This window comes from Mizugakiibacter sp. (genome assembly GCF_039680435.1).
In the GTDB taxonomy this organism is placed as follows: domain Bacteria; phylum Pseudomonadota; class Gammaproteobacteria; order Xanthomonadales; family Rhodanobacteraceae; genus Mizugakiibacter.
Map to the genome: position 1 here is coordinate 1 of NZ_JBDKSX010000037.1, position 57671 is coordinate 57671.

Annotated in this window: 47 protein-coding genes (1 of these 47 running past the window's edge); 30 read left to right on the plus strand and 17 right to left on the minus strand. The window is 69.6% G+C overall.

Annotation, left to right across the window (positions count from 1 at the left end; genetic code table 11):
* From ABFC67_RS04140 to ABFC67_RS04150, 3 genes are all read right to left on the minus strand, one after another.
* The coding region (locus ABFC67_RS04140) for an efflux RND transporter permease subunit (protein ID WP_346736778.1) at positions 1-2724 on the minus strand (2724 nt) is incomplete at its 3' end.
* A 1-nt stretch (position 2725) separates the two neighbouring features.
* Positions 2726-3910 (minus strand): efflux RND transporter periplasmic adaptor subunit, encoded by a 1185-nt coding sequence (locus ABFC67_RS04145; protein ID WP_346736779.1) that lies wholly within the window; start codon positions 3908-3910, stop codon positions 2726-2728.
* Between the two features lie 219 nt (positions 3911-4129).
* Positions 4130-5647, minus strand: a complete 1518-nt coding sequence (locus ABFC67_RS04150) for an oligopeptide:H+ symporter (protein WP_346736780.1) — start codon at positions 5645-5647, stop codon at positions 4130-4132.
* 187 nt (positions 5648-5834) lie between these two features.
* Between ABFC67_RS04150 and ABFC67_RS04155 the strand changes: the two genes are divergently transcribed.
* The gene (locus ABFC67_RS04155) at positions 5835-6119 is read left to right on the plus strand and encodes a hypothetical protein (protein ID WP_346736781.1); all 285 of its coding nucleotides are present in this window, start codon (positions 5835-5837) and stop codon (positions 6117-6119) included.
* A 97-nt stretch (positions 6120-6216) separates the two neighbouring features.
* Here ABFC67_RS04155 and ABFC67_RS04160 read toward each other — a convergent pair whose 3' ends face one another.
* Entirely contained in the window at positions 6217-7215 is a 999-nt protein-coding gene (locus ABFC67_RS04160) for an AIM24 family protein (RefSeq protein WP_346736782.1), read from the minus strand.
* 116 nt (positions 7216-7331) lie between these two features.
* On the opposite strand from ABFC67_RS04160, the gene ABFC67_RS04165 reads away from it, so the two are divergent.
* Genes ABFC67_RS04165 through ABFC67_RS04175 form a run of 3 tightly spaced genes read left to right on the plus strand, consistent with a single transcriptional unit; the run spans position 7332 to position 9580 of the window.
* Positions 7332-8126, plus strand: a complete 795-nt coding sequence (locus ABFC67_RS04165; RefSeq protein ID WP_346736783.1) for a thymidylate synthase — start codon at positions 7332-7334, stop codon at positions 8124-8126.
* A 30-nt stretch (positions 8127-8156) separates the two neighbouring features.
* On the plus strand, positions 8157-8642 hold the full coding sequence (locus tag ABFC67_RS04170; protein ID WP_346736784.1) for a dihydrofolate reductase: 486 nt from the start codon (positions 8157-8159) through the stop codon (positions 8640-8642).
* The gene (locus tag ABFC67_RS04175) at positions 8639-9580 is read left to right on the plus strand and encodes a Nudix family hydrolase (protein WP_346736785.1); all 942 of its coding nucleotides are present in this window, start codon (positions 8639-8641) and stop codon (positions 9578-9580) included. Before ABFC67_RS04170 ends, ABFC67_RS04175 begins: the two co-directional genes overlap by 4 nt.
* 95 nt (positions 9581-9675) lie before the next feature.
* On the opposite strand, the gene coaE is transcribed toward ABFC67_RS04175, so the two are convergent.
* The 5 genes from coaE to ABFC67_RS04200 all read right to left on the minus strand — a co-directional run bounded on the left by coaE (position 9676) and on the right by ABFC67_RS04200 (position 15758).
* A complete protein-coding gene (gene coaE / locus ABFC67_RS04180; RefSeq protein ID WP_346736786.1) occupies positions 9676-10344 on the minus strand; it encodes a dephospho-CoA kinase in 669 nt (222 codons plus the stop codon).
* On the minus strand, positions 10341-11210 hold the full coding sequence (locus ABFC67_RS04185) for a prepilin peptidase (protein ID WP_346736787.1): 870 nt from the start codon (positions 11208-11210) through the stop codon (positions 10341-10343). Before ABFC67_RS04185 ends, coaE begins: the two co-directional genes overlap by 4 nt.
* An 8-nt stretch (positions 11211-11218) precedes the next feature.
* Positions 11219-12487, minus strand: a complete 1269-nt coding sequence (locus ABFC67_RS04190) for a type II secretion system F family protein (RefSeq protein WP_346736789.1) — start codon at positions 12485-12487, stop codon at positions 11219-11221.
* Positions 12488-12530: 43 nt separating this feature from the next.
* A complete protein-coding gene (gene pilB / locus ABFC67_RS04195) occupies positions 12531-14264 on the minus strand; it encodes a type IV-A pilus assembly ATPase PilB (RefSeq protein ID WP_346736790.1) in 1734 nt (577 codons plus the stop codon).
* Positions 14265-14582: 318 nt separating this feature from the next.
* The gene (locus ABFC67_RS04200; protein WP_346736791.1) at positions 14583-15758 is read right to left on the minus strand and encodes a DegT/DnrJ/EryC1/StrS family aminotransferase; all 1176 of its coding nucleotides are present in this window, start codon (positions 15756-15758) and stop codon (positions 14583-14585) included.
* Between the two features lie 164 nt (positions 15759-15922).
* On the opposite strand from ABFC67_RS04200, the gene ABFC67_RS04205 reads away from it, so the two are divergent.
* From ABFC67_RS04205 to ABFC67_RS04255, 11 genes are all read left to right on the plus strand, one after another.
* Positions 15923-16771, plus strand: coding sequence for a glycosyltransferase family 2 protein (locus ABFC67_RS04205; RefSeq protein ID WP_346736792.1), 849 nt, complete (start codon positions 15923-15925; stop codon positions 16769-16771).
* On the plus strand, positions 16768-17940 hold the full coding sequence (locus ABFC67_RS04210; RefSeq protein ID WP_346736793.1) for a glycosyltransferase: 1173 nt from the start codon (positions 16768-16770) through the stop codon (positions 17938-17940). Before ABFC67_RS04205 ends, ABFC67_RS04210 begins: the two co-directional genes overlap by 4 nt.
* On the plus strand, positions 17933-18859 hold the full coding sequence (locus ABFC67_RS04215; protein ID WP_346736794.1) for an NAD-dependent epimerase/dehydratase family protein: 927 nt from the start codon (positions 17933-17935) through the stop codon (positions 18857-18859). The genes ABFC67_RS04210 and ABFC67_RS04215 overlap by 8 nt, the downstream gene beginning before the upstream one ends.
* Positions 18835-19878: a glycosyltransferase family 2 protein gene (locus ABFC67_RS04220; RefSeq protein ID WP_346736795.1), complete on the plus strand. Its 1044-nt coding sequence runs from the start codon at positions 18835-18837 to the stop codon at positions 19876-19878. The genes ABFC67_RS04215 and ABFC67_RS04220 overlap by 25 nt, the downstream gene beginning before the upstream one ends.
* A gap of 251 nt (positions 19879-20129) precedes the next feature.
* Positions 20130-21131 (plus strand): UDP-N-acetylglucosamine 4,6-dehydratase (inverting), encoded by a 1002-nt coding sequence (gene pseB / locus ABFC67_RS04225; RefSeq protein ID WP_346736796.1) that lies wholly within the window; start codon positions 20130-20132, stop codon positions 21129-21131.
* A 3-nt stretch (positions 21132-21134) separates the two neighbouring features.
* Entirely contained in the window at positions 21135-22295 is a 1161-nt protein-coding gene (gene pseC / locus ABFC67_RS04230) for a UDP-4-amino-4,6-dideoxy-N-acetyl-beta-L-altrosamine transaminase (protein ID WP_346736797.1), read from the plus strand.
* On the plus strand, positions 22292-23011 hold the full coding sequence (pseF, locus tag ABFC67_RS04235) for a pseudaminic acid cytidylyltransferase (protein ID WP_346736798.1): 720 nt from the start codon (positions 22292-22294) through the stop codon (positions 23009-23011). Before pseC ends, pseF begins: the two co-directional genes overlap by 4 nt.
* Before the next feature lie 14 nt (positions 23012-23025).
* A complete protein-coding gene (locus ABFC67_RS04240; RefSeq protein WP_346736800.1) occupies positions 23026-23649 on the plus strand; it encodes a pseudaminic acid biosynthesis-associated methylase in 624 nt (207 codons plus the stop codon).
* Positions 23650-23702: 53 nt separating this feature from the next.
* Positions 23703-25310 carry a UDP-2,4-diacetamido-2,4,6-trideoxy-beta-L-altropyranose hydrolase gene (pseG, locus tag ABFC67_RS04245; protein ID WP_346736801.1) on the plus strand — a complete coding sequence of 536 codons (1608 nt, stop codon included), beginning with the start codon at positions 23703-23705 and terminating at the stop codon, positions 25308-25310.
* An 11-nt stretch (positions 25311-25321) separates the two neighbouring features.
* Positions 25322-26380: a pseudaminic acid synthase gene (pseI, locus tag ABFC67_RS04250; RefSeq protein ID WP_346736802.1), complete on the plus strand. Its 1059-nt coding sequence runs from the start codon at positions 25322-25324 to the stop codon at positions 26378-26380.
* A gap of 61 nt (positions 26381-26441) precedes the next feature.
* A complete protein-coding gene (locus ABFC67_RS04255; protein WP_346736803.1) occupies positions 26442-27446 on the plus strand; it encodes a hypothetical protein in 1005 nt (334 codons plus the stop codon).
* A gap of 40 nt (positions 27447-27486) precedes the next feature.
* On the opposite strand, the gene ABFC67_RS04260 is transcribed toward ABFC67_RS04255, so the two are convergent.
* The 5 genes from ABFC67_RS04260 to ABFC67_RS04280 all read right to left on the minus strand — a co-directional run bounded on the left by ABFC67_RS04260 (position 27487) and on the right by ABFC67_RS04280 (position 34141).
* Positions 27487-28752 (minus strand): oligosaccharide flippase family protein, encoded by a 1266-nt coding sequence (locus tag ABFC67_RS04260; RefSeq protein ID WP_346736804.1) that lies wholly within the window; start codon positions 28750-28752, stop codon positions 27487-27489.
* Positions 28753-28815: 63 nt separating this feature from the next.
* On the minus strand, positions 28816-30753 hold the full coding sequence (locus tag ABFC67_RS04265; RefSeq protein ID WP_346736805.1) for a hypothetical protein: 1938 nt from the start codon (positions 30751-30753) through the stop codon (positions 28816-28818).
* A gap of 5 nt (positions 30754-30758) precedes the next feature.
* A complete protein-coding gene (locus tag ABFC67_RS04270; protein WP_346736806.1) occupies positions 30759-32861 on the minus strand; it encodes a tetratricopeptide repeat protein in 2103 nt (700 codons plus the stop codon).
* Between the two features lie 61 nt (positions 32862-32922).
* A complete protein-coding gene (locus ABFC67_RS04275; protein WP_346736807.1) occupies positions 32923-33357 on the minus strand; it encodes a pilin in 435 nt (144 codons plus the stop codon).
* A gap of 346 nt (positions 33358-33703) precedes the next feature.
* Complete coding sequence (locus tag ABFC67_RS04280; protein WP_346736808.1) at positions 33704-34141, minus strand: pilin; 438 nt, start codon at positions 34139-34141, stop codon at positions 33704-33706.
* Between the two features lie 194 nt (positions 34142-34335).
* Here ABFC67_RS04280 and rfbB point away from each other — a divergent pair, with 194 nt between their 5' ends.
* From rfbB to ABFC67_RS04305, 5 genes are all read left to right on the plus strand, one after another.
* Positions 34336-35391: a dTDP-glucose 4,6-dehydratase gene (gene rfbB / locus ABFC67_RS04285; protein ID WP_346736809.1), complete on the plus strand. Its 1056-nt coding sequence runs from the start codon at positions 34336-34338 to the stop codon at positions 35389-35391.
* Between the two features lie 128 nt (positions 35392-35519).
* Positions 35520-36407 (plus strand): glucose-1-phosphate thymidylyltransferase RfbA, encoded by an 888-nt coding sequence (gene rfbA, locus ABFC67_RS04290; RefSeq protein ID WP_346736810.1) that lies wholly within the window; start codon positions 35520-35522, stop codon positions 36405-36407.
* A complete protein-coding gene (rfbC, locus tag ABFC67_RS04295) occupies positions 36404-36961 on the plus strand; it encodes a dTDP-4-dehydrorhamnose 3,5-epimerase (protein ID WP_346736811.1) in 558 nt (185 codons plus the stop codon). Before rfbA ends, rfbC begins: the two co-directional genes overlap by 4 nt.
* Positions 36958-37899: a dTDP-4-dehydrorhamnose reductase gene (rfbD, locus tag ABFC67_RS04300; protein WP_346736812.1), complete on the plus strand. Its 942-nt coding sequence runs from the start codon at positions 36958-36960 to the stop codon at positions 37897-37899. Before rfbC ends, rfbD begins: the two co-directional genes overlap by 4 nt.
* A 115-nt stretch (positions 37900-38014) precedes the next feature.
* A complete protein-coding gene (locus tag ABFC67_RS04305; protein WP_346736813.1) occupies positions 38015-39991 on the plus strand; it encodes an alpha/beta fold hydrolase in 1977 nt (658 codons plus the stop codon).
* A gap of 172 nt (positions 39992-40163) precedes the next feature.
* On the opposite strand, the gene ABFC67_RS04310 is transcribed toward ABFC67_RS04305, so the two are convergent.
* Positions 40164-41750: an oligopeptide:H+ symporter gene (locus tag ABFC67_RS04310; RefSeq protein ID WP_346736814.1), complete on the minus strand. Its 1587-nt coding sequence runs from the start codon at positions 41748-41750 to the stop codon at positions 40164-40166.
* A 249-nt stretch (positions 41751-41999) separates the two neighbouring features.
* Here ABFC67_RS04310 and ABFC67_RS04315 point away from each other — a divergent pair, with 249 nt between their 5' ends.
* From ABFC67_RS04315 to ABFC67_RS04355, 9 genes are all read left to right on the plus strand, one after another.
* Positions 42000-44063: a S9 family peptidase gene (locus ABFC67_RS04315; protein ID WP_346736815.1), complete on the plus strand. Its 2064-nt coding sequence runs from the start codon at positions 42000-42002 to the stop codon at positions 44061-44063.
* A gap of 482 nt (positions 44064-44545) precedes the next feature.
* Positions 44546-44842 carry a high-potential iron-sulfur protein gene (locus ABFC67_RS04320; protein WP_346736816.1) on the plus strand — a complete coding sequence of 99 codons (297 nt, stop codon included), beginning with the start codon at positions 44546-44548 and terminating at the stop codon, positions 44840-44842.
* A gap of 57 nt (positions 44843-44899) precedes the next feature.
* Positions 44900-45952, plus strand: a complete 1053-nt coding sequence (locus ABFC67_RS04325) for an FAD:protein FMN transferase (protein WP_346736817.1) — start codon at positions 44900-44902, stop codon at positions 45950-45952.
* Complete coding sequence (locus tag ABFC67_RS04330) at positions 45949-48207, plus strand: 4Fe-4S binding protein (RefSeq protein ID WP_346736818.1); 2259 nt, start codon at positions 45949-45951, stop codon at positions 48205-48207. The genes ABFC67_RS04325 and ABFC67_RS04330 overlap by 4 nt, the downstream gene beginning before the upstream one ends.
* Positions 48208-48211: 4 nt before the next feature.
* The gene (gene nosZ, locus ABFC67_RS04335) at positions 48212-50161 is read left to right on the plus strand and encodes a TAT-dependent nitrous-oxide reductase (protein WP_346736819.1); all 1950 of its coding nucleotides are present in this window, start codon (positions 48212-48214) and stop codon (positions 50159-50161) included.
* Between the two features lie 75 nt (positions 50162-50236).
* Entirely contained in the window at positions 50237-51529 is a 1293-nt protein-coding gene (locus ABFC67_RS04340) for a nitrous oxide reductase family maturation protein NosD (RefSeq protein WP_346736820.1), read from the plus strand.
* Positions 51513-52448 (plus strand): ABC transporter ATP-binding protein, encoded by a 936-nt coding sequence (locus ABFC67_RS04345; protein ID WP_346736821.1) that lies wholly within the window; start codon positions 51513-51515, stop codon positions 52446-52448. Before ABFC67_RS04340 ends, ABFC67_RS04345 begins: the two co-directional genes overlap by 17 nt.
* Entirely contained in the window at positions 52445-53278 is an 834-nt protein-coding gene (locus tag ABFC67_RS04350) for an ABC transporter permease subunit (protein WP_346736822.1), read from the plus strand. Before ABFC67_RS04345 ends, ABFC67_RS04350 begins: the two co-directional genes overlap by 4 nt.
* 2 nt (positions 53279-53280) lie before the next feature.
* A complete protein-coding gene (locus ABFC67_RS04355) occupies positions 53281-53898 on the plus strand; it encodes a nitrous oxide reductase accessory protein NosL (RefSeq protein ID WP_346736823.1) in 618 nt (205 codons plus the stop codon).
* On the opposite strand, the gene ABFC67_RS04360 is transcribed toward ABFC67_RS04355, so the two are convergent.
* On the minus strand, positions 53868-54089 hold the full coding sequence (locus tag ABFC67_RS04360; RefSeq protein ID WP_346736824.1) for a YbdD/YjiX family protein: 222 nt from the start codon (positions 54087-54089) through the stop codon (positions 53868-53870). The two genes, ABFC67_RS04355 and ABFC67_RS04360, sit on opposite strands and share 31 nt — an antisense overlap.
* Positions 54090-54144: 55 nt before the next feature.
* The gene (locus ABFC67_RS04365) at positions 54145-56208 is read right to left on the minus strand and encodes a carbon starvation CstA family protein (protein WP_346736825.1); all 2064 of its coding nucleotides are present in this window, start codon (positions 56206-56208) and stop codon (positions 54145-54147) included.
* Between the two features lie 176 nt (positions 56209-56384).
* Between ABFC67_RS04365 and gcvPB the strand changes: the two genes are divergently transcribed.
* Positions 56385-57671, plus strand: partial view of an aminomethyl-transferring glycine dehydrogenase subunit GcvPB gene (gcvPB, locus tag ABFC67_RS04370; RefSeq protein ID WP_346736826.1) — the 5' portion only. 198 nt of this gene lie beyond the right edge of the window; 1287 of the gene's 1485 nt are visible here — the first part of the coding sequence; its start codon is at positions 56385-56387; its stop codon lies beyond the right edge, outside the window.

Consider the following 57671-nt stretch of genomic DNA (forward strand, 5'->3'; position numbering starts at 1 on the left):
GATGATCGTGACCGGGTGGATGTAGCTCTCGTACAGCACGCCCAGCACGATGTAGATCACCACCAGCGCGGCGAGGATCAGCAGCACCTCGTTGCCGAGCGAGGCGGAGAACTCGGCGGCCTTGCCGATGAACTGGCCGCGCAGTTGCGGCGGCGGATTCATGCCGCGCGTGACTTGCCCGATCGCGTCCACCGCCTGCGACAGCGAGTAGCCGGGCGCGAGGTTGAACGAGATCGTCACCGCCGGAAGCTGGTTCTGGTGGCTGACCACCAGCGGCGCGCTCACCACCGAGGCGCGCGCCACCGCCGACAGCGGCACGGTGCCACCGGTGTCGTTGAGCGTGGCGTCCAGCGAGGCATTGGCCAGCGTGGTCGCGCGCCCGCCGTTGGCGTTGCCGCTGGTGCGCACGGTCAGCTTGTCCAGCAGGTCGCGGCCGGTGCGGAATTGCGGCGCCACCTCCAGCACCACGCGGTACTGGTTCAACTGCGTGAAGATGGTGGTGATCTGGCGCTGGCCGAAAGCGTCGTACAGCGTGTCGTCGATGCTCTGCACCGGCACGCCGAGGCGGCTGGCCTGGTCGCGGTCGATGTCGAGCTTGAGCTGCAGGCCCTGCGCGGCGAGGTTGTTGCCGACGTCGGCCAGCTCCGGGCGCGCGCGCAGCGCGGCGGTGTAGCGCACGGCCCAGTCGGCCAGCTCGGCCGCGTTCACGTCCTCCAGCGCGTACTGGTAGTCGGTCGGCGCCACCCGGCTGTCCAGCTCGATGTCCTGCACCGGCTTGAGATACAGCGCGACGCCGGGGATGTTGGCTGCCGCGCGCTGCAGGCGCGCCTGCACCGCATCCAGGCCGTCGCGCTGGCCGCGCGGCTTCAGCACGACACTGAGCTGGCCCTGGTTGAGCGTCGGGTTGATCGCGCCGGCGCCGACGAACGCGGCCACGCCGGCCACCGCGGGGTCGCGGCGCAGCACCTCCGCCACCGCCTGCGTGCGCTGCAGCATCGCCGGGAAGGCGATGCTCTGGTCGGCTTCGACCACCGCGGTGATCAGGCCGGTGTCCTGCTGCGGCAGCAGGCCCTTCGGGATCAGCAGGTACAGCGCCACCGTGACCAGCACCGACAGCGCCGCCACCGCGATGGTCAGGCGCCGGTGCGCGAACACCCGGTCGAGGCTGCGCGCATAGGCGTCGAGCAGGCGCCCCCAGGCGGTGTGCGCGCCGCGCGCTTCGGCCTCGTCGTCCTTCGGCAGCGCGCCGGGCTTGAGCAGGTAGGCGCACATCATCGGCGTCAGCGTCAGCGACACCAGCGCGGAGATCGCCACCGCGATCGACAGCACCCAGGCGAATTCGTGGAACAGGCGTCCGGTCACGCCCGGCATCAGCAGCAGCGGCAGGAACACCGCGATCAGCGACACCGTCAGCGATATCACGGTGAAGCCGATCTCCTTCGCGCCCAGCTCGGCGGCCTCGCGCGGCTGCCGGCCCTGCTCGATGTAGCGCACGATGTTCTCGATCATCACGATCGCGTCGTCGACGACGAAGCCGGTCGCGACGGTCAGCGCCATCAGCGAGAGGTTGTCCAGCGAGAAGCCGGCGAAGGTCATCACGCCGAAGGTGCCGAGCAGCGACAGCGGCACGGCGATGCTGGGGATCACCGTGGCCCACAGCCGGCGCAGGAACACGAAGATCACCGCGACCACCAGGAACACGGTCAGCAGCAGGGTGAACTGCACGTCGCGCACCGAGGCGCGGATGGTCACCGTGCGGTCGGCGAACACGCCGAGATCGACCCCGGCCGGCAGCACCGCCTGCAGCTCGGGCAGCATCGCGCGCACGCGCGCCACGGTGTCGACGATGTTGGCGGCGGGCTGGCGGCGGATGTCCAGCAGCACCGCCGGCTTGCCGTCGGCCCAGGCGGCGAGCTGGTCGTTCTCGACGCCGTCGACCACCTGCGCCACGTCGCCGAGCCGCACCGGCGCGTTGTTGCGATAGGCGATGATGATGTCGCGGTACTCGCCGGCCGAGGCGAGCTGGTCGTTGCTGCCGATGGTGTAGGACTGCACCGCGCCGTTCAGCGTGCCCTTCGGCCCGTTGACGTTGGCCTGCACCAGCGCCTGGCGCACGTCCTCGAGGGTCAGGCCGAGGTTGGACAGCGCGGCCGGATTGACCTGCACGCGCACCGCCGGCTTCAGGTTGCCGGCGATGCTGACCAGGCCGACGCCCGGCACCTGCGCCAGCTTCTGCGCGATGATCGAATCGGCGTAGTTGTTGACCTCGCGCAGCGGCAGCGTGGCGGAGGTCAGCGACAGGGTCAGGATCGGCGCGTCGGCCGGGTTGACCTTGTTGTACACCGGCGGGTAGGGCAGGTTGTTCGGCAGCGTGCCCTTGGCGGCGTTGATCGCCGACTGCACGTCCTGCGCGGCGGCGTCGATGTCGCGGCTGTCGTCGAACTGCAGCACGATCGTGGACAGCCCGAACGCGCTGTCCGAGGTCATCGTCTTCAGCCCGGAGATCTGGCCGAACTGGCGCTCCAGCGGCGTGGTGACCAGCGCCGCCATCGTGGTCGGGCTGGCGCCGGGGTACTGCGTGCCGACCTGGATGGTCGGCGCGGCGATGTCCGGCAGCGCCGACACCGGCAGCGCGCGGTAGCCCATCACGCCGAGCAGCAGGATGGCCACCATCAGCAGCGAGGTGGCGATGGGCCTGCGGATGAACGGCGAGGAGATGCCCACCTCAGCCGCCCCGGCCGCGACGCCTGCCCTGTGCGGCCTCGATCCTGGCCGGCGGCGGCGTCTGCCCCGGCGCCAGCGCCAGCACCTTCGCGCCCGGCTTCAGGCGGAACTGGCCCTCGGTGACCACGCGCCCGCCCGCCTTCAGGCCGGAGGTGATCAGCAGCGCGTCGTCGCCGGCCTCGCCGCCGACCTGCACCGGCTGCATCAGCACGGTCGAGTCCGCCTGCAGCAGATAGACGTAGCTGCCGTCCGGCCCGCGCTGCACCGCCTGCGCCGGCACCACCAGCCCGCCCTGCACCGTGCTGACGCGCAGGCGCACGTTGACGAACTGGCCCGGCCACAGCTTGCCGTCGGCGTTGGGGAATTCCGCCTTCAGCTTGAAGGTGCCGGTGGCGGAGTCGATCTGGTTGTCGATCACCTTGAGCACGCCGCTGGCGATCGGCCGGTTGTCGGCGCGGTTCTGCGCGGTCACCGGCAGCGCGGCGTCGCTGCCGCCGCCGCCGCGCACCAGGTCGAGGTCCTGCTCGGGCAGGGTGAAGATCACGCTGATCGGGCGCACCTGGGTCAGCACGACGATGCCGTTGGCGTCGGAGGGCTGCACCACGTTGCCGACGTCGACCTGGCGGATGCCGGCCAGGCCGTCGATCGGCGCGATCACGCGCGTGTAGCCGAACTGCACGCGCGCGCTGTCGACGTTGGCGGCATCGGCGGCGACGGTGGCCTCGAGCTGGCGCACGGTCTGGCGCTGGTTCTCGAGGTCCTGCGCGGCGACGAAGTGCTGCCGGATCAGGTCCTGGTAGCGCCGCAGCGTGCTGCGCGCCGCGACCAGTTGCGCCTCGTCCTGCTTCTGCTTGGCCTGCGCCTGGTCGAGTGCCGCCTGGTAGCTGCGCGGATCGATCTGCGCGATCTGGTCGCCGCGCCTGACTTCCTGGCCTTCCCTGAAGCCGAGCGACTGCAACTGGCCGCCGACCTGCGGGCGCACGGTGACGGTATTCAGCGCCTGCACGGTGCCCAGCGCGTCGAGGTAGACCGGCACGTCGCGGCGCTGCACCGGCACCACGGTGACCGGCACGGCGGCGTCCGCGTCGGCGCCGCCGCGCTGCGGCCGGTGCTGGATCGTCCGCCAGGCGAGCAGGCCGATCACGGCGGCGCCGGCGACGATAAGCGCGATCTTCCCACGCGACATGCGGTTCTCCCTTGGGTGATGGTCGGCGCCGCCGTCCGCGGGCGACCGATCTCACGTTAACGCAGTTGCGCCGCGGGGGATGACATGCCTTTCGGCCTAGGGGCCGCGCCGCGCTGTCCGCCGATCCGACTCAGACCGGCGGGATGCCCGAACGTTCGCCAAGGCCGCGTCGGCGGCGCGTGCGGCGGGCCGTGCGGCCCGCCGGCGCGTGATGCGCGGTTACTCTTCGGCCGCCGCCGTGCGCAGGGCGCCGACCGCGGCCGCGCCGTGGGCGACGTGCGCGTTCGACAGGTTCTTCATCAGCGGCAGCAGCACGACGGCCAGCGCGAGGCCGCCCACCGCCAGCCAGCCGAGCCGGTTGAACAGGTCGGTGTACAGCGGCAGGGTCTGCAGCGGATCGGCGACGTTTTCCGGCACGCTGGCGTAGTTCGCCACCACGCTGCCGAGGTACTGCGAGATGCCGGTGGCGACGTAGTAGGCGCCCATCATGAAGCCGCCCATGCGCGCCGGCACGTAGCGCGCGATCATGGCGAGGCCGAGGCCGCTGACCAGCAGCTCGCCCAGCGAGTAGAAGCCGTAGCCCCAGATCATGAACCACGACGACACCTTGCCGTCGACCGCGAAGCGGCCGCTGATGCCGTAGATGAAGAAACCGATCGCGACCACCGCGAAGCCGATCGCGAACTTGCCGGCGATCGGCAGGTCGCGGCCGTTGCGGCCGAGGCGCGTGTAGGTCAGCGCCAGCAGCGGGCTGAGCAGCATGATCCAGATCGGGTTGAGCGCCTGGTACTGCGCCGGCTGCCAGGTAAACAGGTTCAGGCCGAGCAGGCTCTGGTTCCAGTCCACGTTGCGCAGCGCGAACAGCGTCAGCGAGGTGGACATCTGCTGGTAGAAGATGAAGAACAGGATGGTCTGCGCGGTCAGGATCAGCACCGCGATCAGGCCGGCGCGCTCGCTGCGCTCGCTCTTCAGGATCATGTAGGCGAAGATGGCGAGGATCGCCAGCCCGGCGCCGTACACGCACCAGCGGCCGATCTGCTGGTGCTGCAGCACGAACGCCACCGCGAACAGCGTCAGCGCGCCGACGCCCAGCACCGCGCCGAGGCGGCCCCAGCGCACCGGCGCGTCGTCCGGCTGCGAGCCGACCGCGGCCAGCGTGCGGCGCATCAGCAGGTAGTTCAGCAGGCCGAGCACCAGGCCCGCGCTGCACACCGCGAACGCCGCGTGCCAGCCCCAGTGCTCCTTGATCCACGGCGTCAGCAGCATCGACACCGTCGAGCCGATGTTGACCGCCATGTAGTAGATGGTGAACGCGCTGTCGATCTTGGCGTCGTTGCCGTCGTAGATGCGGCGCACCAGGTTGCCGGCATTGGCCTTGAACAGGCCGTTGCCGACCACGATCACGCCCATCGCGCAGTACAGGAAGTACAGGCTGTCCGACGGCACCGCCAGCAGCGCGTAGCCGACGGTCATGATCGCCGCGCCGATGGTCATGGTGCGGCGCGTGCCCAGCACCTTGTCGCCGATCCAGCCGCCGATCGCCGGCGCGGCATAGACCAGCGCGGTGAACGCGCCCCACACCAGGTTGGCCTGGTCGTCGCTGAAGCCGACCTTCTGCACCATGAACAGCACCAGCAGTGCCGCCATGCCGTAGTAGCCGAAGCGTTCCCACATCTCGATCAGGAACACCGTGCTGAACGAGCGGGTCTGGGATACCGGGGGTGTCTGCGTCGTCATGTCGATTCCGCTGCCTGGGGTTGAATGCTCTGGCGCATCGGGGGAGACGACGGTCGCCAACGAGGTGTCGCCGCCTCCGGTGGAGGGCGGGCGAACCGGCCAAGGTTAGCGCATGACGGCGCCGGGCGCGCGGGACGGGCCTATGGCACTAAGATGGCCCTTGACTCACTAGGGGAGAGGGAGGGCTATGGCACTGATCAAATGCGCAGAATGCGGCCGGGATATCAGCTCACTGGCGTCGGCATGCCCAGGCTGCGGCGCGCCCACAAAAGAGGTTGCACAGGTTGAGCCGATGACGATTCAGGCGACGTCGAAGCAGTACAAATCCATGCAACTGCTTGGCGTGCTGTTGGTTCTCGTGGGGGTTGTTGCGGGAATCGCCGAGGCGCCGGTGTTCGGAGTGACCACAGGCGTGTTGGGGCTGGCGCTCTACATCGGCGGCCGCATAGGAGGTTGGTGGGCAAACGGGTAGCCGGTAGGGCGGAATCCGCGCAGCGGCTTCCGCCACCGGGCGACCGGCTCGGCGGAAGCGCCGCTTTGCGGCGGTTCCGCCCTGCGGACGACGCGGCTCAGAAATTGCGGTCGCCGCCGATCAGGTCGCCGAGGCCGCCGAGCAGCGAACCCTCGCCGCGACGCTGGCCGCCGCCCTGCGGCGCCGCCGCCAGCATGCGTCCGGCCAGGCGCGAGAACGGCAGCGACTGGATCCACACCCGGCCGGGGCCGGTCAGGGTGGCGAGGAACACGCCTTCGCCGCCGAACAGCATGCTCTTGATGCCGCCGACCGCCTGCACGTCCATGCTCACGCCGTCGGTGAAGGCGACCACGCAGCCGGTGTCGATGTCGAGGCGCTCGCCCGGCGCGAGCTGGCGCTCGACCACGGTGCCGCCGGCATGCACGAATACCCAGCCGTCGCCCTCGAGCTTCTCCATGATGAAGCCTTCGCCGCCGAACAGCGCGGTGAGGATGCGCTTCTGCAGCCAGATGCCGAGCCGCACGCCGCGCGCGGCGCACAGGAAACTGTCCTTCTGGCAGATCAGCCGGCCGCCCAGCTCGGCCAGGTTCATCGCCATGACGGTGCCCGGGTAGGGCGCGGCGAAGGCGACACGCGCCTTGCCGCGGGCGCCGGCGTGGGTGAACAGCGTGGTGAACAGCGACTCGCCGGACAGCACGCGCTTGCCGGCGCCGAGCAGCTTGTCCATCAGGCCCGCGCCCTGGCCGGCGGCGGAACCGTCGCCGAACACGGTATCCATGCGCACGACGGCTTCCTTGTACATCAGCGCGCCGGCCTCGGCGATCGCGCTCTCGCCGGGGTCGAGCTCGATCTCGACGAACTGCATGTCGGAGCCGACGATGCGGTAGTCGATGGCGTCGGCGCCGGCGCCGCGCGGCAGCGGGGGCGGCACGCTGGCGGTCGTCCCCAGCTCGGGCACGTCGCCGATGCGCTTCCACGCGGCGAAGCCTTCCTTCCAGCAGTGGCCGTCCGGATTGCGCCGCGCCTGTTCGCGCGCCTGTGCCGCGTCGAACGGGCCGATACGGTTGCCGCCGTAGCTGAAATACCACTGTTCCATGGGCGAACTCCTGCGGGAATTGGCCGAGTCTAGGCAAGCGCCCCGGGCGCGGCGAGTGCGCCTTGTCACGCCCGCCGGGGCGGCGTCGGGCGGGCCGCGTGCAGTATGCTTGCGGCATGCGTCCCTACCTCGACCTGCTGCGCCACGTCCTCGAGCACGGCGCCGAAAAAAGCGACCGCACCGGCACCGGCACGCGCTCGGTGTTCGGCTGGCAGATGCGCTTCGACCTGGCTGCCGGCTTCCCGCTGGTCACCACCAAGAAGCTGCACCTGAAGTCGATCGTGCACGAGCTGGTCTGGTTCCTGCGCGGCGACACCAACATCCGCTACCTCAAGGAACACGGCGTCAGCATCTGGGACGAGTGGGCCGACGCCGAGGGCAACCTCGGCCCGGTCTACGGCCGCCAGTGGCGCGCCTGGCCGACGGCGGACGGCAAGGTGGTGGACCAGATCGCCTGGGTGCAGGACGAGATTCGCCGCAATCCCGATTCGCGCCGGCTGGTGGTCAGCGCCTGGAACGTGGGCGAGCTGCCGAAGATGGCATTGATGCCCTGCCACGCGCTGTTCCAGTTCTACGTGGCGGACGGCAAGCTGAGCTGCCAGCTCTACCAGCGCTCCGGCGACATCTTCCTCGGCGTGCCGTTCAACATCGCCAGCTACGCGCTGCTGACGCAGATGATGGCGCAGGCGACCGGCCTCGCGCCGGGCGAATTCGTGCATACGCTGGGCGACGCGCATCTCTACAGCAACCACGTCGAACAGGCGCGCGAGCAGCTCGCGCGCGCGCCGCGCCCGCTGCCGCGCCTCAAGCTCGATCCCGGCGTGCGCTCGATCTTCGACTTCCACTACGAGCACGTGGCCATCGAGGGCTACGATCCGCATCCGGCGATCAGGGCGCCGGTGGCGGTGTGATCCCGCAACCCGCGCCAAGGAGCCTGTGCCATGAGCATCTCGCTTATCGCCGCGCTGGACCACGACCACGCCATCGGCAAGGACGGCGTCATGCCCTGGCATCTGCCCGACGACCTCAAGCGTTTCAAGGCGCTGACCGTCGGCACGGTGGTGCTGATGGGCCATCGCACCGCGCTGTCGATCGGCCGCGCCCTGCCGGGGCGGCAGAACCTGGTGCTCAGCCGCCGCCACGAGGCGCCCTATGCCGGGCAGGACACGGTGCGCTCGCTGGACGAGGCGGTGGCGATCGCCGACGGCCGCGCGCTGATGGTGATCGGCGGCGGTGAGGTCTATCGCCTGGCGCTGCCACTGGCGCGGCGCATGTACCTGACCTGGGTGGACGCGCGCGTCGAGTCCGCCGACACGTTCTTCCCGCGCGTGCGCTTCAGCGAGTGGGTGGAAACCTCGCGCGTGCACCATGCAGCCGACGCCCGGCACGCCTGCGCGTTCGATTTCGTCGAATACGTGCGCGAGTGAAGGCGCTGCACGTCGTCGCCGGCGTCCTCGGCGACGCCGCGGGGCGGGTGCTGCTGGCGCAGCGTCCGCGCGGCAAGCATCTGGCCGGCCTGTGGGAGTTCCCCGGCGGCAAGGTGGAGCCGGGCGAGTCGGCCCACGTCGCGCTGGCGCGCGAGTTGCGCGAGGAGCTGGGCATCGAGGCGCACGGCTTCGCGCCGCTGATCTCGGTGCCGTGGCGCTATCCGGAGAAGACGATCCGGCTGCAGGCGCTGCGCGTCGCCGCCTGGCGGGGCGAGCCGCATCCGCACGACGCGCAGGCATTGCGCTGGGCGCTGCCGCGCGACGTCGACGCGGCGACGATGCCGCCCGCCGACCGTCCGCTGCTGGCCGCGTTGCGCCTGCCGCCGCACTATCTGGTCACGCCCGCCGATGCCGATCCGGACGCGCTGCCGGCGATGTTCGACGCCGCGCTGGCGCGCGGCGAGCGGCTGTTCCAGTTGCGCCTGCCGGGCCTCGCCCGCGACGCGCTGCGCGCGCTGGCGCAGGCGCTCGCCGCGCGCTGCCGCGCCGCCGGCGCCGATCTCCTGGTCAACGCCGACGTCGGGCTGGCGCGCGAGCTCGGCATCGGCGTGCACCTGCGCGCGGCGCAGTTGACGACGCTGGAGGCGCGGCCGCTGCCGTCCGGCGCGTGGGTGGCGGCGTCCTGCCACGACGCCGCCGAACTGGCGCGTGCGGCCGAACTGGGCGTGGACTTCGCCACGCTGTCGCCGCTGCGCCCGACCGCCAGCCACCCCGGCGCGCCGGCGCTGGGCTGGGCGCGCTTCGCGACGCTGCTCGAGGCGGGCGCGCTGCCGGTTTATGCGCTGGGCGGCGTCGGTCCGGACGACCTGACCCTGGCGCGCGTCGCCGGCGCGCTGGGCGTGGCCGGCATCGGCGCATTCTGGAACCGTGACGCCTGACGCGCAGGCGGCTCCGCGCGTCCGGCCTCGCGCGGCGTAAATGCAGGAGCGACCGTGGTCGCGACCGCGAGGTTCCGCTTGCCCGCGTCCGCCGCTCAGAGCCTGAAGCGATTGCGCACCGCGTGCGCGGTCGGATCGCCGGCCTGCTTGAGCGCGGCGCGCCTGAGATAGTCGGCGTGCAGCGCGGCGACCGCGGCGTCCAGCGCGTCTTCCGGACCGCCGTTGTCGATCACGTCGTCGGCCAGGGCGAGGCGCGAGCCGCGGCCGACCTGCGCGGCCAGCATGCGCCCGGCCTGCTGCGCGTCGATGCCGTCGCGGCGCATCAGGCGCTCGCGCTGCGCGGCCTCGGGGACGTCCACCACCAGCCGGCGGTCGACCCAGCCGTACGCCGGCCAGGTTTCCACCAGCAGCGGGATCGCCAGCACGCAGTAGGGGCCGCGTTCGGCGGCCACGCGCGCGCGCAGCCATTCCTGCACGCGCGGATGCACGATCGCCTCGAGCTTGCGGCGCGCCGCGGCGCTGGCGAACACGCGCTGGCGCAGGCGGCGGCGGTCGAGCGTGCCGTCGGCGGCCAGCGCTTCGTCGCCGAAGGCGGCAAGGATCTCGGCCAGCGCCGGCTGGCCCGGCGCGACCACCTCGCGCGCGGCCACGTCGGCGTCGTGCACGGCGACGCCGAGCGCCTCGAAGCGGCGCGCCACCGCGCTCTTGCCGCTGGCGACGCCGCCGGTCAGCGCGACCACGAACGGAGCCGGTTTCGCGCTCACCGCAATCCGGCCAGCCGCAGGTAGGCGCCGAGCAGGGCGTCGCCGGCGACGAACCACACCCAGCCGGCCGCGGCGAGGAACGGGCCGAACGGAATCGGCACCGAACGGTCCTGGCCGCGCAGCTTCAGCACGGCCACGCCGACCAGCGCGCCGATCAGCGAGGAGAGCAGGATCACCGGCAGCAGCGCCGACGGCCCCATCCACGCGCCCAGCGCGCCGAGCAGCTTGAAGTCGCCGTAGCCCATGCCTTCCTTGCCGGTGAGCAGCTTGAAGATCCAGTACACGCTCCACAGGCTGAGGTAGCCGATCGCCGCGCCGAGGATCGCCGCCGCCGGCGCCACGTACAGCGGCACCAGCGCCAGCAGCAGGCCCAGCCACAACAGCGGCAGGGTGATCTGGTCGGGCAGCAGTTGGGTGCGCACGTCGATGCCGGCCAGCGCGACCAGGCTCCAGGTGAACGCCAGCGCGGCGGCGCCCTGCGCGGTCGCGCCGAACTTCCACACCACCAGCGCGCTGAGCACGCCGGTCAGCAGCTCCACCAGCGGGTACTGCGGCGAGATCGGCGCCCCGCAGTAGCGGCAGCGGCCGCGCAGCAGCAGCCAGCCGAACAGCGGGATGTTGTCCCACGGCGCCAGCCGGTGCTTGCAGTGCGGGCAGTGCGAGGCCGTGCGCACGAGATCGGGCGGCGCGGGGTCGGCGTCGGCGTCGGGCAGCTCCAGCACGTCGCGCGCGTCGCGGCGCCAGGCGTGCGCCAGCCGCGCCGGCAGGCGCAGGATCACCACGTTGAGGAAACTGCCGACCAGCAGTCCCAGAACGGCTGCGGCGGCCGTGGCCGCCGCAGGGGAAAGCAGGATCGACGCGGGCATCGCGCGGCTTACACCGTGGCGGCCAGTTTGAAGATCGGCAGATACAGGCCGACGACCATGCCGCCGACCAGCACGCCGATGATCACCATGATCATCGGCTCGAGCAAGGTGCTGAGGGTGTCGACCGCGTTGTTGACCTCTTCCTCGTAGAACTCGGCGACCTTGAACAGCATCTTGTCGAGCGCGCCGGATTCCTCGCCGATCGCGGTCATCTGCACGACCATGTTGGGGAATATGCCGGTCTGGCGCATCGCCAATTGCAACTGGTGGCCGACCGCGACGTCCTCGCGGATGCGCTTGATCGCCTCGCCGTAGGTGACGCTGCCGGTGGCGCCGGCCACCGCGTCCAGCGCCTCGACCAGCGGCACGCCGGCGCGGAAGGTGACGCCGAGCGTGCGCGCGAAGCGCGCGATCGCCGACTGGCGCAGGATGTTGCCGATCACCGGGATGCGCAGCGACATGCGGTCGACGAAATGGGCGAACCTGTCCGAACGCTTGTACGCCGCCAGCGCGCCGACGACGCTGCCGATCAGCACGACCAGCATGAAGAACACGTTGTTCTTCACGAAGTCGGAAGTGGCGACGATCATCTTGGTGAACGCGGGCAGGTCGGCGCCGGCGTCCTTGAACACCTGGGTGAACACCGGCACCACGAAGATCAGCAGGATCATGCTGACGAGCAGCGCGACGGCCAGCACCATCATCGGGTAGAACAGCGCCTTCTTGATCTTCGACTTGATCGCCTCGATGCGTTCCTTGTAGGTGGCGACGGTGTCGAGCACGGTGTCGAGCACGCCCGCCGATTCGCCGGCCTTGACCAGGTTGCGGAACAGTTCGTCGAACTGCAACGGGTGGCGGCCGAGCGATTCGTACAGGGTGGAACCGCCCTCGATCGACGTCTTGATGTCGGCCAGCATGTTCTTCATGCGCGGGTTGCGCTGGCCGCCGGTGATGATGTCGAAAGCCTGCACCATCGGTACGCCCGACGCCATCATGGTGGCGATCTGGCGGCTGAAGACGGCGATGTCGCGCGGCTTGATGCGGCTGCCCGAGGCGCCGAACAGCGGCTTCGACTTCTCGCGCACCGTCTGCGGGTTCATGCCTTGGCGGCGCAGCTCGGCCTTGACGAGATTGGCGCTCTTCGCCTGCATCTCGCCCTTCATCTTGGTGCCGCGCTTGTCCAGCGCGATCCATTCGTACATGGACATCTGGCTGACCTGGGCGCGAGCGGCGCCGACGTCGCGGATGTTCTTGGCGGCTGCGGTGGCTGTGGCCATGGTTAGAGCCTGCTGGATGTCGGGACAGGGGCCGCGCGCACGATCAATCCTTGGTCACGCGGTTGATTTCGGCCAGGCTGGTGACGCCGTTCCTGACCTTGAGCAGGGCCGAGGCGCGCAGGTCGCGCACGCCGGCGCGCTTCGCCGCTTCGGCGATCTGCAGCGCGTTGCCGCCGGCCAGCACGATCTTCTGGATCTCGTCGGTCATCAGCATCACCTGGTAGATGCCGACGCGGCCCTTGTAGCCCTCGTTGCAGCCGGAGCAGCCGACCGCGTCGAAGATGTGCATCCCCGCATCGATTTCCTGCTGGGTGAAGCCTTCGGCGAGCAGCGCCGCGGCGGGCAGCTCCAGCGGCTTCTTGCAGTCGTGCAGGCGGCGCGCCAGGCGCTGCGCGATCACCAGCGTCACCGACGAGGTGATGTTGTACGGCGCGATGCCCATGTTCATCAGGCGCGCGATGGTCTGCGGCGCGTCGTTGGTGTGCAACGTGGACAGCACCATGTGGCCGGTCTGCGCGGCCTTGATCGCGATCTCGGCGGTTTCCAGGTCGCGGATCTCGCCGACCATGATCACGTCCGGGTCCTGGCGCAGGAACGAGCGCAGCGCGGCGGCGAAGGTCATGCCGCGCTTGACGTTCTGCTGCACCTGGTTGACGCCGGGCAGGCGGATTTCGACCGGGTCCTCGACGGTGGAGATGTTGCGGCCGTCGGTGTTGAGGATGTTCAGCGCGGTGTACAGCGACACGGTCTTGCCGGAGCCGGTCGGGCCGGTCACCAGCACCATGCCGTACGGCCGCTCGATGGCGCTGAGGAACAGGTTCTTCTGGTCCTCCTCGTAGCCGAGCTTCTCGATGCCGAGGCGCGCCGCCGAGCCGTCGAGGATGCGCAGCACCACCTTTTCGCCGAACAGGGTCGGGCAGGTGCTGACGCGGAAGTCGACCGCCTTGCCCTTGGACAGGTTCAGCTTGATGCGGCCGTCCTGCGGCACGCGGCGCTCGGCGATGTCGAGGCCGGACATCACCTTCAGGCGCGAGGCGATGCGCGTGCTCAGCTTGATCGGCGGCGACGCCACGCTGCGCAGGATGCCGTCCATGCGGAAGCGCACGCGGTAGTTCGCCTCGTAAGGTTCGAAGTGGATGTCCGAGGCGCCGCGCTTGATCGCGTCGACCAGCACCTTGTTGACGAACTTCACCACCGGCGCGTCGTCGTTGGCGCTGGCGTCGACACCGCCGCCGCCGGCCTCGCCTTCCTCGTCCGTGCTGCCGAGATCGAGGTTCTCCAGGCCCTCGGCGTCGTCGAGGCCGGCGATCGAGGGGCCGGCATTGTTCAGCGCGTGCTCGATCGCGCGCTGCAGGTGCTGGTCCTCGACCAGGATCGGCTCGACCGTGCAGTTGGAGTGGAACTTGATCTCGTCGAGCGCGCGGAAGTTGGTCGGGTCGGAGATGCCGACGAACAGGCGATTGCCGCGCTTGAACAGCGGCAGCGCGCGGTGCTTCTGGATCAGCTCCTCGCTGACCAGCTTCACCGGCATGTGCACCGCGTCCAGCGCGGTCACGTCGAACAGCGGCATGCCGAACTCGGCCGAGGCGGCGTTCGCCACGCGCGTGCCGTCGACCAGGCCGTGTTCGACCAGGTACACGCTGATCGGGATTTTCTGCTTGGCCGATTCTTCCGCCGCGGTGCGGGCGTCGGCTTCCGGCAAGGCGCCCTCGGCCACCAGCCGGCGGGCGATGCCCGTCAGTCCGATGACCGCGGTAGGGTTCATCTGGGTCGCCATAGGAATGTTCTGTAAGCCCCCGAATCCGCGGCCAATGTACCGCAAAAAGGCGCGACCGTGGCAGACCTGCCGCGGCGGCCCCCGAACGGCCCGCCCGCCGGTTTCCGAAGCTTCGCCGTTTGCCCGGGCGGCGGGAAGCGAACCCGGTCACGTTTGGGCCCGCGGCCCGCGATTCGTCCGCCTGCGGCGCGGGTTTCCTCCCCGGCAACGCAGGAGCGGCTGGGGGGAGGAACCCCGACCCCGGAATGCGATCCCGACCCCATCCGTCCCGCCGAGGCGGGGCGGGAGCCCACCGGCCGGGAAGGAAGTCGCCCGGCCTCAGGACCCGCCCAGCGCGCGGTGAACGGCGCGGATCACGCGTTCCGCCTGGGCGTCGTCCAGCGCCGGCGACAGCGGCAGGCTGGCCGTGCTGCGGCCCAGGCGCATCGCGTTCGGCCACTGCTCGGGACGCCAGCCGAAGCGCTGCTGGTAATAGGGATGCTCGGGCACGGCGAGGTAGTGCACGCCGGTGCCGATGCGCGCCGCGTTCATCGCCTCGAGGAAGGCGTCGCGGGCGAGGCCGCAGCGCGCCTCGTCCAGCATGATCGTGAAGAGGTGGTGCGCGTGGCGCGTGCCCGCTTCGGGCGGGGCCGGCAGTGCGACCGGCAGATCGGCGAAAGCGTCCATGTAGCGCATCCACAGCGCGGCGCGGCGGCGCCAGGCGGACTCGACGCGCGCGAGCTGGTGGATGCCGATCGCGGCCTGCAGGTCCATCATGTTGTACTTGAAGCCGGCCTCGACCACCTGGTAGTGCCGGTAGCCGCGGTCGCCGAAGCGGTGCCAGGCGTCCTTGCTCATGCCGTGCAGGGCCAGCACCTTGGCGCGCGCAACGTGCGCCTCGTCGCGGCCGAGGATCATGCCGCCCTCGCCGGTAACCACGTTCTTGGTGGCGTAGAAGCTGAAGCAGCCGAAGTCGCCGAAGGTGCCGGCCTTGCGGCCGCGGTACTCGGCCTCGATCGCGTGCGCGCAATCCTCGATCACGAGCAGGCCGTGCTTCGCCGCGATCGCCATGATGCGGTCCATCTCGCATGGCCGGCCGGCGAAGTGCACCGGCAGGATCGCGCGCGTGCGCGGCGTGATCGCGGCCTCGACCGCGGCCGGGTCGAGGTTCTGCGTGACGGGATCGACGTCGGCCAGCACCGGCGTCAGGCCGGCGTGGATGATCGCATTGACGGTCGCGCAGAAGGTCAGCGGCGTGGTGATCACCTCCGCGCCGGGCTCCAGTCCGGCGGCGACCATGGCGACGTGCAGCGCCGCGGTGCAGGAATTCACCGCCGCCACCCGCGCGGGCGCGACGCCCTTGAAGGCGGCGAAGTCGCGCTCGAACTGCGCGACGCGCGGGCCGGTGCCGAGCCAGCCCGAGCGTAGGCAGGCCTCGACTTCGGCGATCTCGGCCTCGGCGATGTCGGGCGCGCCGAAGACGAGGAAGGGTTCCGCCGCTGGGGTCTCGTTCATGCGTGGGGCGTCCGCGCCGCAAAGCGGCTATTGCATCCCAGCGCGCCGCTCGTCGCAAGCGTGCCCCTGCAGGAGCGGCCCACGCGCGTTTGCATGCGCACCGTCACGCCGGAACCGCCGCCGCTTCGCGTTATCATGCGCCGGTCGCACGGGGAATCGAGACCTTGCTGAGCATCGTTCTGCCCGCCAAAAACGAGGCGCCGGCCCTGGTCGGCCTGCTGCCGCGCCTGCGCGAGGCGCAGCCGGATGCCGAGATCATCGTCGTCGACGACGGCTCCAGCGACGGCACGCCCGCGCTGTGCGCGCAGCACGGCGTGCGCTGCCTGTCCTCGCCGTACTCGATGGGCAACGGCGCGGCGATCAAGCGTGGCGCGCGCGCCGCCGCCGGCGACGTGCTGGTGTTCATGGATGCCGACGGCCAGCACGATCCGGCCGACATCGCGCGCCTGCTGGCGCGGCTCGACAAGGGCTACGACATGGTGGTCGGCGCGCGCGACTGGGACGGCCAGGCCGGCGTCGGCCGCGGCCTCGCCAACACGCTGTACAACTGGCTGGCCAGCCGCATGACCGGCGCCCGCGTCGCCGACCTCACCTCCGGCTTCCGCGCGGTGCGCGCCGACAAGTTCCGCGAGTTCCTGCATCTGCTGCCGAACGGATTCTCGTATCCGACCACCAGCACCATGGCGTTCTTCCGCAGCGCCTACGCGGTCGCCTACGAACCGATCCGCGTCGTCCAGCGCATCGGCCGCAGCCACATCCGCCCGCTGCGCGACGGCGTGCGCTTCCTGCTGATCATCTTCAAGATCGCCACGCTGTACTCGCCGCTGAAGCTGTTCGTGCCGGCCAGCGCGCTGTTCTTCCTGCTGGGGTGCGTCAACTACGCCCACACGTTCCTTCACGAGGGGCGGTTGACCAACATGACCGCGCTGCTGTGGAGCGCGTCGGTGATCGTGTTCCTGATCGGGCTGATCTCGGAGCAGATCACCGCGCTGCTGTATCGGCCCTTGCATTGAAGGCGACCCCGCTCCGCACGCATCCTGCCGCGAGGTGCCGTCCGCTCATGCGTGTGCTCATGGTGAGTACGTCCTATCCGCGCGACGCGTCCGACTGGCGCGGGATCTTCATGGCCTACCTCGCGGGCGCGCTCGCCCGTGCGGACCAGGTCCAGCTCGCGCTCTGGGCGCCGCCGGGCGAGCTGCACGCGTGCGCCGCCTTCGCCACCTCGCCGCGCGAGGCCGACTGGTTGTCCGGGCTGATGGCCCGGGGCGGCATTTCGCACTGGATGCGCACGCAGCCGCTGGCGGGGCTCGCCGCGGCCTGGCGCCTGCTGCGCCTGCTGCGCGCCGCTTATCGGCGCCTGACCGACGTGGACATCTACCACATCAACTGGCTGCAGTGCGCACTGCCGCTGCCCGACAACGGCAAGCCCGCGCTGATCACGGTGCTGGGCAACGACATGAAGCTGCTGCGGCTGCCGTTGATGCGTGCCGCCCTGCGGCGCGCGATGCGGGGCCGCAAGGTCGCCATCTGCCCGAACGCGCGCTGGATGGACGCGCCGCTGCGCGCCGCGTTCGGCGACGTCGCGACCGTCATCCCGGTGGTTTTCGGCATCGATCCGCTCTGGTATGCGATCGAGCGCGACATCCGCGCGGGCGAGCCGCGCCGCTGGCTTGCGGTGACGCGCCTGACCGCGAACAAGCTCGGTCCGCTCTTCGAATGGTCGGAGCCGCTGTTCCGCGACGGCGCGCGCGAATTGCACCTGTTCGGCCCGATGCAGGAAAACATCGCGGTGCCGGCATGGGTCCACTACCACGGCTCCGCCACGCCGGAGCAGCTTGCGGGCGAATGGTTCCCTCGCGCGCACGGCCTGGTCACGCTGAGCCGGCATGCCGAGGGACGCCCGCAGGTGATGCTGGAAGCGATGGCCGCGGGGCTGCCGATCGTCGCCTCGCGCATGCCCGCGCATGCGGACATCGTCGCCGATGGCGTCACCGGCGCCCTGTGCGATTCCGCCGCGGCTTACGCCGACGCGCTGCGCGCCCTGGAAGATATCGGGACCAATCGCCGCTTCGGCGCGGCGGCGCGCGCCTGGGCCGCCCGCGAGATCGGCACCTGGGACGACTGCGCCGGCCGTTATGTAGACATCTACCGGCGGCTGCTGGGGCGCGATGCCGATGCGTGACCGCATCCTGATCCTCGGTGCCGGCGGATTCGTCGGCAGGCATCTGGCGCGAGCGCTCGCGCAGCGCGGCGAGCGGGTCATCGCCGCCGGCCGCAGCGCGTTCGATCCGGCCGCGGCGGGTATCGAGACGCAGGTGGGCGAACTGCGCGCGCCGCAGGACTTCCTGCCGCTGCTGGCGCGCAGTCGCGCCGTCGTGCATCTGGCGTCGGCTTCCACGCCGGGCAGCACCGCGGCACAGCCGCTGCTGGAGCTGGAACAGAACCTGCGCCCGACGCTGGCGCTGCTGCAGGCGCTGCAGGAGCATCCGGCGACGCCGCTGCTCTACGTGTCCTCCGGCGGCACGCTCTACGGCGCGCAGGACGACCGCCGCGCGGACGAATCCGCGCCCGTCTCGCCGCGCTCGTATCACGGGGCGGGCAAGATCGCCGCCGAGTCCTTCATCGCCGCCTGGTGCAGCCAGTTCCGCGCCGCGGCCACGATCCTGCGGCCCTCCAACCTGTACGGGCCGGGGCAGACCGAGCGGGCCGGCTTCGGCGTGATCCCCACCGCGTTCGGCAAGATCCTGCGCGGCGAGGCGCTGCACGTGTGGGGCGACGGATCGGCGATGCGCGACTACCTCTACATCGACGACTTCATCCGCCTGTGCATCGCCGTCCTCGACGCGGAGCCTTCGCGCGGGTCGCGCGTGGTCAACGCTTGCAGCGGCGCCAGCGTCAGCCTCGAAGCGTTGTTCGCCGAAATCGAGCGCGTGACCGGGCGGCGCCTGCAGCGCACCTACGATGCCTCGCGCGCCGTGGACGCGCCGCGCGTGAACATGGACGCGTCGCTGGCGCGCGAAATCTACGGCTGGATGCCGGATACGTCCCTGCACGAGGGGCTCAGGCGGACATGGGAATGGTTCGGCACTACCCGGCATTGAATCGCCCGGCGGCGCCGGACTGCTCGGTCTGCATCGCCAACTACAACGGCGCGGACCTGCTCGTCGATTGCCTGGATTCGGTGCTGGCGCAGCGCGGCGGCGTGTCGATCGAGATCATCGTCCACGACGACGCCTCCACCGACGGGTCGGTAGCGCTGTTGCGCGAACGCTATCCGCAAGTGGAACTGCTCGCGAGCGCCGACAACGTCGGCTTCTGCGTCGGCAACAACCGCATGGTGGCGCACGCCCGCGGCGCGTACGTCCTGCTGCTCAACAACGACGCCGCGCTGTATCCGGACGCACTGGAGACGCTGCTGGCGGATGCCCGCGCAAGGGCGCGTCCCTGCCTGCTGACGCTGCCGCAGTACGACTGGGAAACCGGCGTCCTCGTCGACAGGGGCTGCCGGCTCGATCCGTTCTACAACCCGGTGCCCAACCTCGACCCGCGGCGCACCGACGTGGCGATGACCATCGGCGCCTGCCTGTTCGTTCCGCGCGCGACGTGGGTGGAACTGGGCGGCTTTCCGGAGTGGATGGAATCGATCGGCGAGGACCTGTACCTGTGCTGCCTGGCGCGCCTGCGCGGTGTCGCCGTGGCGGTCGCGCCGCGCAGCGGCTATCGGCATCGCCAGGGCGTCAGCTTCGGCGGCAATCGCGTGCAGGCCGGCAAGCTGCGCACGACCTTCCGTCGGCGCCGCCTGAGCGAACGCAACAAGACGGCGACGATGCTCGTCTGCACGCCCACCCGGCTGGTCTGGCCGCTGCTGGCGCTGCATCTCGTCGTGCTGAGCCTGGAGGGTGCGATCATGGCCGCCTTGCGGCGCGATGCGCGGATCTGGCGCGAAATCTACGCCCCGGTCTGGGCGCTCGTCGCGTCCGGCCGGCACGAGCTGCGTGCGCGGCGCCGGCAGGTCCAGGCGGACCGGCGGATCGGCCTGCGCGCCTACGCCCGCGGGTTCGTGCCCGTGCCGCGCAAGCTGTCGATGCTGCTGCGGCACGGGCTGCCGACGGTAAGGTGAGTTTGCGACGAGCCGGAAGTTGCGTTCGGGATGATGCGGGATGGAATGGGGCGAGGAGCGGTCGTCCTCGCTCCGTCGGACTGCCCGCCGGCCTGGCCTGCGTCCGATCGGCAACGTGAGGCCGGAGGTGGTGTGCAGTAAGCTCTGGACAATGGGCCGATCGCCATGCGCGGCATGGCAAATGGCCATGAACGGCGACCATGACCGTATCGGTCCCGGCCGTATGTTCGGTTCATGTGGATAAGCGAGCGATGTTCAACGACAAATCCATCTTGATCACTGGCGGGACGGGATCCTTCGGCAAGAAGTACGTCAGGACGCTGCTGGAGCGTTACCGGCCGCGGCGCCTGGTGATCTATTCGCGGGACGAGCTGAAGCAGTACGAGATGCAGCAGGTGTTCAATGCACCATGCATGCGCTACTTCATAGGCGACGTGCGCGATCGGATGCGCCTGATCCAGGCGATGCGCGGCGTGGATTTCGTCATCCACGCGGCCGCGCTGAAGCAGGTGCCGGCGGCTGAATACAACCCCATGGAGTGCATCAAGACCAACATCCATGGCGCCGAGAACGTCATCCACGCCGCGCTCGAGAACGAGGTCGAGCAGGTGATCGCCCTGTCCACCGACAAGGCGGCCAACCCCATCAATCTCTACGGCGCCACCAAACTCGCGTCGGACAAGCTGTTCGTCGCCGCCAACAACATGGCGGGTGGGCACAAGACCACTTTCTCGGTGGTGCGCTACGGCAACGTGGTCGGGTCGCGCGGTTCGGTGGTGCCCTTCTTCAGGAAGCTGATCGAACAAGGGACGGACCACCTGCCCGTCACCGATGCCCGCATGACCCGCTTCTGGATCTCGCTGCAGCAGGGCGTGGACTTCGTGCTGAAGAACTTCGAGCGCATGTTCGGCGGCGAGATCTTCGTGCCGAAGATCCCCTCCGTGCGGATCGTCGATCTCGCTGCGGCGATGGCGCCCGGCCTGCCGCACAGGATCGTCGGCATCCGCCCGGGCGAGAAGCTGCACGAAATCATGTGCCCCGGCGACGATTCGCACCTGACGCTCGAGTTCGAGGATCACTACGTCATCAGGCCCACGATCACCTTCGTCAGCCGGCGTAACGAGTTCCACGTCAACAGGGCGGGTGAGGAGGGAAGCCCCGTGCAGCATGGCTTCGAATACAACTCCGGCACCAACCCGCGTTTTCTCGATGTTGCCGAGATCGCCGAGTTCAACAGGTTCGCCGAGGCCTGAGCCATGATTCCCTACGGTCGCCAGGACATCACCCAGGCCGACGTTGACGCCGTGGTGGACGTGCTGCGCTCGGATTACCTGACGCAAGGGCCGATGGTGCCGCGTTTCGAGCAGGCGGTTGCCGGCTATTGCGGTGCGAAGCATGCGGTGGCGGTCAACAGTGCGACATCCGCCCTGCACATCGCCTGCATGGCGCTGGGGCTGGGGCCGGGCGATTGGCTGTGGACGAGTCCGATAACGTTCGTGGCTTCGGCCAACTGCGCGTTGTACTGCGGCGCACAGGTCGATTTCGTCGACATCGATCCGGCGGCCTGGAACCTTTGTCCGACAGCGTTGGAAGCGAAGCTCGTCAAGGCCGAGAAGAAAGGGCGGCTGCCCAAGGTGGTGGTGGCAGTGCATCTGTGCGGGCAGCCGTGCGACATGCGGGCGATCCACGCGCTGGCGAAGAAATACGGCTTCCGCGTCGTCGAGGATGCGTCGCACGCCGTGGGCGGGCGGTACTGCGGAGAGCCGATCGGCACTGGGCGCTACAGCGACATCACCGTATTCAGCTTCCACCCCGTCAAGGTCATCACCACCGCCGAAGGCGGCATGGCGCTGACCAGCGATGACGGTCTGGCCGCCAGCATGGCGCTGCTGCGCAGCCATGGCATCACCCGCGATCCGGCGCAGATGACCCACGAGTCCGATGGCCCCTGGTACTACCAGCAGATCGCGCTCGGCTACAACTACCGCATGACCGAACTGCAGGCGGCGCTGGGGATCAGCCAGATGCGGCGCATCGACGACTACGTGGCGCGCAGGCATGCGATCGCGCGCCGCTACGACAGCCTGCTCGCCGCGCTGCCGGTCACCGTGCCGTGGCAGCATCCGGATGGCTATTCCGGCATGCACCTCTATGTCATACGCCTGAGGCTCGACCGGATCGGGCGCAGCCACCGAGAGGTCTTCGATGCCATGCGCGCCAGCGGCATCGGCGTGAACCTGCACTACATCCCCGTGCACACCCAGCCGTATTACCAGCGTCTCGGCTTCAAGCCGGGCGACTATCCCGAGGCGGAGCGGTACTACGCGGAAGCCATAAGCCTGCCGATGTTCCCGACGATGAGCGAGGAGCAGCAGGACGACGTGGTGGCGGCACTTCGCATGGCCGTGCAGCCGTGAAGCTTGCCATCATCCCGGCCCGAGGCGGCAGCAAGCGCATCCCGCGCAAGAACATCAAGCCGTTCTGCGGCAAACCGATCATCGCGTGGTCCATCGAGGCGGCCGTGGAGAGCGCTTGCTTCGACGAGGTCGTCGTCTCGACGGACGATGGCGAGATCGCCGAGGTTGCAAAGCGGTACGGCGCATCCGTGCCGTTCACGCGGCCGACCGGACTCGCGGACGACCACACCGGTACCGGCGCGGTGGTGGCCCACGCGATCGAATGGTTTGCGCGGCTTGGCAGGCCGCCGGAGCTGGCCTGCTGCATCTATGCCACGGCTCCGTTCGTGACGCCCGATGATCTCGTTAGAGGGCTGGACGTGCTCGAGCGCAGTGGCAGCGATTACGCGTTCGCCGTCACCGGCTACGCGTTCCCGATCCAGCGCGCCATCCGCATCAATGCGGCCGGCAGGGTCGAGATGTTCCATCCGGAACACTTCACCACCCGCTCCCAGGATCTCGAGCCGGCGTTTCACGATGCGGGACAGTTCTACTGGGGGCGTTCGTCCGCCTGGCTTGCCGGCAAACCGGTCTTCTCTCCGGACGCGTCGCCCGTCATCCTGCCGCGCTATCGCGTGCAGGATATCGACACGCCCGAGGACTGGACGCACGCCGAAGGCATGTTCGGCGCCATCCAAAATGGCGCGGCCGCCTGCTGCCAGCGCAACGACAAATGACGAGAGCAGAAACCATGCCCTACAAGACCGAGCAGGAAGCCTTCTGGGCGGGCGAGTTCGGCACGGAGTACATCGGCCGCAACGCCGGCGACAAGCTGCTCGCCGCCAACCTGGCCTTCTTCGCGAAGGCCCTTGCCAGCGCCCGTAGGGTGACCAGCTGCATCGAGTTCGGCGCCAACATCGGCATGAACCTCCGTGCCTTGCAACTGCTCCATCCGGGGCAGGAGCAGCATGCCGTCGAGATCAACGAGACCGCCGCAGCGGAACTCGGCAGGATCCTTCCGGCCGATCACGTCCACCGGGCGTCGATTCTCGATTTCGTCCCGTCGCGAACCTGGGATCTCGCCCTGATCAAGGGGGTGCTGATCCACATCCATCCCGACTGGCTGCCGCGGGTTTACGATGCGCTGCACGCCGCAGCCGGACGCTACCTGCTGGTATGCGAGTACTACAATCCGACCCCGCAGGCGATCAGCTACCGTGGGCACCGGGATCGCCTGTTCAAGCGCGATTTCTGCGGCGAGATCCTCGACCGGCACCATGATCTCGAATTGATCGACTACGGCTTCGCGTATCGACGCGATCCCAATTTCCCGCAGGACGACATCACCTGGTTCCTGATGGAGAAGCGCGGTTGAACCCGTGACGCACCGGACGAGGCTCGAAAGACGGTCGGATTGAGGATGGCTGCATGAAAGTCGCATTCCGTACCGACGCGTCCCTGGCCATCGGCAGCGGACACCTCATGCGCTGCTTGACGCTGGCGGATGCGTTGCGGAAGCGCGGCGCGGCCTGCACATTCGTCTGCCGCGAGCATCCGGGGCACCGCAACGATCTGGTCCGTGCGCGCGGCTTCGCGCTGCAGCCGCTTCCGCCGCCGACGGTATCGTCTGGCTTGCCGGGCGCCGGCAAGCCTCGACACGCGGGGTGGCTCGGTGCCGACGGGTCGGAGGACGCCGCGCAGACCATCGCCGCCATCGGCACGGCACGGCCGGACTGGCTGATCGTCGACCATTACGCAGTGGACGCTGCCTGGGAGCGCAGGCTGGGGCCCCATGTCCGGCGCATCATGGTCATCGACGATCTGGCTGACAGAAGCCACGACGCCGACCTGCTGCTGGATCAGAATCTCGGGCGGCGCGAAGAAGACTACGAAGCCCTTGTGCCGGCCGGCTGTCGCCTGCTCACCGGCCCTCTTTATGCGCTGTTGCGCCCCGAGTTCGCGCGGCTGCGCGAATACAGCCTTGCGCGTCGGCGCCGGCCGGGGCTCGGGCATCTGCTGATTGGTATGGGCGGCGTGGACGCCGACAACGCCACGGGCGCCGTGCTCGATGCCCTGCACCAGGCCGCGTTGCCCGTGGATTGCCGCGTCAGCGTCGTGCTCGGCAGCCAGGCGCCGTGGCTGGCCAAGGTGCGTGAACAGGCGGCCCGCCTCCGGCAGCCCAGCGAGGTGAGGGTGGACGTCGCGGACATGGCCGAGCTGATGTCCGAAAGCGACCTCGCAATCGGTGCCGCCGGGACCACATCGTGGGAGCGATGCTGCCTCGGCCTGCCGGCGATCGTGGTCGTGCTTGCGGACAATCAGCGCAGCAGCGCTCGCGCGCTCGCCGCGTGCGGGAGCGCACAGTTGATCGGGATGGCCGACGACATTGCCGCCAACCTCCCCCCGGCATTCGCATCGCTGACTCGGGCAGATGCCCTCGCGCGGATGTCCCAATCCGCCGCCGCCGTGTGCGATGGACGCGGTCTCGAGCGCGTCATCGAATACATGTATCCGAGTGAGGCATCCGTGCAGCCGGTTTGCGCCATGAGACCGATGGTTGGTGCGGATGTCGAGCAGGTCTTGCGCTGGCGGAATCATCCGGATATCCGTCGGTACATGTACACCCGGCACGAGATCAGCCCGGCCGAGCACGAGGCGTGGTTCGAACGGAGCCTGCGCGATCGCAGCCGCCACTTGTTGATTGCCGAAGAGGCCGGGCGGCCCCTGGGCTTCGTCAGTTTCAAGGAAACGGGATCCGACCGGATTGCCGAGTGGGGGTTCTACGCGGCGCCGGATGCGCCGAAGGGAACCGGGCGCAAGCTCGGTGCCGCGGCGCTTGCCTACGGCTTCGGCGCGCTCGGATTCCACAAGATTTGCGGTCAGGCCATGGACTCGAACGAGCGCTCCATCGCGCTTCACCGTGCACTCGGTTTTTCCGAAGAAGGAAGATTGCGCGACCGGGACCCCAGTGACGAGCGTTATCGCGTAGTGCTTTGTTTCGGTCTGCTCGCAGACGCATGGCGGCATGGGAAATGAGGGCCTGATGCATGTCGGATATCCCCAGCATTGCAGTTGCGGGCCGCAGGATCGCGGCCGATCGACCGCCCTACGTGATTGCCGAGCTGTCCGCGAACCACAACGGCAGGCTGGATACCGCCTTGAAGATCGTGGAGGCGGCGAAGGCCTGCCGTGCCGACGCCGTGAAGATCCAGACCTACCGCCCGGACACGATCACGCTGGATTCCGATGCCGAGGAGTTCAGGATCCGCGGTGGACTGTGGGACGGACGCACGCTCTACGAACTGTATGAAGAAGCGCATACGCCATGGGAATGGCATGCGCCGCTGTTCGAACACGCGCGCAAGCTGGGCATCACCATTTTCAGCTCGCCGTTCGATCGCACGGCCGTGGACCTGCTGGAGGATCTCGACGCGCCGGCCTACAAGATCGCCTCTTTCGAGGCCGTCGACCTTCCGCTGATCAAGTATGCGGCGAGCACCGGCAAACCCATGATCATCTCCACCGGCATGGCCGATGCCGAGGAGATCCAGGAGGCGATCGACGCCGCGCGCGCCGGCGGCTGCCGGGAGCTGGCCATCCTGCGCTGCGTCAGCGGCTATCCCGCGCCCGCTTCCGACTACAACCTGCGCACCATCCCGGACATGATCGAGCGCTTCGGCGTGGTCACCGGCCTGTCCGACCACACGCTCGACAACGCGACGGCCATCGCCAGCGTGGCGCTCGGCGCGTCCATCGTCGAAAAGCATTTCACCCTGGATAGGAGCGGTGGAGGCCCCGATGACAGTTTCTCGCTGGAGCCTGCCGAACTCGCCGCGCTCTGCAGCGGGGTGCGCACGGCGTGGGAGGCGCTCGGTGGCGTGGATTACGGCCGCAAGTCCAGCGAGCAGGGCAACGTGAAGTTCAGGCGATCGCTGTACTTCGTGAAGGACATGAAGGCCGGCGACCGCGTTACCGCCGATGCGGTCCGCAGCGTGCGGCCTGGTTACGGCCTTCCCCCCAAGTTTCTCGACAGCATCGTCGGCAAGAAGCTTGTCCGCGCGGTGGCGGCGAACACCCCGGTCGCATGGGAGCATATCGAGACTTGATACGGTTCGGAGTGCGTGCCGGGCACGACCATCTGCGGAGCGGGGACAACAGCGGCACACCATGAGCGGCAAGGCCTCCATCGTCATCGGTTTCACGCCTTTTCACCTCTTGCCCATGCTGGAGGTGCTGCAGGCGATGGAGGGCGACGCGTACTTCTTCCATCCGTCGGCCGACGACCCGCGCGTCGGCGCCGACGGGCGATGCCCCGTGTTCCTGGGGAAGTGCAACGACCCGCACCGGCGCCGCATCGAGAAGTACTTCCGCGCCGGCCGCGACATCGACGGGATCGCGAAGCAGTACGGCGAGGTCGATGTCTACGTTCCGCATCCCTTCAATCCGCTGTCCAATCGTGCGTTCTTCCATCCACGCGCGAGTGGGAGATTCATTTATCAGGATGGTCTGCTCAACTATTACGATGCGTTGAGCCCGCTTTCCTCCTTCATGCCACGCGCAAGGCAGATCGCCAAGGCGGCTGCCGCGGGGCTTCCGTACCGGGCCTACGTGGGGCATCTCAGCGGCGTCGACAGCCGCACGGTTTCCGGCGGCTTCTTCACGCATCCGGACCGGATCGTGCGTGCGGACCGCTTCCCGATCCTGCGGCAACTCCACTTCGGCCGCGGCAATGCAGGCAGCCGACCCGCTGCCGATGGCGGCACGCTGTTCCTGGACCAGCCGATCGAAGAGGTTGTCGATGCCGAGGTCGCGCGCGAACTGCGGCGGCGTACGCTCGATTACGTCAACCGCCTTGGCGGCAGCGTCCACTACAAGCCGCATTACTCCCAGAAGGACGCGAGGTGCTTCGACGCGGCATGGCGTCCGGTCGGGCGCGAGTTCGGCGCACTGCCCGCGGAATGGGTGGCGCCGAAGCTGGGCGTGGCCAACGTGGTGAGTTTCTTCACGTCGGCGTTGGCGAACATCGCCATGAGCAGCGATGCTGTTGCGTGCCATGCGACGGCCGCGCACGTGGTGCCGATTTCGATCGATGGCCGCCAGGCATCGCTGGCGGAACTGCTGTCCGGCTTCGGCGTGAAGACGGTCGATCTTCTCCCGCCGCGCCGTCGGTGAGCGGATTGCCGGCGCGTGCACGGGCAACTCGGGGCGCCGCTTACGAGTCCGACGTGGAGCGCCCGAATCGTGCGAGCGCCCAGAGCAGCAGCGCCGTGGCGGCCTGCGTGATCAGCAGCATGGCTACCGCGCCCTTGAGCCCGAAGCCGGGCACGCAGAGCAGGGCGGCGATCAGCAGCAGCGCGATGCCGGCGGCCTGCGCGAACACGCGCAGATAGCGCCGGCGGCTGGTGACGAGCACGTTGCATCCAAGCGCGTAAAAGCCGTACAGCATCGGTGATAATGCGAGCCAGCGCGCGGCTTGGGCGGCGGGTCCGAAACTTTGGCCGAGCAGGAACGGAAGAATGTCGCTGAGCACCCAGGCCGCGAACCCGGCCAAGACCCCGTAGACGAATGTGATTCCCACCAGGGTGCGCACCAGCCGTCCGTGTGCTTCGCGCCCTTGCTCGTAGGTGCGGAAGAGCCGCGGCAGCGCGGCCATGCCGAGCGAGGTCGCAGGAATGGCCAGGACGGCGACAAGACGATATGCGGAGCTGTAGATGCCCGCCACTTCGCTGCCGGCGAGTTTCAATACCAGCGTCTTGTCCAGCGAGGTCATGCCCGTCTCGACCAGGCGCATGAGCGAGAAGCCGAAGCCTTCGCGCATGTCCCTGCGCTGGAGCGAGAACGGCGCCGCTGGCGGCGAGAGGAGCACGCGCACCAGCGCGATGGCGCAGACAGCAGCCAAGACGGACGCCACTGCGTGGAAGGGCAGATAGAACTCCAGTGCCGGCGCCTTGGCCAGCAGCAGGAACGCGCCGGCCGCGAGCAGGTTTCCGATGGGGATCAGCACGTAGAGCGCTCCTGCCCAGCCCATGCGCTCGTGCGCCTGAAAGGCGTAGCTGGCGAGCACGGTCAGCGGAAAGCAGATGAGCTCGGGCAGGCCCACGGCCGCGAACGGCAGGATGCCGATGCGAGCTTGAATGAGCGCAGGTGCGATCGCGAGATAGAGCACCCACAGCACCACGCCGCTGCCGGATGCCAGCAGCAGGGCGCGCTTCCACGCAACCGGGAAGTTCGCCCGATCACGGGATGTATCCTGCAGCATCAGCACGCCGAAGCCGAGTCCGGTCAGCGCCCCCAGTGCACTCGCCAGGCCTGCCATGCCCGCGAACAGGCCGTAGCCGTCCGGGCCGATGGCGCGCGCGATCATGACGACCCACAGCGCCTGGGCGGCGACGCGGGCGATCATCCAGCCGGTGGCAAGCACGGTGTTGCGTGCGAGCGGGCCCGTCGGGATGCGCCGGATGATGGAGGGCGGCGACACGGGCATCTCAGGCCGTGCGCTGCCGGGCGGGAGCGGGGGCGCTGGGCCGGCGAGCGACGGTCATCAGCGATCCAGCAGGACGTGCAGTTCTGCCAGGTTCCTGTCGAGCCGCCCGCCGACATTCAACGATTGCAGCTGCTGCAGCGCCTGCATGGCGTCGGCCCGGCGGCCCATGGCGGCCAGCATGCGCACCTGGGTGATGTGGTAGGCCGGTTCGTTTGGCTTGGCGTCGACGGCCTCGCCGGCCATGCGCAGGCCCAGCGCACGATCCCCCAGCACGTTCCACGCGTAGTCGGCGTAGGTGGCGAGCATGCGCGCGCTGGGATGCGGGTGCGAAAGCGCGGCGAGGAAGGCCTCGAGCATGCGGTCCCTGGGCAGGTCGCACAGCTTCTCGCGCGCGCACTGGGTCAGCGCGCCGAGCGAGCTTTCGTCCTGCACGCCGGGCTTGTGCGCCTTCAGCTTGGCGGTCATGCCGTCCCACCAGGCGGGTTCGAGCGGCCGGTGCAGGCGCGCGTTGACCATGATCAGCGCCTGCTCGGGCAGGATCGAGGAGCCGGGCAGCGCCATCGCGCGTTCAAGCGGCGCATAGATGAGCGGAGTGAAAGGCGAGGCCGGATCGTAGTTCGACAGCACGACGTAGGTGCGGCCGAGTTCGTACTGCGCGCGCGGCGAGGCCGGCGCGCGCAGCGCGAGATCCTCGGCCAGCCGCAGCGGATTGCCCCAGGCGTAGGCGGTCAGCGCGGTCTGCGCACCCCACAGCACCAGCAGGCCGCCGAGCAGGACGCGCCGCGCCAGCGGCATCGGCGCAGCGGCGCCGGCCAGCGGCGGGACCGCGGCGAGCAGCAGGCCGAAGCTGGCGAAGTAGTTGCGGTGCTCGTAGACCAGTTCGAGCGGCAGGATGGTCGCGGTCAGGGTCTGCGCGCCGAGGAACAGCACCAGGCCGAGCGCGGCCAGCGGCGCGCGGCGGCGCAGCGCCGCGGCCAGCGCCAGCATCGCGACGATGCCGAGCATGCTGGGCAGCGTGGTCCACGGGGTGAGCAGGCCGGTCGAGACGCGATAATCGTCGTGGTAAAACGACAGCGCGTGCGGCGTGGGCAGCAGCGTCCAGCGCACGTAGTCGAGCACGATGCGTGGTTCGGTCAGCAGGCGCTCGCCGAGGGTGAAGTCGCGAATGGCCCAGGGCGACGGCTTGAGCAGCCCGGGCAGCATCCAGGCGAGGCCCAGCGCGAGCGGGACGAACAGGACCAGGGCGAACAGCCCCCACAGCGCGACATCGTGCCTGCCGCCGCCGCGCCAGCGCAGCAGCGCCCATTCGATCAGCAGCGCGTACAGCGGCAGCAGCGCGGCGGTTTCCTTGGCCGTCAACCCCGCGACCGTGCCCAGCCCGAGCGACGCCGCGCACAGCGCGAGGCCGCGCCAGCGTTGGCCGTCCAGCATGCGGCGACGGCCGGCCAGGTAGCCGAGCAGCCCGCCGAGCACGAACAGGTTGGCCAGGCTCTCCATGCGCTGGACGACGTAGGCCACCGCGGTGAAGTTGATCGGCAGCAGCATCCAACCCGCGGCGATCAGCGCGGCGACGGCCTCGTTGCGCAGGTCCGGTGCGCGGGTGGGTGTGGCGCCAGCCGCGATCGTGGGTGGTCGCGGGCCCGCCATGCGCAGAAGCTGCCGGGCCAGCAGGAACACCAGCAGGCCGTTCAGCAGGTGGATGACGAGATTCGTCAGCTTCATGCCGAACGGATCGAGTCCGTCGGCGAGGTAGTTGGCGGTGAAACTCAGCGAGGCCAGCGGGCGCTTGAAGCTGCTGGACGGCGACGACAGCGCGGCCGCGGCCAGATTCCCGGGGCTGGCCTCGGTAACCTGCAGCGCCTTGTTGTCGACGATGTTGGGGAAGTCGTCGAAGATGTAACCGCCGGACAGGCTGGGCCAGTACGCGGCGGCGGTTGCGAGCAGGGCGACGGCGAACGCGATCCGGGGCAGGCGGCGGATGATCGAGGCGCGCATCGGCTTCAGTTTCGGTGAGTGGAGTCGGATGCAGCGGCTTGCCGGTCGGCGTCTTGCTGAAGGTTCGTCCGCATCCGCGTCAGTTCGTGTTCCCAGTAACGCTGCCGCTCGAGCACCCGGGCGTGCAGGGTCGGCATGCCGGGGCCCGGCGGAACCGCGTGCCCCGCTATGCGTGCATAGTAGTCCAAGTGTGCCAGACCGAGGCGCGGCAGGCCGGCGGAGCCGAACAGCGCGGCCTGCTGGAGCGCTACCTCGACGCGCGGGTTGAGGGCAAGCGCCCGGTTGAAATTCGCGAGCGCACGGGAAGCATCGTGCATGGCCAGGGCGAGCTCGCCCTCGATGTGCAGCAGGTCCTGGTGCGGGCCGAACTGTCCGCCGAGGTCGGGGTTGGCAAGCGCTGCGTCCAGCAGGCGCTGGATCACGGCGAAGTCGATGCCCGGGCAGGCGCGCGCCTTCGCCATGTCGATGGTGCGTTCGAACCAGCTCATCAGCAGGCTGCCCGGGTTGCGCGTCGTGCGCAGGGCCTGTTCTGCGCCGAGCAGGTCGGCTTCACTCACGCCGCCGGCAGCGCAGCGCGCGGCCAGCAGATTGAGTGCAAGCTGGACTTCAGCGGGGCGCGTCCGCAGCGGCGGCGTCAGGCGCGTGATTGCCAGATCGGGTCGCCCGCGCTGCATCTCGGCCTGCGCGGCGAACGCCTGCGCGCGTGGGGATGCCGGGTTCAATCGTGCCCACAGCAGCGCCTGGTCGGTCTGGTTGCCCCACAGCGACGCGCCGGCATGGGTCATCAGCGCAAGCCCTGCAAGCAGCACGAGCGCAAGTGCGCGCCGGGCGGCCTTCATCGTCGCGTCGTCGCCGAGCCACAGCGCCAGCGGCCAGAATATCAGCATGGCGGGCACGTAGTTGCGGTGCTCGAAATAGAGTTCCAGCGCGATGGTGGTGGACTCGACCAGGTGGCCGGCGAAGTAGAACGCGACCGCCAGCGCCAGCACCGGTTGGCGGCGGCGCAGCCACCATGCCAGCCCCAGCAGCGCGGCAATGGCGAGGATCGCGGCCAGCGTGGACGGCGGCGCCAGCAGGCCCGTCGAAGCCTGGATCTGGTCGTTGAACAGGCCCGACGTGTACGGCCGCGGCAGCCACAGCAGGCCGAGGTAGTCGATCAGCACGCGCGGCTCGGTCAGCAGGCGCTGGCCCAGCGTCCACGGGCGCAGCGCGCCGATGCCGTGCGTGATGCCGAGCCAGCCGGCGCGCAGCAGGTAGCCGAGGATCGCGGCGGTCGGCAGCCACGCCAGCACGGCCATCGTCCAGCGGTAGGTGCGCGCGCTGTGTGCCGGGAATCCCGCGGATCCATAGGGCGGAACCCGCGCAGCGGCTTCCGCCGGACGTGGGGGGGTGTGCTTCCCGGAACGCGGTTGTGTGTCCGCGGCCGCGGCTGGAGCCGCTCCCACAGGCAGGTGGCGCAGCAGCAGGTATTCGACCAGCAGCGCGTACAGCGGCAGCAGCGCGCCGGTGGGCTTGCACAGCACGCCCAGCAGGGTGCCGCCGCCGAGACCGGCGACGACCCACGCCGCGCCGGTAAGCGCGCGCCCCGTGTGCAGGCGTTCGCGGCCGTGCAGCCAGGCGTGCAGGCCGAGCAGGACGGTTGTCGCGGGCAGGATCGCCTCGCGCTGCACGATGTACAGCGTGGTCGAGACGAACAGCGGGTGCAGCAGCCACAGGCCGGCGCCGATCGCGGCGGCGAGGTCCGCGCGCGCCGGCACGTAGCCGGCGGTGCGGCCGAGGCGGCGCAGCAGCAGCGCCAGCAGCGTGCCGTTCAGCAGGTGCAGCAGCAGGTTGGTGCGCAGGAACGGCGCGGGGTCCGCGGGCCAGTCGTGCGCATCGATCAGGAAGCTCAGCATCGACAGCGGGCGGCCGACGGGATCGTTGCGGCCCGAGGTGATGTAGCGCCAGAACGCGGGTGCGTTGTCGATAGGCCCCTTGGCGCCCAGCGCCGGCAGGTTGGCGTAGTCATCGAACAGGAAGCCGCCGGACAGTCCCGGGCGGTAGCACCACGCCGCGGCCAGCAGCAGCGCCGCGCAGGCGAGCAGGAACAGCGGTAGGCGTCGGGTCATGGCGGGCCTGAAAAAAGAAGGGCCGCACAAGGCGGCCCTTCGCGATTCCGATCCTGCTGGATCAGTTGCGGCAGGACGAAGGCAGGTACTTGCTGTCGACCGTGCTCTTCTTGCAGCTCCATTCGGTGCTGCCCGTATGGGTGATGGCCGAAAGCGACAGCAGTTTGCCGGTGATCTTGGTGTTGGCCTGCTTGCCAAAAGTGACCTCGATCCGGCCGACATTCGTGCTGACATCGAGCTGGGTCACATACTTGCCGGAAATGCTGGTGTTCTTGGCAAGACCCGCCGACTGGTTGTTCTTCGGGAAGTGGCCGTAGTTCGAGTAGAACTCGGTGATGGCGGTCTTCGCGCCATCCGCCAGGCTCATGCCCTCGGACACCTGCGAGCGGATCACGTAGTCCTGGTAGGCCGGGATGGCGATGGCCGCCAGGATCGCGATGATCGCCACGACGATCATCAGCTCGATCAGCGTAAAGCCCTGTTGGATCTTCTTCATGGTTGTCCCTCTCTAGAGAAAGCCAGCTAACCGGTTTGGTGCCCCCTGAGCCCCAGCCATCGGATCAGAAGATCCGCCTCCTTGACCGTCCGGCAGGAACGACCAGAAGCTCTCCCGAAATTCAGCATTTTCCATGCCATTTCGGCGCTGCGGGCACCGGGTGGATGCCGCAGTGCATGGGATTGTGCAGAGGGTCACACCGATGACGCAAGCCGCGATTCGCGATGGCCGTCACATGCCCGAGAGGGGCGGCCGGCGAACGCGGGATTGTTCGTGCACATTGACTTGGGGCGTCAGCGACTGACGTATTTGGTCACCCGAGGGCAGCGTTGCGGGCATATTGCGGTCAGGACTTGCGGCAGACCGAGGGCAGGTACTGCCCCGGGATCGTCTTGCTGTGGCAGATCCAGTCGATGCTGCCGGCGTGCGTGACCGGCGACAGCAGCAGCGTGCCGGCCTTGATCTTCTGGTTGGCCTTGGGTGCGCCGAAGCTGACGGTGATCAGGCCGCCGGTCACGTCCACCTGGGAGACATAGGCGCCGGTGATGGACTGCGGCTTGGCCAGTCCCGCGGACGCATTGTTCGAAGGCCCGCGCCCGGTGTTCGACATGAAATCCCACACCGCCGCCTTGGCGCCGGTCGCCAGCGACAGGCCCTCGGAAACCTGGGCGCGGATCACGTAGTCCTGATACGCCGGGATGGCGATCGCGGCGAGGATGGCGATGATCGCGACCACGATCATCAGTTCGATCAGCGTGAAGCCGGCCTGGATGCGCTCGGCCATGGGTGGAATCCCCCCTGAGGATTGTCACGGAGCGTTACAGCACGTTCCGTACCAACACGGGGGCGATTCCGGGCGCGCGTCACGGAAACGGGCGGCGTGGCCCCGCACCCGGTCCGGAGGGAACCTGCGCGCGCGGGCGCCTGCTGGCACAATCGGCGTTCGGCTCGCATGACATGAAGAAGGGTCTCGACTCGATGAAAACCCTCCTGGTGACCGGCGGAGCCGGCTTCATCGGCGGCAACTTCGTGCTGGACGCGCTCGCACGGGGCGGCTGCCGGGTGGTCAACCTGGACAAGCTGACCTATGCCGGCAACCCGGACACCCTGGCCTCGCTGCAGGGCCGCACCGACCACGTGTTCGTGCACGGCGACATCGGCGACGCCGCGCTGGTGAAACGGCTGCTGGACCAGCACCGCCCGGACGCGATCGTCAATTTCGCCGCCGAGTCGCACGTGGACCGCTCGATCGACGGCCCGGCGGCGTTCGTGCAGACCAACGTGGTCGGCACGCTGGCCCTGCTTGAGTGCGCGCGCGACTACTGGCGCGCGCTGCCGGCGGACAAGCAGGACGGCTTCCGCTTCCTGCACGTGTCCACCGACGAGGTGTACGGCTCGCTGGGCGCGGTCGGCAGGTTCACCGAGGAGACGGCCTACGCGCCGAACTCGCCCTATTCGGCGTCGAAGGCGGCCTCCGACCATCTGGTGCGGGCGTTCCGCCACACCTACGGGCTGCCGACGCTGACCACCAACTGCTCGAACAACTACGGGCCGTACCAGTTTCCGGAGAAGCTGATCCCGCTGGTGATCCAGAAGGCGCTGGCCGGCGAGGCGCTGCCGGTGTACGGCGACGGCCGCAACGTGCGCGACTGGCTGTACGTGGGCGACCACTGCGCGGCGATCCGGCGCGTGCTGGAGGCCGGGCGCGTCGGCGAAACCTACAACGTGGGCGGCGACGCGGAGCGCGAGAACATCCACGTGGTGAAGACGATCTGCGCGCTGCTGGACGAACGCCGGCCGCTGGCCGCCGGCGGCAAGCGCGAAGCCCTGATCACCTACGTCAAGGACCGCCCCGGCCACGACCGCCGCTACGCGATCGACGCTTCCAAGCTCAGGCGCGAGCTGGATTGGCGGCCGACCGAGAGCTTCGAGAGCGGCATCGCCCGCACCGTCGACTGGTACCTGGCGAATCAGGCCTGGGTGCGGCGCGTGCTGGACGGCAGCTACCGGATGGAGCGGCTCGGCGCCGCCTGAGGCGACAGGTGGGTCGAGGCCCACCCTACGCCCACGCCGCGTTGGCAGGTAGGCTGGGCTTCAGCCCACCGTACGGTCCAGGGAAGCGCGATGGCGGGTCCGACCCGCTTCGCATGTGAGGAAACGAAGTGACGACGCAGAAAGGCATCATCCTCGCCGGCGGTTCCGGCACGCGGCTGTATCCGATCACGCAGGCGGTCAGCAAGCAGCTGCTGCCGGTGTACGACAAGCCGATGATCTACTACCCGCTGGCGACGCTGATGCTGGCCGGCATCCGCGAGGTGCTGGTGATCAACACGCCGCACGAGCAGCCGCTGTTCCAGCGCCTGCTCGGCGACGGTTCGCAGTGGGGCATCGACATCCGCTATGCCGTGCAGCCCTCGCCGGACGGATTGGCGCAGGCGTTCCTGATCGGCCGCGAATTCGTCGGCGGCGCGCCGAGCTGCCTGATCCTCGGCGACAACCTCTTCTACGGCCAGGGCCTGACCGGGATGATGCGCCGCGCCGCCGAGCGCGAACGCGGCGCGACCGTGTTCGGCTATTGGGTCGGCGATCCCGAGCGCTACGGCGTGGCCGAATTCGACGCCGCCGGCCGCGTGATCGGCCTGGAGGAGAAACCGGCGCAACCGAAGTCGAACTACGCGGTCACCGGCCTCTATTTCTACGACGAGCGCGTGTGCGATTTCGCCGCCGCGCTGAAGCCGTCCGCGCGCGGCGAGCTGGAGATCACCGACCTCAACCGCATGTACCTCGACGACGGCAGCCTGATGCTGGAGCCGCTGGGCCGCGGCTACGCCTGGCTCGACACCGGCACCCACGACTCGCTGGTGCAGGCGGCGAACTACATCGAGACCATCGAGAACCGCCAAGGCCTGAAGGTGTGCTGCCCGGAGGAGATCGCCTACGTCAACGGCTGGATCGACGCCGAGCAGGTGCTGCGCCTCGCCGCGCCGCTGGCCAAGACCGGCTACGGCCAGTACCTGCAGCGCCTGGTGGCGCAGGGAGCGATCCGGTGAGGCGCGTCGACACCGACCTGCCCGGCGTGTGCATGATCGAGCCGGCCGTGCACGGCGACAGCCGCGGCTACTTCTACGAGAGCTTCCACGCCGGCAAGTTCGCCGATCTCGGCATCGATCTCGCCATCGTGCAGACCAACGTCTCGCGCTCGGCCCAGGGGGTGCTGCGTGGCCTGCATTACCAGTGGCCGCACCCGCAGGCCAAGCTGATCAGCGTGCTGGAAGGCGAGGTGTACGACGTGGCGGTCGACATCCGCCGCGGCTCGCCGACGTTCGGGCGCTGGACCGCGGCGGTCCTCTCCGCCGATAACAAGCGCCATTTCTGGATCCCGGAAGGCTACGCGCACGGCTTCTGCGTGCTCTCGGAACACGCCACCTTCATGTACCACTGCAGCGCGCTGTACGACCGCGCGGCCGATGCCGCGGTGCGCTGGAACGATGGCGACATCGCCATCGACTGGCCGATCAGCGCGCCGCTGCTGTCCGACAAGGACGCGCGCGCGCCGTTCCTCGCCGACATACCGCCCGAGCGCCTGCCGGAGGTTCGCGGGTGAGGATCCTGCTGCTCGGCGCCAACGGCCAGGTCGGCTTCGAGCTGCTGCGCGCGCTGGCGCCCTTGGGCGAAGTGATCGCCACCACGCGCCGCGGCGCGCTGCCGGGCGGCACGGCGTGCGAGCGCGCCGACCTCGACGCGCCGGCGACGCTGGGCGCGCTGCTCGACCGCACGGCGCCGGCGCTGGTCGTCAACGCCGCCGCCTACACCGCGGTCGACCGTGCCGAGGACGAGCAGGAAGCGGCGATGCGCGCCAACGGCGAGGCGGTCGGCGCGCTGGGCGCCTGGGCGGCGCGGCGCGGCGCGCTGGTCGTGCACTACTCGACCGACTACGTTTTCGACGGCGCGGCGGCGCGGCCCTACCGCGAGGACGATCCCACCGGACCGCTCGGCGCCTACGGCCGCAGCAAGCTGGCCGGCGAAGCGGCGTTGCGCGAAAGCGGCGCCGATCACCTGATCCTGCGCACCGCCTGGGTGTACGGCGCGCGCGGCCACAACTTCCTGCGCACCATGCTGCGCCTCGCCGGCGAGCGCGAGCGCCTCACCGTGGTCGACGACCAGCACGGCGCGCCGACCTCGTCGCGCCTGATCGCGTCCGCCACCGCGGCCGCGCTGGCGCGCTGGCTCGACTGGGACGCCGCGCGCCGCCGCGCCGCGCTGGGTACCCACCACCTGGTCGCGTCCGGACAGACCACCTGGTGCGGCTTCGCGCGTGCGATCTTCGAGCAGGCCGCAGCCGCCGGCGTGATCGCTCGCGTCCCGCAGGTGGACGCCATCCCGACATCGGCCTTCCCGACGCGGGCGCGCCGCCCGGCGTGGTCGGTGCTCGACACGGCGCGTTTCCGCGACACCTTTGGCCTGCACCTGCCGGACTGGCGGGATGGACTGGCGCAGGCGGTCGGCGAGCTGGGCGAGGCCCGCGCCATGGCGCCGCGCTGAGGCCGCGGCGGCTCGCCTGCGCACTTTCCGTCGCCGGCGAACGGCCGTTGCGATATAAACGGCACGGGGAACGGCCGCAGCGCGCGGCCGTGCATCGGAAGCAGGGGGCATCACGATGGATATACGTCGCCTGTGCGGCGCGCTGTTGCTTGGGCTGTGCGCGATGGCCGCTTGCGCGGCGCCGGTCTCGTTCGAGAACCTGGCGCGCCACGCCCAATACAAGAACGTCAAGATTTCGCCGGACGGCCAGTATCTTGCCGCTACCGCCGTCATCAAGGGGCAGACCGTTCTGGCCCTCGTGCACTTGAGCGACATGAAGGGAACCACGCTGCGACCTCGCGAGGAGGACGACGTGGTCGACTTCTGGTGGGTGTCGCCGACTCGCGTGCTGTACACGGTCGGCATGCGCTGGGGCGGGTACGACGCCCCGCTGCTGACTGGCGAGCTGTTCGGGATCAATGCCGATGGTACCGGTGCGGACACGTTGTACGGGTTCCGCAAGGGCGGCCCGAGCTTCGCGTCGCACATCGACCGCGGGTCGGCCGAACGCGGGTCGGCAAGGTTCATTGCGGCGATCCCCGACGACCCCGATGACGCGCTGGTTGCGATCAGCGACTGGGACGCCGCGGGAAACGAAGTGCCCCTGCCGGTCGTGTATCGGATGAACGTGCATGACGGCCGGAAGGTCAAGATCGCCGATGTGCCGCTGCGTGGCGCAGCGTTCGTCGCCGATCACCACGGGCACGTCCGCTTCGCCTACGGCGAGGACTCCGTCGGCGATTTCAAGGTTTACGAGCGCGCCGCCGAAGGGGGCGACTGGAAGCCGATGCCCGAGATCGCGACGCACGCCCGCGCGCATCCGTGGGCGTTCAGTCGCGACGACAGCGTGGTGTATTTCGACTGCCCCGCCGATGCGGGAGGCTTCGGCTTGTGCCGCTGGGACGTGGCGAAGCGCACCATGGCGAATGTGTGGAGCCATCCCAAGGTCGAGCCCGACTGGCTGCTGTGGGGGCTTGCCGACGACGCCATCATCGGCGTGACCTTCATCGACGGCCGCCCCGGCCTGTCCGTGTTCGATCGCAGCACGCCCGACGTGCAGGCGCTGGTGGCGCTGATGCAGCAGTTCCCCGGTGAAAGCGTGCGCTTCGTTTCCGGTACCCGGGACGGCAGCAAGACCGTCGTGCTGGTGGATGCGGATGCCGACCCGGGCACGTTCTATCTGCTCGACAACAAGGCCAACAAGTTGACCCCACTGCTGGCGCGTGCGCCGTGGATCGACCCGGAGCGGATGGCGAGCAAGCAGCCGATCGAGTTCGCGGCGCGCGACGGACTCGACCTGCACGGCTATCTCAGCCTGCCGCCGGGTCGGGAAAATGCCAAGCACCTGCCGATGGTGGTGCTGGTGCACGGCGGCCCGTACGGCGTGCGCGACGACTGGGACTACGATTCGGACGTGCAGGCGCTGGCCACCCATGGCTACGCCGTGCTGCAGGTGAACTTCCGCGGTTCGGGCGGCTACGGCTACGGCTTCGAGCGGGCTGGCTGGCGCGAGTGGGGCGGCAAGATGCAGGACGACGTCACCGACGCCACCCGCTGGGCGATAGCGCAGGGCTATGCCGATCCGGGCCGCATCTGCATCATGGGCGCCAGCTACGGCGGCTACGCGGCGCTGGAAGGCGCAGTCAAGGAATCGGATCTGTACCGCTGCGCGATCGGTTACGTGGGCGTGTACGACCTGCGCCTGATGTACACGCGCGGCGACATTCCCCAGTCCACCTACGGCGAGAACTATCTCAAGCGCGTGCTGGGCACGGACATGGACGACCTGGCGCGGCGCTCGCCGCTCTACAACCTCGACCGGCTGAAGGCGAGGGTGATGCTGGTCGTCGGCGGCCGCGACCAGCGCGTGCCGCCGGTGCAGGGCCAGAGCCTGCACGCCAAGCTGCAGGAGCGCGGCATCGCGCACGAGTGGCTGTACAAGCCGAACGAATCCCACGGCTTCTACGACGAGGCCAATGTCGCCGAGCTGTACGCCAAGGTGGTGCAGTTCCTCGACAGCAACATCGGCTCGGCCTCCGCTGCCACCCAGTGAAGCGGCCCCGGATGGATCTGCGGCGAGGCGCGGCCCTCGCCGCGGCGGCGGCCCGCAGCGCCGCGCTCCGTCCGGCATGCCCCCTGCAGGAGCGGCCACGACGCTTGTCGCGACCACGGTCGCTCCCGTATTTGAGTGGAGCATCCGGCGCGCGCAGCGGGTCCGCGCACGCCTACTTCACGCCGTGCATCCAGCGCCTGAGCAGCGGCGTCAGCGCGAGCACGACGATGCCGCCGACGATGCCGATCTTGGCCGAGAACACGAACAGCCGGTCGTAGCTGGCGAGCGCCGCCGCGACGTCCAGCGTCGCCCCTTGCGGAAGTTCGATCGCCGACAGCTTGCTCAGCGCGGCGGCCAGCATCTCGGAATAGGAAAGCCCGAGGAACCAGCCGCCCATCATCAGGCTGACCACGCGCGGCACGGACAGTTGCGTCACCGCCGACAGCCCGATCGGCGACAGCAGCATCTCGCCGACCTCGAGCACGAAGTAGGCGAGCACGAACCAGCCGATGCCGGTCAGCCCGTTCGCCTGCGGATGGCGTGCGCTCCACGCCAGCACCAGGAACGACAGGCCGGCGAAGATCAGGCCCAGCGCCGCCTTCGCCGGCTTGCTCGGGTTGAGGCCGGCGCGCTCCAGTCGCGGCCACAGCCAGGCCAGGATCGGCGCCAGCACCAGGATGAAGAACGCGCCCAGCGAGGTGAGCTCGCTGGCGGTCCAGGTGAGGCCCAGCGCCTCGTGGTTCATCGCGCGGTCCGAGAACAGCACCCACGAGCCGTAGGTCTGCTCGTACAGCGCGAAGAACACCAGGCAGAACGCGACGAAGGCGAGCACCACGGCCATCTGCTGGCGTTCGACCCGCGTGCAGCGCGCGAACATGAACCAGAGAATGCCGCCGAGCAGGCAGGCCGCGACCAGGTGCATGCCGAGCAGCACCGGGCTCGGCTCGAACACGCCCGGCACGATCTTCAGGAACAGCGAGTGCGCCTGGACCAGGCCCCAGATCACGAACAGCCCGGCGATCGCGCCGAGGTAGATCAGGTGTTCGCGGGTGAGCGGCCCCAGCACGCGCTGGCGCAGCCGCGCCGGGTCGCGCGGCTCGGCGTGGCCGCGCAGGTGCTTCTGGCCGTGGATGAAATTCGCCAGTCCGGCGAGCATGCCGATGCCGGCGACGCCGAAGCCCCAGCCCCAGCCGTAGGTTTCGCCGAGCCAGCCGCACAGCACGCCGGAGATCGTCGCGCCGAGGTTGATGCCGGCATAGAACAGGCTGAAGCCGGAATCGCGGCGCGGATCGTTCTCCGGATACAGCTTGCCGACGATGGTGGAGATGTTCGGCTTGAGGAAGCCGACGCCCATGATGATCAGCGCCAGCGAGAAGTAGAACGCCTGCAGCGCGGCCTCGTCGCGCACGACCACGCCGTCGACCAGCGTCGCCTGCCGGCCCTCGATGGCCATGCCGAGGTGGCCGAGCACCAGCAGGATGCCACCGAACACCACCGCCTTGCGCATGCCGAGGAAGCGGTCGGCGAGCAGGCCGCCGATCACCGGCATCGCATACACCAGCCCGCCGTAGGCGCCGACCAGGTTGTAGCCGTGCGCGTCGCTGAACAGGTGGTACTTGACCAGGTACAGCAGCAGCAACGCCCGCATGCCGTAGAACGAGAAGCGCTCCCACATCTCGGTGAGGAAGCAGACGTACAGGCCCTTGGGGTGGCCGAACAGTTCGTCGCTGCGCGCGGCGGGAATGGCGATGGCGGACATACGGGGCCCTTGCGGATGCGCGCCGAGTATAGACAGGTGCCGCCGCCTGCCGTGCGGGCGGCCGGAACGCGTCGGGGTCCGCGGAACGCTTCGGCCCCGGATCCGTGCCCCGCAGATCGCGGCCGAGGCCGCTTCCGCGGGGGAGGACGCTCGCGCACGGATACGCTCCCCGTGAGGGGCGGGCCTTGCGCCCACCGTCCGCGGCCTTTACCGTCCCCGGCTTTGCCACCGCACTCCCGGAGGATCGTGATGAAGCCGCTGCTTGCCGCGCTCGTCGTGGCGTTCGCTGTCGGGCCGGCGCTTGCCGTCGCCGCGCCGCATCCGTTCGACGTGCACGACCTGGTGATGATGGATCGCGTCGGCGATCCGGTCGCGTCGCCCGATGGCCGCCACGTCGCCTTCACCGTGCGCTCCACCGACTATGCCGCCAACAAGGGCGTCAACAGCCTGTGGGTGCTCGACCTCGACGCGCGCAAGGCGCAGCCGCACAAGTTGGTCGAAGCCGACGCCAGCGGCCCGCACTGGTCGGCCGACGGCAAGGCGATCTACTTCCTGTCGTCGAAATCGGGCTCCAGCCAGGTCTGGCGCGTGCCCGCCGCCGGCGGCGCGGCGAGCCAGGTCAGCCGCTATCCGCTCGACGTCGACAACTTCACGCTATCGTTTGACGGCACGCACGTCGCGCTGTCGATGGCGGTGTTCACGGACTGCGCGGACCTCGCCTGCACGCACGCACGCCTCGACGCGAAGACCAAGGACAAAGCCAGCGGCCGCGTCTACGACCGCCTGTTCGTGCGCCACTGGGACACCTGGGCGGACGGCCGCCGCGCACAGCTCTACGTCGCCGCGTTCGGCGCCGACGGCACGCTGTCCGATGCGCCGGTCTGGCTGAGCCGCGGCCTCGACGGCGACGTACCCTCCAAGCCGTACGGCGACGAGAGCGAATACACGTTCTCGCCCGACGGCAAGACCGTCTATTTCGGCCTGCGCGTCGCCGGCAAGAGCGAGCCGTGGTCGACCAACTTCGACGTCTATGCGGCGCCCGCCGACGGTTCCGCCGCGGCGCGCAACCTCACCGCTGCCAATCCGGCCTGGGATGCGTACCCGACGCCGTCGCCGGACGGCAGGACGCTGTACTACCTCGCGATGAAAACGCCCGGTTTCGAGGCCGACCGCTTCGCGATCATGGCGCTGGATCTCGCCAGCGGCGCGACGCGCGAGGTCGACCCGCAGTGGGATCGCTCGGCCGGCCCGCTGAAGGTGTCGGCCGACGGCAGGACGCTGTACACCACCACCGACGACTGGGGCCGGCATCCGCTGTTCGCGGTCGACGCCGCCAGCGGCAAGGTGACGAAGCTCGTCGATGGCGGCACCGTCACCGGCTTCGATCTCGCCGGTGACCGCCTGGTGCTCGGCCGGCAGGACTTCAAGCATCCGACCGATCTCTACGCGGCGGCCGCGAACGGCAAGCACCTCGCGCAGCTCACCCGCTTCAACGCCGAACGCCTGAAGGACATCCGCTTCGGCGACTACGAGTTCTACACGTTCAAGGGCTGGAACGGCGATACCGTGCAGGGCTACGTGGTCAAGCCGGTCGGCTACCAGAAGGGCAAGAAGTATCCGGTGGCGTTCCTGGTCCACGGCGGCCCGCAGGGCGCGTGGACCGAGGACTTCCACTACCGCTGGAACCCGCAGACCTATGCCGGCGCCGGCTTCGCCGTGGTCACGGTCAACTTCCACGGCTCGACCGGCTACGGCCAGGCGTTCACCGACGCGATCTCGGGGCATTGGGGCGACCGCCCGCTGGAGGACCTGCAGAAGGGCTGGCAGGCCGCGCTCGACAAGTACGCCTTCCTCGACGGCGACCGCGCCTGCGCGCTCGGCGCCAGCTACGGCGGCTACATGGTGTACTGGATGGCCGGCGTGTGGAACCAGCCGTGGAAGTGCCTGGTCGACCACGACGGCGTGTTCGACGCGCGCATGATGTACTACGCCACCGAGGAGCTGTGGTTCGAGGAATTCGAGAACGGCGGCACGCAGTTCGAGCATCCGCAGAACTACGAGGCGTTCAACCCGATCGACCACGTCAAGGACTGGCGCGTGCCGATGCTGGTGGTGCATGGCGGCCACGACTACCGCATCCCCGAGACGCAGGGCCTCGGCGCGTTCACCGCGCTGCAGCGCCGCGGCATCGAAAGCCAGTTGCTGTACTTCCCCGACGAGAACCACTGGGTGGTCAAGCCGCACAACAGCGTGCTGTGGCACCAGACGGTCGAAGCCTGGCTGAAGCGCTGGACGGCGCCGGAAGGCAAGTAGCTTCGGCGCGGGTTCCGCGCATCGCGAAAACGGCGGCCTCGGGCCGCCGTTTTCGTATCCGCACCCGCTGCCGAGCCGAGCCGGGCGATGGCACGCGATCATCGGCAGACGCGGCCTGCGTCGTCACCTCGAGGCGGTCGCGGCCACGGCCGCCCCTGCAAGAGCGCGATGCGTCTCTTGCCGTGCAGTGCGACGACATGTGGCCGGTGCAACAGCGTGGCGCACGCCCACGCGCTTCATGTAGGAGCGACCGTGGTCGCGACTTCGGCGCGGCACGTCGCGTCTTCGCGCCATGGTCGCGCTTGCGTGCCCGCGTGGTGCGACGCGATGCCACGGTACCGCCGGCGCCACGTGCGACGAAGCGCCGCGGCGGCGATTGACAATTATCAACACCGGCAGCGCCGCCGGCTCCTAAGTTCTCCCGCAGCGGTGCGTAAAACGAAACGCGCCCTCCGTTTCGCAGGCAACTTCGGGAGTCCGAGATGAGCAACCACGACAACTCGTTCGACGCCTCGCGCCGCAACCTCATCAAACGGGGCCTGCTGGCCGGGGTGGGCGCGTTCGCGGTGGGCGCGCTGCTGCATGCGCAACCGGCCCGTGCGGAGAAGGCCGGCAAGGCGGCGATGCTCTACCAGGACACGCCGCACGGCACGCAGACCTGCCTGAACTGCATCCAGTACGTGCCGGGCGCGACGCCCGATGCGCCGGGCACCTGCAAGGTGGTCGAGGGCACCGTCAGCCCCAAGGGCTGGTGCGTGGCCTATTCGCCGAAGTCCTGATCGCGCGCACGCGCGGCGCGTCGCTCCGGCGCGCCGCGGTGCGGGCAGGGGGATGCCATGGACGAGAAGTCCTTGTGGACGCGGAGACGCCTGCTGAAGGCGGCCGCGGGCGCCGTGCTGGCCGGTGGTGCGCTGGCCGCCGGCGGCTGGAGCCTGCTGCGGCTGGGCCGCAACCTCTATCAGGTGCGCCGCGAACGCACGCTGATGCAGACCTCGGTGTCGGTGACCGCGCTGGCGGACGACGTCGAGGCCGCGCACCGCGGCATCGAGGCGGCGTTCGCGGCGATGGTCGCGGCCACGGCGACGCTGACGCGCTTCGATGCGCGCAGTCCGCTGGCGCGGCTGAATCGCGAAGGCCGCCTCGATGATCCGCCGCCGATGCTGCGCGCGGTGCTCGCCCGGGCGCACGAGATTGCCGAGCGCTCGGAAGGCGACTTCGATGCCACCGTCGCGCCGGTCCTGGATTACTACTACGCGCAGCCGCGGCCGATCGTGCTGTCGGCGGCGGATCGCGGCGCGGTGGCCGCGCGCGAGCGCGTGGTCGGCTTCCGCCACGTCGAAATGGACGCCGCCGGCATCCGTTTCCTGCGGTCGGGCGTGGCGCTCACGCTGGACGGCATCGCCAAAGGCTACGTGGTCGACCAGGGCATCGCCGCGCTGCGTCGGGCCGGCATCGAGGATGCGCTGATCGACGCCGGCGGCGAGGTGCGCGCGATCGCCGGTGCGGATCCCGAGCGCCGCTGGAACGTCGGCATCGTCGATCCGCAGCGCAGCGGGCGCATCGCCGCGGTGGTCGAGCTGCGCAACGCCGCGTTGTCCACCTCCGGCAACTACGAGGTGTACTTCTCGGCGGACCGTCGCCTGTTCCACATCATCGATCCGCACACCGGCTATTCGCCGGACCGCTACTCCAGCGTGACCGTGATGGGCGCGCTGTCGATGGACACCGACGCCGCCAGCGTGGCGGCGTTCTCGATGGAGCTGCCGCGGCTGGCGGCGTTCGCCGATGGCCTGGACCAGCAGTGGCTGGCGTTCTCCTGGGACGGCGCCACGCGCTGGCACTCCCGCGACCTGCCGCTGGTCAGCGGCGAAGCGCGGGCGTTCGGATGAGCGCCGCCGCGATCTCCGCTCCCATCCTCGCGCCGCAGCGCGACGCGCGCGGCCGCTGCGGCAACGTGCTGCGCCTGCTGGCGGGAATCGTGCTGATGCTGGCCGCGTCGGTGGCGGCGGCCGCCGGCATCGATGCGGCGCGACCGCAGGTGCGCAGCTATTTCCCGGACGCGACGCGCTTCGGCGCGGTCGAGGGTACGCCGCCGGCGGCGGCGGTCTATCGCGGCGACGCGGTGATCGGCTACGTCTTCGAGACGCGCATGGTCGCGCCGGTACCGGCCTATTCCGGCGAGCCGATCAACATCCTCGTCGCCATCGACCGCGACGGCCGCATCGTCGGCGCCGAGGTGCTGGAGCAGCACGAGCCGATCCTGCTGGTCGGCATCCCGGTGCAGAAGCTGTACGACTTCGTCGCCCGCTACATCGGCCGCCGCGCCACCGACGAGGTGGTGGTGGGCGGAGGCGGCGGCAAGGACAGCGTCGCCGTCGACGCGATCAGCAGCGCCACCGTGACCGCGATGGCGGTCAACCAGACGATCATGGACGCCGCGCTCAAGGTGGCGGTGTCGCGACGGCTGGTGGAAGCGCCGGACCACGGCGCCGGCGCGCGCGCCCGCGTGCGCCGCGACCTGTACCGCAGCGCCGACTGGAACGAGCTGACCGGCAACGGCGCCATCCGCCGCCTGCAGCTCGACGGCGCCGACGTCGAGGCGGCGTTCCGCAAGCTGAAGGGCGGCACGCAGGCCGGCTTCGTCGCCGAGGGTCAGGATGGCGGCGCCGGCGGCGGCGGGTTCATCGACCTCCACTACGCGGACATCACGCCGCCGACCGTCGGCCGCAATCTGCTCGGCGAGGCAGCCTACGCCGACCTGATGGCGCGGCTGGCGCCCGGCGACGAGGCCATCGCGGTGATGGCGAACGGACGCTATTCGTTCAAGGGCGTCGGCTACGTGCGCGGCGGCATCTTCGATCGCGTGCACGTGGTGCAGGACAACAAGCTGATCCTGTTCCACGACAGCGACTTCCAGCCGCTGGTCGACGCCGAGCTGGCGGGCATGCCGGCGTTCGCCGAGATGGCCTTATTCATCGTCCGCCACGGCTACGGTTTCGATCCCGGCCGGCCGTGGACGCTGCAGCTGCTGGTGCGCCGCCAGGTCGGCCCGCTGCAAAGCGTCTACACCACGTTCGACGCCGGCTACCGCATGCCGGCGGCCTTCCTCGAACAGCCGCCGGTGCGCCGCTTCGGTCCCTTCGTCGAGCCCGGCGCCAACGCGCCGGCGTGGGCGAAGGCGTGGTTCCGCCGGCGCTTCGAGATCCTCGGGCTGGCGCTCGGCCTCGGCGTGCTCGGCGCGATCCTGGTCTTCCAGGACTGGTTCGTGCGCCGGCCCAGGCTGCTCGAGCGCCTGCGCGTCGGCTTCCTGGTCTACACGGTGGTGTTCATCGGCTGGTACGGGCTGGCGCAGCTCTCCGTGGTCAATGTATTCGCGTTCATCGGCTCGGCGCTGCACCAGTTCCAGTGGTCGACGTTCCTGGCCGACCCGCTGATCTTCATCCTGTGGGTGTTCGTCGCGGTGTCGGCGCTGCTGGTCGGCCGCGGCGTCTACTGCGGCTGGCTGTGCCCGTTCGGCGCGCTGCAGGCACTGGTCAACAAGGCCGCGCGCCGCTTCCGCGTGCCGCAGCTCGAACTGCCGACGTTCGTGCACGAGCGGCTGTGGGCGATCAAGTACATCGTGCTGCTGGTGTTGTTCGGGCTGTCGCTGCAATCGGTGGCGCTGGCCGAGCGCTACGCCGAGGTCGAGCCGTTCAAGACGGCGATCGACCTGCACTTCATGCGCTCCTGGGGCTACGTCGCCTACGCCGTGGCGCTGCTGGCGGTGTCGGCGTTCAACAGCAAGTTCTACTGCAAGTACGTCTGCCCGCTGGGCGCGGGGCTGGCGATCGGCGGCCGGCTGCGGCTGTTCGAGTGGCTGCGCCGGCGCCGCGAATGCGGCCATCCCTGCCAGGTCTGCGCCAACGAGTGCGAGGTGCAGGCGATCGATCCGATCGGGCGCATCAACCACAACGAATGCCATTACTGCCTGGACTGCCAGGTGACCTACTGGAACGACCACAAGTGCCCACCGCTGGTCGAGCGCCGCAAGCGCATGGAGCGGGCGATGCAGGCCAAGGTGGTCGTCTACACGGATGCCGCTCCGGCGGCGCACGAGAGGGCCGGTGCCGAAGCGGTGCCGCAACAATCACGATCGCGAGGGTAGCGACATGGAAGAGAGCCGCAGCAAACAGCATTCCGTCGACGAGGCGACGGTGCATGAGGCCACGCCGGCCGAGTCGCCGGCTGCCACGGGCGCACCGGACGATCGCGGCCGCCGCAACTTCATCGGCGGCACCGCACTGGCCGGACTCGCCGGCGTCGGCGCCGGTCTGCTTGGTGGCCTGGGCATGCCGCGCCGCGCGCACGCGGCGGCGGCCGAGGGGATACCCGGGGATCACGTGGCGCCAGGCCAGCTCGACGAGTACTACGGCATCTGGAGCGGCGGCCAGTCCGGCGAGCTGCGCATCCTCGGCCTGCCGTCGATGCGCGAACTGACGCGCGTGCCGGTGTTCAACCCCGACTTCACCATCGGCTGGGGCGTCACCAACGAGTCCAAGCGCGTGCTGGGCAAGAACCCGCCGCCGGGCGGCGATCTGCACCACCCGCACATGAGCATGACCGACGGCCGCTATGACGGCCGCTACATCTTCGTCAACGACAAGGCCAATACGCGCGTCGCGCGCATCCGCTGCGACGTGATGCGCACCGACAAGATCCTCGAGATCCCCAACGTGCAGGCGATCCACGGCATGCGCGTGCAGCGCGTGCCGCGCACCAAGTACGTGTTCTGCAACGGCGAGTACCGCATCCCGCACCCGAACGACGGCCACGATCTCGAGGATCCGACGAAGTACTCGACGCTGTACACCGCCGTGAACGCGGACACCATGGAGGTGGCGTGGCAGGTGCTGGTGGACGGCAACCTCGACAACACCGACGCCGACTACAGCGGCAAGTACGCCGCGTCGACCTGCTACAACAGCGAGGGCGGCGTCGACCTGGCCGGTTTCATGCGCGACGAGCGCGACTGGGTGGTGGTGTTCAACATTCCGCGCATCGAGCAGGCGGTGAAACAGGGCAAGCTGCTGAAGCTGCCGGGCTCGAAGGTGCCGGTGGTCGACGGCCGCCACGGTTCCGACCTCACGCTGTACGTCCCGGTGGCGAAGAATCCGCACGGCTGCAATGCCAGCCCGGACGGCAAGTACCTGATGGCCGCGGGCAAGCTGTCGCCGACGGTGACCGTGATCAGCTGGCAGCGCGTCGACGACTGGTTCGCCGGCAGGCTGAAGCAGCCGCGCGACGTGGTGGTCGCCGAGCCCGAGCTCGGCCTCGGCCCGCTGCACACCGCCTTCGACGGCCGCGGCTATGCCTATACCACGCTGTTCATCGACAGCCAGATCGTCAAGTGGAACATCGAGGAGGCGATCCGCGCCTACAACGGCGCCAAGGTCAACTACATCCGCCAGAAGCTCGACGTCGCCTATCAGCCCGGGCACAACCACTCGTCGATGGGCGAGTCGCGCGACGCCGACGGCAAATGGCTGGTGTCGCTGAACAAGTTCTCCAAGGACCGCTTCCTGCCGGTCGGCCCGCTGCACCCGGACAACGACCAGCTGATCGACATTTCCGGCGACGAGATGAAACTCATCGCGGACGGTCCGGTGTACTGCGAGCCGCACGACTGCCTGATCATCCATCGGCGCCTGCTGATGGGAAAGTTCAAGCAGCAGTGGACGCGCAGCGATCCGTTCTTCGCCGAGACCGTGGCGATGGCACGCAAGGACGGCGTGGTGCTGGAGAAGGACTCCAAGGTCGTGCGCAACGGCAAGGAGGTGCACGTCTACATGACCAGCGCCGCGCCCAAGTACGGCCTCGATGCGTTCAAGGTCAAGAAGGGCGACCGCGTCACCGTGGTGGTGACCAACGTCGACCAGGTGCAGGACCTCAGCCACGGCTTCTGCCTCACCGACCACGGCATCAACATGGAGATCAGCCCGCAACAGACCTCGTCGGTGACCTTCGTCGCCGACAAGCCGGGCGTGTACTGGTACTACTGCACGTTCTTCTGCCACGCGCTGCACATGGAGATGTGCGGCCGCATGCTGGTGGAAGCCTGAGGGGACGCGGCCGCGGCGGTTCGCCGCTGCGGCCGCGCACCGTGCGCGATGGGCGTGTCGACTGCTCCCCTGCGGATGACCGCGTGCGCTGGCGCGCTCGCCGTATTGCTGGCGTGGCTGCCTGACGCCGGCGCGGCCGCGCCGGCCGACGCGCTGGCGCAGGCGATCGCGCGCGCCGCACCGGGAGCGACGATTACGGTGCCGACGGGCGTGCATGTCGTGCATCTGCGGCTCGACAAGCCGCTGACCCTGGTCGGCGCGCCGGGCGCCGTACTGGACGGCGAGGACAGCGGCGACGTGATCCGCATCGCCGCCTCCGACGTCGTCGTGCGCGGCCTGGCGATCCGCCGCTCCGGCACCGACCTGACGGCGATGAACGCCGGCGTCTTCGTCGAGCAGCAGGCGCGCCGGGTGGCGATCGTCGGCAACGCGCTCGAGGACGTGCTGTTCGGCGTGTACCTCAACGGCGCGGCCGACGTGCGGGTGATCGGCAACCGTATCCGCGGCGTGGCCGCGCTGCGCTCGCCGGACCGCGGCGACGGCATCCACCTGTGGAACGACACCGGCGTCGAGGTGCGCGACAACGACGTCGGTACCGTGCGCGACGGCATCTACATCTACGTCAGCCCGCGCAATCGCATCGTCGGCAACCGCATCCACGACGTGCGCTACGGCATCCACTACATGTACTCGAACCACAACCTGATCGCCGGCAACATCACCACGCGCACGCGCGCCGGCTACGCGCTGATGCAGTCGGACCACCTGACCGTCAGCGGCAACCGCTCGCTGGGCGACGCCACCTACGGCATGCTGCTCAACTACGTCACCTACAGCACGCTGGACGGCAACATCGTCCGCGACGTCACCGGCGAGCGGGACGAGCACGGCCAGCCGCTGCCGGGCGGCGAGGGCAAGGGCATGTTCGTCTACAACTCGGAGTACAACCGCATCGCCGGCAACGACATCGTGCGCTGCCCGATCGGCATCCACGTCACCGCCGGCTCGGAAGGCAACCTGGTCCACGGCAACGCCTTCGTCGACAACCGCGTGCAGGTGAAATACGTGCAGAACGTCGCCCAGGAGTGGTCGTGGCGCGGCCGCGGCAACTACTGGAGCGACTATGTCGGCTGGGATCTCGACGGCGACGGCCGCGGCGACGCCGCGTTCCGCCCCAACGACGGCGTCGACATCCTGTTCTGGAAATACCCGGGCGCGCGCCTGCTGATGAGCAGCCCGGCGATCCTGACGCTGCGCTACGTGCAGCGCGCGTTTCCCGTGTTCACGCCGCCGAGCGTGAGCGACAGCCACCCGCTGATGGCGCGGCCGGCGGTGCGCGAAGGCGATGCGTATGCGGCACGCGATTGAGGCCAGCGGTCTCGGCAAGCGCTACGGCGATGCCTGGGCGTTGCGCGAGGTGTCGGTGACGGTGCCGGCGGGCGAGGTGGTCGGCCTGCTCGGCCACAACGGCGCCGGCAAGTCGACGCTGATCAAGCTGATGCTCGGGCTGATCCGCCCCAGCGACGGGCGGCTGGCGGTGCTCGGCGCGGATCCCTTTGGCGCCGAGGCGCGGCGGCTGCGCGCGCGCATCGGCTACCTGCCGGAGAACGTGGCGTTCTACGGCAACCTGAGCGGACGCGAGACGCTGGCCTATCTAGCGGTGCTGAAGCGCGCGCCGGCGGGCGAGGTGGGCGACCTGCTGGAACGCGTCGGCCTGGCCGCCGCCGACCGCCGCGTGCGCACCTATTCGAACGGCATGCGCCAGCGCCTCGGCCTGGCGCAGGCGCTGCTCGGCGATCCCGAACTGCTGCTGCTGGACGAGCCGACCTCCGGGCTCGATCCGGCCGCAACGCGCGAGTTCTTCGAGCTGGTCGCCGCGCTGCGCGCGCGCGGCCGCACCGTGGTGATCTCCTCGCACGTGCTGGCGGAACTGGAGCCGCATCTGGACCGCGCGATCATCCTCGGCGGCGGTCGGCTGCTGGCGCAGGGCGCGGTGGGCGAGCTGCAGGCCGCGGCGCGCCTGCCGGTGACGATCACGGTGCGCCTGGCCGACGGCGCGGACGGCGCGCCGATCGAGGCCTGGCTGCGCGAGCGGGCCGGCGCCGCGCCGACGCGGCGCGCCGATACGCTCGAGTTCGACGTGCCGCACGCGGCCAAGCTGGAGACGGTGCGCCGGCTGCTGCAGGCGCCGCAACTCGTCGACATCGACGTGCGCGAGGCGACGCTGGCGCGCCTGTACGCCGCGATCGGTGCGGAGCCGGCGCCCCGCGGGAGGAGCGAGACGTGAGGCCGATCCTGTCCATCGCCGGCAAGGAATTCCGCGACGACTTCCGCGGCCGCTGGACGCTGGCGATCACCGGCCTGTTCGCCGTGCTGGCGCTCGGCATCGCCTACTTTGGCGCCGCCGCCGCCGGCCGCCTCGGCTTCGTCTCCTTCAACGCCACGCTCGCGAGCCTGACCACGCTGGCCGCGTTCGTGATCCCGCTGATCGGCCTGCTGATCGCCTACGACACGATCGTCGGCGAGCGCGAGAGCGGCACCCTGGCGCTGCTGCTGTCCTATCCGTTGTCGCGCGCCGAGCTGATCGCCGGCAAGTTCCTCGGTCACAGCGGCGTGCTGGCGGTCGCCACCGCGCTCGGCTTCGGCGCGGCGGTGGTGCTGATCCAGTTGATGACGCCGGAGGCGCGCACCTGGTCGGCATGGCGGCACCTCGGCGTGTTCGTCGGCAGCGCCTCGCTGCTGGGCGCGAGCTTCGCCGGCATGGCCTGCCTGATCAGCGCGCTGGCGCGCGAGAAGGCGCGCGCCGCCGGGCTGGCGCTGCTCGCCTGGTTCGTGCTGGTGATGCTGTTCGACCTGGTGCTTCTGGCCCTGCTGGTGTTCAGCGGCGGCAACGCGATGGAGCGCGCGCTCTATCCCTACCTGCTGCTGGCCAACCCGATCGACGTGTTCCGCCTGGTCAACCTGGTGGCGCTGGGCGCGGGTGCCGGCAACGACGTGTTCATGTCGATGACCGCGGCGCACGCGTATCCGCCGGCGCTGCTGGTCGCCGCCATGCTCGCCTGGGGCTTCGGCCCGTTCCTGCTGGCGCTGCTGGCGTTCCGCCGGCAGGAGCTGTGAGCATGGCCGCGATGCGTGCGCAATGGCTGTGGCTGCTGGCGGCGGCGGCTCTCGCCGGCTGCGGCACCGGCACCACGCAGGACGCGCGGCCGCCGGTGGCGATCGGCGCGGACGACGCCTGCGCGGTCTGCGGCATGGACATCGCCGGCAGCCCGGGACCGCGCGCCGAGGCCTACGTGGGCGACGCCGCGCAGCCGCTGAAATTCGAATCGACGCGGGACTTCTTCGCCTACGTGCTGCAGGACGACGTGGCGGGCCAGCTCGGCGCCGTCTACGTGCAGGACGCGGCACGTATCGACTGGGCGCATCCCGATGGCGCCGCTGCCGGTTTCACCGACGCGCGCGCGGCGTACTACGTCGCCTGGCAGCCGTTGCACGGCGGCATGGGGCCGACGCTGGCGTCGTTCGCGCGCCGCGCCGACGCCGAGGCGTTCGTCGCCGCGCGCGGCGGCGAAGTGCTGCGCTACGGCGACGTCACGCCGACGCTGGTCTCGCAACTGGATTACGCCTGCCCCGCGCCGGGGTCGCCGTCCGCGCGCCTGGCGCGCGCCTGCCGGCCTGCGCCGCCGGGCGCTGTCGCGGGGGCGGATCAGCAGCAGCGCCCGCCGCCGCCGCGGTAGCGCGCCTCGAGGCGCTCGGCGAAGAACGCCTCGTAGCTCATCACTGCCCGCTCCGGATGGGCGCGGCGCATGTGCTCGACGTAGGTGTCGTAGTCGGGCACGCCGACGATCAGGCGGCCCGTCTGCACGGCGCGGCGCCACGCTTCGCGCAGGTGTCGCCGCAGCAGGGTTCTGGCAGAGTCGAGATTCATGATTCGCCGCCCCGTGTACCGGCGCCGGAGGCGTCCGCCTCCGGCGCCCGGCAGGTCACGACTGCACCGTGGCCATCGCCACGTAGGGTTCCTCGTGCGCGGTCGGCTGCGCGGTGCGCCGCGCGGCGAGGATGGTACGCACGCCGAACACGGCGGTGGCCGCGACCAGCAGCATGAACAGCGCGGTCAGGGTCGCGTCGACGTAGTTGTTGGTGATGATGCGCTGCATCTCCTCCAGCGACTTGGCCGGCGCCAGCACCTTGCCCTCGGCGATCGCGGCGGCGAACTTGCGCGCGTTGGCGAGGAAGCTGATCTTGGCGTCGTCGTGGAACAGCTTCTGCCAGCCGGCGGTGAGCGTGCACACGACCAGCCACAGCGCCGGGACCGCGGGCACCCACAGGTAGCGCTCGCGCTTGAGCTTGACCACGATCACGCAGCACAGCGTCAACGCGATCGCCGCCAGCATCTGGTTGGCGATGCCGAACAGCGGCCACAGCGTGTTGATGCCGCCGAACGGGTCGACCACGCCCTGGTAGAGGAAGTAGCCCCATGCCGCCACGCACACCACGGTGGCGATCAGGTTGGCGCTCCACGATTCGGTCTTCTTCAGCGGCGGATACGCCAGCCCGGCCAGCTCCTGGATCATGAAGCGGCCGACGCGGGTGCCGGCATCCACGGTGGTGAGGATGAACAGCGCCTCGAACAGGATCGCGTAGTGGTACCAGAACGCCATCATGCCCTCGCCGGGCAGGATGCCGTGCAGCAGTTGCGCCATGCCGACCGCCAGCGTCGGCGCGCCGCCGGCGCGGTGCAGGATGGTGGTCTCGCCGATGTCGTGCGCGGTTTGCATCAGCATGTCCGGCGTGACCACGAAGCCCCACTGGCTGATCGTCGCCGCCGCTTCCTGCACGGTGCCGCCGATCGCCGCCGCCGGCGAGTTCATGGCGAAATACACGCCCGGCTGCAGGATGCCGGCGGCAACCAGCGCCATGATGGCGACGAACGCCTCCATCAGCATGCCGCCGTAGCCGATCATGCGCGCCTCGCGCTCGTTGGCGAGCATCTTCGGCGTGGTGCCGGAGGAGATCAGCGAATGCCAGCCGGACACCGCGCCGCAGGCGATGGTGATGAACAGGAACGGGAACAGGTTGCCGGCGAACACCGGGCCGCTGCCGTCGATGAACCTGGTGATCGCCGGCATCTGCAGCATCGGCGCGGCCAGGAAGATCGCCGCGGCCAGCAGCAGGATGGTGCCGATCTTGAGGAAGGTGCTGAGGTAGTCGCGCGGCGCCAGCAGGAACCACACCGGCAGCACCGAGGCGCAGAAGCCGTAGGCGATCAGCATCCACGCCAGCGACTTGCCGTCGTAGTCGAACAGCGGCGCCCACGACGGGTCGACCGCGACCTTGCCGCCGATCCACACCGACAGCATCAGCAGCACGAAGCCGATCAGCGACACTTCCAGCACCTTGCCGGGGCGGACCCAGCGCAGGTAGCTGCCCATCAGCAGCGCGATCGGGATGGTCATCGCCACCGTGAACGTGCCCCACGGGCTGTGCGTCAGCGCCTTGACCACCACCAGCGCCAGCACCGCCAGGATGATCATCATGATCGTCAGCACGCCGATCATCGCCACCACGCCGGCGGCCGAGCCCATCTCCATGCGCACCATGTCGCCCAGCGACTTGCCGTCGCGGCGGATCGACAGGCCGAGGATCATGAAGTCCTGCACCGCGCCGGCGAACACCACGCCGACCAGGATCCACAGCGTGCCGGGCAGGTAGCCCATCTGCGCCGCCAGCACCGGGCCGACCAGCGGGCCGGCGCCGGCGATCGCGGCGAAGTGGTGGCCGTACAGCACCCACTTGTCGGTGGGCACGTAGTCGAGGCCGTCGTTGCGCAGGTGCGCAGGCGTGGCGCGGGTGGTGTCGAGCTGCAGCACGCGCTCGGCGATGAAGCGGCTGTAGAAGCGGTAGCCGATCACGAAGGTCGCGATCGACGCGGCCACCAGCCAGGTGGCGTTGATGGTTTCGCCGCGGTGCAGCGCGACGGTGCCGAGGCAGAATGCCCCGAAGATTGCGAATGCGGCCCAGCCGAACTTGCTGACGACGCTGCCCATGACCGTCCTCCCCGGATCGACCGCGGAAGATTCCGCCCGCGGAGCGCGGGGGTCAATGCCGGAGGGCATAGCCATTGGTCGAATCGGGCCGGCCCCGGGCGGGCGCCCCGCGCCGCCGGTGCGGCGCGCTTGTGGCATCATACGCCGTCCTTTTGCCCCGTCCTGCCGGCACCGCCATGCTGATTTTCGAGCTTTCGCAGCCAGGCCGCACCGCGGCCGCCCAGCTTCCCGCCGATACCGCCGTCCCCGCCGATCTTCCCGAACAGTTCCGCCGCAAGAGCGCGCTGGGCCTGCCCGAGGTGTCCGAGCTGCAGGCGCTGCGCCATTACACCAACCTGTCGCGGAAGAACTTCTCGATCGACACGAACTTCTATCCGCTCGGTTCGTGCACGATGAAATACAACCCGCGCGCCTGCAATTCGCTGGCGATGCTGGACGGCTTCCTGGCGCGCCATCCGTACGCGCCGGAATCGCTGAGCCAGGGTTTCCTGTCGTGCATGCACGAGCTGCAGGACATGCTGGCCGACGTCACCGGCATGAAGGGCGGCGTGTCGCTGGCGCCGCTGGCCGGCGCGCAGGGCGAGCTGGCCGGCGTGGCGATGATCATGGCCTACCACCGCCATCGCGGCGACACGGCGCGCACCGAGATCATCGTGCCCGACGCCGCGCACGGCACCAATCCGGCCACCGCCTCGATGTGCGGCTGCACGGTGCGCGAGGTGCCGACGCTGGACGACGGCGACATCGACCTCGAGGCGCTGAAGAAGGCGCTGGGGCCGAAGACCGCCGGCATCATGCTGACCAACCCCTCGACGATCGGCGTGTTCGAGCGCCACATCAAGGAGATCGCCGGCCTGGTGCACGCCGCCGGCGGCCTGCTGTATTACGACGGCGCCAACCTCAACGCCATCCTCGGCAAGGTGCGGCCCGGCGACATGGGCTTCGACGCCATCCACATGAACCTGCACAAGACCTTCTCGACGCCGCACGGCGGCGGCGGTCCGGGTGCGGGCGCGGTGGGCGTGTCCGAGCGCCTGAAGCCGTTCCTGCCGATTCCGATGGTGGAGAAGCGCGAGAACGGCAGCTATGGCTGGGTGCGCCGCAAGGACCGCCCGCTGTCGATCGGCCGCCTGACCAGCTTCGCCGGCAACGCCGGCGTGCTGCTGCGCGCCTACGTCTACGCGCGCATGCTCGGGCGCGAAGGCATGGTGCGCGTGGCCGAGTACGCCACCTTGAACGCCAACTACATGGCCAAGCGCATGGCGGAGAAGGGCTTCACCCTGGCCTATCCGAAGCGCCGCGCCAGCCACGAGTTCATCGTCACCGTGGCGCCGCAGAAGAAGCAGAGCGGCGTCACCGCGCTCGACTTCTCCAAGGCGCTGCTGGACCACGGCATCCACGCACCGACCAACTACTTCCCGCTGCTGGTGCCGGAGTGCCTGCTGATCGAGCCGACCGAGACC

Bases quoted from the DNA above. Each gene is read 5' to 3' on its own strand.
- ABFC67_RS04330 (WP_346736818.1), top strand. From the start codon at position 45,949: ATGAGCGCCGCCGCGATCTCCGCTCCCATCCTCGCGCCGCAGCGCGAC.
- ABFC67_RS04320 (WP_346736816.1), top strand. From the start codon at position 44,546: ATGAGCAACCACGACAACTCGTTCGACGCCTCGCGCCGCAACCTCATC.
- ABFC67_RS04265 (WP_346736805.1), bottom strand. From the start codon at position 30,753: ATGCGCGCCTCGATCATCCGCCGCCTGCCCCGGATCGCGTTCGCCGTC.
- ABFC67_RS04310 (WP_346736814.1), bottom strand. From the start codon at position 41,750: ATGTCCGCCATCGCCATTCCCGCCGCGCGCAGCGACGAACTGTTCGGC.
- ABFC67_RS04165 (WP_346736783.1), top strand. From the start codon at position 7,332: ATGCGTCCCTACCTCGACCTGCTGCGCCACGTCCTCGAGCACGGCGCC.
- ABFC67_RS04185 (WP_346736787.1), bottom strand. From the start codon at position 11,210: ATGCCCGCGTCGATCCTGCTTTCCCCTGCGGCGGCCACGGCCGCCGCA.
- ABFC67_RS04305 (WP_346736813.1), top strand. From the start codon at position 38,015: ATGGATATACGTCGCCTGTGCGGCGCGCTGTTGCTTGGGCTGTGCGCG.
- rfbB (WP_346736809.1), top strand. From the start codon at position 34,336: ATGAAAACCCTCCTGGTGACCGGCGGAGCCGGCTTCATCGGCGGCAAC.
- ABFC67_RS04200 (WP_346736791.1), bottom strand. From the start codon at position 15,758: ATGAACGAGACCCCAGCGGCGGAACCCTTCCTCGTCTTCGGCGCGCCC.
- ABFC67_RS04255 (WP_346736803.1), top strand. From the start codon at position 26,442: ATGAGCGGCAAGGCCTCCATCGTCATCGGTTTCACGCCTTTTCACCTC.
- pseB (WP_346736796.1), top strand. From the start codon at position 20,130: ATGTTCAACGACAAATCCATCTTGATCACTGGCGGGACGGGATCCTTC.
- ABFC67_RS04150 (WP_346736780.1), bottom strand. From the start codon at position 5,647: ATGACGACGCAGACACCCCCGGTATCCCAGACCCGCTCGTTCAGCACG.
- nosZ (WP_346736819.1), top strand. From the start codon at position 48,212: ATGGAAGAGAGCCGCAGCAAACAGCATTCCGTCGACGAGGCGACGGTG.
- ABFC67_RS04220 (WP_346736795.1), top strand. From the start codon at position 18,835: ATGGTTCGGCACTACCCGGCATTGAATCGCCCGGCGGCGCCGGACTGC.
- ABFC67_RS04365 (WP_346736825.1), bottom strand. From the start codon at position 56,208: ATGGGCAGCGTCGTCAGCAAGTTCGGCTGGGCCGCATTCGCAATCTTC.
- ABFC67_RS04155 (WP_346736781.1), top strand. From the start codon at position 5,835: ATGGCACTGATCAAATGCGCAGAATGCGGCCGGGATATCAGCTCACTG.
- ABFC67_RS04280 (WP_346736808.1), bottom strand. From the start codon at position 34,141: ATGGCCGAGCGCATCCAGGCCGGCTTCACGCTGATCGAACTGATGATC.
- pseI (WP_346736802.1), top strand. From the start codon at position 25,322: ATGTCGGATATCCCCAGCATTGCAGTTGCGGGCCGCAGGATCGCGGCC.
- ABFC67_RS04325 (WP_346736817.1), top strand. From the start codon at position 44,900: ATGGACGAGAAGTCCTTGTGGACGCGGAGACGCCTGCTGAAGGCGGCC.
- ABFC67_RS04190 (WP_346736789.1), bottom strand. From the start codon at position 12,487: ATGGCCACAGCCACCGCAGCCGCCAAGAACATCCGCGACGTCGGCGCC.
- pseC (WP_346736797.1), top strand. From the start codon at position 21,135: ATGATTCCCTACGGTCGCCAGGACATCACCCAGGCCGACGTTGACGCC.
- pseG (WP_346736801.1), top strand. From the start codon at position 23,703: ATGAAAGTCGCATTCCGTACCGACGCGTCCCTGGCCATCGGCAGCGGA.
- ABFC67_RS04355 (WP_346736823.1), top strand. From the start codon at position 53,281: ATGGCCGCGATGCGTGCGCAATGGCTGTGGCTGCTGGCGGCGGCGGCT.
- ABFC67_RS04275 (WP_346736807.1), bottom strand. From the start codon at position 33,357: ATGAAGAAGATCCAACAGGGCTTTACGCTGATCGAGCTGATGATCGTC.
- ABFC67_RS04160 (WP_346736782.1), bottom strand. From the start codon at position 7,215: ATGGAACAGTGGTATTTCAGCTACGGCGGCAACCGTATCGGCCCGTTC.
- ABFC67_RS04360 (WP_346736824.1), bottom strand. From the start codon at position 54,089: ATGAATCTCGACTCTGCCAGAACCCTGCTGCGGCGACACCTGCGCGAA.
- ABFC67_RS04315 (WP_346736815.1), top strand. From the start codon at position 42,000: ATGAAGCCGCTGCTTGCCGCGCTCGTCGTGGCGTTCGCTGTCGGGCCG.
- ABFC67_RS04145 (WP_346736779.1), bottom strand. From the start codon at position 3,910: ATGTCGCGTGGGAAGATCGCGCTTATCGTCGCCGGCGCCGCCGTGATC.
- ABFC67_RS04170 (WP_346736784.1), top strand. From the start codon at position 8,157: ATGAGCATCTCGCTTATCGCCGCGCTGGACCACGACCACGCCATCGGC.
- ABFC67_RS04215 (WP_346736794.1), top strand. From the start codon at position 17,933: ATGCGTGACCGCATCCTGATCCTCGGTGCCGGCGGATTCGTCGGCAGG.
- ABFC67_RS04240 (WP_346736800.1), top strand. From the start codon at position 23,026: ATGCCCTACAAGACCGAGCAGGAAGCCTTCTGGGCGGGCGAGTTCGGC.
- pilB (WP_346736790.1), bottom strand. From the start codon at position 14,264: ATGGCGACCCAGATGAACCCTACCGCGGTCATCGGACTGACGGGCATC.
- ABFC67_RS04345 (WP_346736821.1), top strand. From the start codon at position 51,513: ATGCGGCACGCGATTGAGGCCAGCGGTCTCGGCAAGCGCTACGGCGAT.
- ABFC67_RS04340 (WP_346736820.1), top strand. From the start codon at position 50,237: ATGACCGCGTGCGCTGGCGCGCTCGCCGTATTGCTGGCGTGGCTGCCT.
- ABFC67_RS04270 (WP_346736806.1), bottom strand. From the start codon at position 32,861: ATGACCCGACGCCTACCGCTGTTCCTGCTCGCCTGCGCGGCGCTGCTG.